This window comes from Nocardia sp. NPDC049707, assembly GCF_040674855.1.
In the GTDB taxonomy this organism is placed as follows: Bacteria; Actinomycetota; Actinomycetes; order Mycobacteriales; family Mycobacteriaceae; genus Nocardia.
On the sequence record NZ_JBFANN010000047.1, the window covers coordinates 1 to 54,900 of the forward strand.

At 66.5% G+C, this 54,900-nt stretch carries 59 protein-coding genes and 3 pseudogenes (1 of these 62 only partly in view); 23 read left to right on the forward strand and 39 right to left on the reverse strand.

The genetic code is table 11. The features are described 5' to 3' along the window. Positions 1-107 precede the first annotated feature (107 nt). From AB0J29_RS30425 to AB0J29_RS30435, 3 genes are all read right to left on the reverse strand, one after another. Complete coding sequence (locus AB0J29_RS30425; protein ID WP_364793690.1) at positions 108-314, reverse strand: hypothetical protein; 207 nt, start codon at positions 312-314, stop codon at positions 108-110. Between the two features lie 183 nt (positions 315-497). Continuing rightward, positions 498-908, reverse strand: coding sequence for a hypothetical protein (locus AB0J29_RS30430; protein ID WP_364793692.1), 411 nt, complete (start codon positions 906-908; stop codon positions 498-500). A gap of 266 nt (positions 909-1,174) precedes the next feature. After that, complete coding sequence (locus tag AB0J29_RS30435; RefSeq protein ID WP_364793694.1) at positions 1,175-2,020, reverse strand: ESX secretion-associated protein EspG; 846 nt, start codon at positions 2,018-2,020, stop codon at positions 1,175-1,177. A 170-nt stretch (positions 2,021-2,190) separates the two neighbouring features. Between AB0J29_RS30435 and AB0J29_RS30440 the strand changes: the two genes are divergently transcribed. Next, on the forward strand, positions 2,191-2,352 hold the full coding sequence (locus AB0J29_RS30440) for a hypothetical protein (RefSeq protein ID WP_364793696.1): 162 nt from the start codon (positions 2,191-2,193) through the stop codon (positions 2,350-2,352). 15 nt (positions 2,353-2,367) lie between these two features. Here AB0J29_RS30440 and AB0J29_RS30445 read toward each other — a convergent pair whose 3' ends face one another. The 5 genes from AB0J29_RS30445 to AB0J29_RS30465 form a co-directional block, all read right to left on the reverse strand. Continuing rightward, positions 2,368-3,657 carry a hypothetical protein gene (locus AB0J29_RS30445; protein WP_364793698.1) on the reverse strand — a complete coding sequence of 430 codons (1,290 nt, stop codon included), beginning with the start codon at positions 3,655-3,657 and terminating at the stop codon, positions 2,368-2,370. Beyond that, complete coding sequence (locus AB0J29_RS30450) at positions 3,654-4,031, reverse strand: hypothetical protein (RefSeq protein ID WP_364793700.1); 378 nt, start codon at positions 4,029-4,031, stop codon at positions 3,654-3,656. Before AB0J29_RS30450 ends, AB0J29_RS30445 begins: the two co-directional genes overlap by 4 nt. Before the next feature lie 10 nt (positions 4,032-4,041). After that, positions 4,042-4,635: a DUF3558 domain-containing protein gene (locus tag AB0J29_RS30455; protein WP_364793702.1), complete on the reverse strand. Its 594-nt coding sequence runs from the start codon at positions 4,633-4,635 to the stop codon at positions 4,042-4,044. Between the two features lie 161 nt (positions 4,636-4,796). Next, on the reverse strand, positions 4,797-5,015 hold the full coding sequence (locus AB0J29_RS30460) for a DUF397 domain-containing protein (RefSeq protein ID WP_364793704.1): 219 nt from the start codon (positions 5,013-5,015) through the stop codon (positions 4,797-4,799). Continuing rightward, complete coding sequence (locus AB0J29_RS30465; RefSeq protein ID WP_364793706.1) at positions 4,993-5,892, reverse strand: helix-turn-helix transcriptional regulator; 900 nt, start codon at positions 5,890-5,892, stop codon at positions 4,993-4,995. Before AB0J29_RS30465 ends, AB0J29_RS30460 begins: the two co-directional genes overlap by 23 nt. A gap of 591 nt (positions 5,893-6,483) precedes the next feature. On the opposite strand from AB0J29_RS30465, the gene AB0J29_RS30470 reads away from it, so the two are divergent. After that, positions 6,484-6,909 carry a DUF4254 domain-containing protein gene (locus AB0J29_RS30470; protein ID WP_364793708.1) on the forward strand — a complete coding sequence of 142 codons (426 nt, stop codon included), beginning with the start codon at positions 6,484-6,486 and terminating at the stop codon, positions 6,907-6,909. Between the two features lie 526 nt (positions 6,910-7,435). Here AB0J29_RS30470 and AB0J29_RS30475 read toward each other — a convergent pair. Further along, positions 7,436-7,951, reverse strand: coding sequence for a DUF6636 domain-containing protein (locus AB0J29_RS30475; protein ID WP_364793710.1), 516 nt, complete (start codon positions 7,949-7,951; stop codon positions 7,436-7,438). A 188-nt stretch (positions 7,952-8,139) separates the two neighbouring features. Then, positions 8,140-8,676: pseudogene (locus tag AB0J29_RS30480) on the reverse strand (SDR family oxidoreductase); the annotation flags it as partial. Positions 8,677-8,764: 88 nt separating this feature from the next. On the opposite strand from AB0J29_RS30480, the gene AB0J29_RS30485 reads away from it, so the two are divergent. Further along, positions 8,765-9,211, forward strand: a complete 447-nt coding sequence (locus AB0J29_RS30485; protein WP_364793712.1) for a hypothetical protein — start codon at positions 8,765-8,767, stop codon at positions 9,209-9,211. A 267-nt stretch (positions 9,212-9,478) separates the two neighbouring features. On the opposite strand, the gene AB0J29_RS30490 is transcribed toward AB0J29_RS30485, so the two are convergent. From AB0J29_RS30490 to AB0J29_RS30510, 5 genes are all read right to left on the reverse strand, one after another. Further along, positions 9,479-11,110 carry a serine/threonine-protein kinase gene (locus AB0J29_RS30490; protein ID WP_364793714.1) on the reverse strand — a complete coding sequence of 544 codons (1,632 nt, stop codon included), beginning with the start codon at positions 11,108-11,110 and terminating at the stop codon, positions 9,479-9,481. Positions 11,111-11,703: 593 nt separating this feature from the next. Continuing rightward, the gene (locus AB0J29_RS30495) at positions 11,704-12,180 is read right to left on the reverse strand and encodes a low molecular weight phosphatase family protein (protein WP_364793716.1); all 477 of its coding nucleotides are present in this window, start codon (positions 12,178-12,180) and stop codon (positions 11,704-11,706) included. Beyond that, the gene (arsB, locus tag AB0J29_RS30500; RefSeq protein WP_364793718.1) at positions 12,177-13,274 is read right to left on the reverse strand and encodes an ACR3 family arsenite efflux transporter; all 1,098 of its coding nucleotides are present in this window, start codon (positions 13,272-13,274) and stop codon (positions 12,177-12,179) included. Before arsB ends, AB0J29_RS30495 begins: the two co-directional genes overlap by 4 nt. Next, positions 13,271-13,543, reverse strand: a complete 273-nt coding sequence (locus tag AB0J29_RS30505; protein WP_364793809.1) for a metalloregulator ArsR/SmtB family transcription factor — start codon at positions 13,541-13,543, stop codon at positions 13,271-13,273. Before AB0J29_RS30505 ends, arsB begins: the two co-directional genes overlap by 4 nt. Before the next feature lie 196 nt (positions 13,544-13,739). Continuing rightward, a complete protein-coding gene (locus tag AB0J29_RS30510; protein ID WP_364793720.1) occupies positions 13,740-14,258 on the reverse strand; it encodes an ArsI/CadI family heavy metal resistance metalloenzyme in 519 nt (172 codons plus the stop codon). A 97-nt stretch (positions 14,259-14,355) separates the two neighbouring features. Here AB0J29_RS30510 and AB0J29_RS30515 point away from each other — a divergent pair, with 97 nt between their 5' ends. Together AB0J29_RS30515 and AB0J29_RS30520 are read left to right on the forward strand one after the other, a co-directional pair. Continuing rightward, complete coding sequence (locus tag AB0J29_RS30515) at positions 14,356-14,715, forward strand: Rv2640c family ArsR-like transcriptional regulator (RefSeq protein ID WP_364793722.1); 360 nt, start codon at positions 14,356-14,358, stop codon at positions 14,713-14,715. A 129-nt stretch (positions 14,716-14,844) separates the two neighbouring features. After that, positions 14,845-15,489: a site-specific integrase gene (locus AB0J29_RS30520; RefSeq protein ID WP_364793724.1), complete on the forward strand. Its 645-nt coding sequence runs from the start codon at positions 14,845-14,847 to the stop codon at positions 15,487-15,489. Positions 15,490-15,916: 427 nt separating this feature from the next. Here the strand turns inward: AB0J29_RS30520 and AB0J29_RS30525 are convergent, their stop codons facing one another. After that, positions 15,917-16,642, reverse strand: coding sequence for an SDR family oxidoreductase (locus AB0J29_RS30525; RefSeq protein ID WP_364793726.1), 726 nt, complete (start codon positions 16,640-16,642; stop codon positions 15,917-15,919). A gap of 105 nt (positions 16,643-16,747) precedes the next feature. Here AB0J29_RS30525 and AB0J29_RS30530 point away from each other — a divergent pair, with 105 nt between their 5' ends. Then, complete coding sequence (locus tag AB0J29_RS30530) at positions 16,748-17,587, forward strand: LysR family transcriptional regulator (protein WP_364793728.1); 840 nt, start codon at positions 16,748-16,750, stop codon at positions 17,585-17,587. A gap of 132 nt (positions 17,588-17,719) precedes the next feature. Here AB0J29_RS30530 and AB0J29_RS30535 read toward each other — a convergent pair whose 3' ends face one another. Next, entirely contained in the window at positions 17,720-18,655 is a 936-nt protein-coding gene (locus AB0J29_RS30535) for a helix-turn-helix domain-containing protein (RefSeq protein WP_364793730.1), read from the reverse strand. 71 nt (positions 18,656-18,726) lie between these two features. Between AB0J29_RS30535 and AB0J29_RS30540 the strand changes: the two genes are divergently transcribed. Further along, positions 18,727-19,062 (forward strand): cupin domain-containing protein, encoded by a 336-nt coding sequence (locus tag AB0J29_RS30540; protein ID WP_364793732.1) that lies wholly within the window; start codon positions 18,727-18,729, stop codon positions 19,060-19,062. On the opposite strand, the gene AB0J29_RS30545 is transcribed toward AB0J29_RS30540, so the two are convergent. Both AB0J29_RS30545 and AB0J29_RS30550 read right to left on the reverse strand, forming a co-directional pair. Next, a complete protein-coding gene (locus AB0J29_RS30545; RefSeq protein WP_364793734.1) occupies positions 19,059-19,775 on the reverse strand; it encodes an MBL fold metallo-hydrolase in 717 nt (238 codons plus the stop codon). The genes AB0J29_RS30540 and AB0J29_RS30545 overlap by 4 nt on opposite strands. Before the next feature lie 312 nt (positions 19,776-20,087). After that, positions 20,088-20,387: pseudogene (locus AB0J29_RS30550) on the reverse strand (DUF4872 domain-containing protein); the annotation flags it as partial. A 372-nt stretch (positions 20,388-20,759) separates the two neighbouring features. Here AB0J29_RS30550 and AB0J29_RS30555 point away from each other — a divergent pair. After that, positions 20,760-21,386 (forward strand): class I SAM-dependent methyltransferase, encoded by a 627-nt coding sequence (locus AB0J29_RS30555; RefSeq protein ID WP_364793736.1) that lies wholly within the window; start codon positions 20,760-20,762, stop codon positions 21,384-21,386. A gap of 146 nt (positions 21,387-21,532) precedes the next feature. Here AB0J29_RS30555 and AB0J29_RS30560 read toward each other — a convergent pair whose 3' ends face one another. Further along, on the reverse strand, positions 21,533-22,027 hold the full coding sequence (locus tag AB0J29_RS30560) for a hypothetical protein (protein WP_364793738.1): 495 nt from the start codon (positions 22,025-22,027) through the stop codon (positions 21,533-21,535). Positions 22,028-22,609: 582 nt separating this feature from the next. Here AB0J29_RS30560 and AB0J29_RS30565 point away from each other — a divergent pair. Together AB0J29_RS30565 and AB0J29_RS30570 are read left to right on the forward strand one after the other, a co-directional pair. After that, positions 22,610-23,992 (forward strand): serine hydrolase domain-containing protein, encoded by a 1,383-nt coding sequence (locus AB0J29_RS30565; protein WP_364793740.1) that lies wholly within the window; start codon positions 22,610-22,612, stop codon positions 23,990-23,992. A gap of 40 nt (positions 23,993-24,032) precedes the next feature. Continuing rightward, the gene (locus AB0J29_RS30570) at positions 24,033-24,764 is read left to right on the forward strand and encodes a MerR family transcriptional regulator (protein ID WP_364793743.1); all 732 of its coding nucleotides are present in this window, start codon (positions 24,033-24,035) and stop codon (positions 24,762-24,764) included. A gap of 40 nt (positions 24,765-24,804) precedes the next feature. Here AB0J29_RS30570 and AB0J29_RS30575 read toward each other — a convergent pair whose 3' ends face one another. The 3 genes from AB0J29_RS30575 to AB0J29_RS30585 are packed head-to-tail and all read right to left on the reverse strand — an operon-like array spanning position 24,805 to position 27,217. Continuing rightward, on the reverse strand, positions 24,805-25,596 hold the full coding sequence (locus AB0J29_RS30575) for a CPBP family intramembrane glutamic endopeptidase (protein ID WP_364793745.1): 792 nt from the start codon (positions 25,594-25,596) through the stop codon (positions 24,805-24,807). 12 nt (positions 25,597-25,608) lie between these two features. Further along, positions 25,609-26,394, reverse strand: coding sequence for a MerR family transcriptional regulator (locus tag AB0J29_RS30580; RefSeq protein ID WP_364793747.1), 786 nt, complete (start codon positions 26,392-26,394; stop codon positions 25,609-25,611). Positions 26,395-26,398: 4 nt separating this feature from the next. Then, on the reverse strand, positions 26,399-27,217 hold the full coding sequence (locus AB0J29_RS30585) for an alpha/beta fold hydrolase (RefSeq protein WP_364793749.1): 819 nt from the start codon (positions 27,215-27,217) through the stop codon (positions 26,399-26,401). A gap of 324 nt (positions 27,218-27,541) precedes the next feature. On the opposite strand from AB0J29_RS30585, the gene AB0J29_RS30590 reads away from it, so the two are divergent. Then, positions 27,542-27,784, forward strand: a complete 243-nt coding sequence (locus tag AB0J29_RS30590) for a hypothetical protein (protein ID WP_364793751.1) — start codon at positions 27,542-27,544, stop codon at positions 27,782-27,784. A 174-nt stretch (positions 27,785-27,958) separates the two neighbouring features. On the opposite strand, the gene AB0J29_RS30595 is transcribed toward AB0J29_RS30590, so the two are convergent. From AB0J29_RS30595 to AB0J29_RS30625, 7 genes are all read right to left on the reverse strand, one after another. Continuing rightward, complete coding sequence (locus AB0J29_RS30595; protein ID WP_364793753.1) at positions 27,959-28,177, reverse strand: hypothetical protein; 219 nt, start codon at positions 28,175-28,177, stop codon at positions 27,959-27,961. A 321-nt stretch (positions 28,178-28,498) separates the two neighbouring features. Then, complete coding sequence (locus AB0J29_RS30600) at positions 28,499-29,143, reverse strand: response regulator transcription factor (protein ID WP_364793755.1); 645 nt, start codon at positions 29,141-29,143, stop codon at positions 28,499-28,501. Further along, complete coding sequence (locus tag AB0J29_RS30605; protein ID WP_364793757.1) at positions 29,140-30,348, reverse strand: sensor histidine kinase; 1,209 nt, start codon at positions 30,346-30,348, stop codon at positions 29,140-29,142. The genes AB0J29_RS30600 and AB0J29_RS30605 overlap by 4 nt, the downstream gene beginning before the upstream one ends. A 5-nt stretch (positions 30,349-30,353) precedes the next feature. Next, on the reverse strand, positions 30,354-32,522 hold the full coding sequence (locus AB0J29_RS30610) for an MMPL family transporter (RefSeq protein WP_364793759.1): 2,169 nt from the start codon (positions 32,520-32,522) through the stop codon (positions 30,354-30,356). Positions 32,523-32,670: 148 nt separating this feature from the next. Further along, a complete protein-coding gene (locus AB0J29_RS30615; RefSeq protein WP_364793762.1) occupies positions 32,671-33,474 on the reverse strand; it encodes an alpha/beta hydrolase in 804 nt (267 codons plus the stop codon). Positions 33,475-33,500: 26 nt separating this feature from the next. Beyond that, on the reverse strand, positions 33,501-34,121 hold the full coding sequence (locus tag AB0J29_RS30620) for a dihydrofolate reductase family protein (RefSeq protein ID WP_364793764.1): 621 nt from the start codon (positions 34,119-34,121) through the stop codon (positions 33,501-33,503). A 305-nt stretch (positions 34,122-34,426) separates the two neighbouring features. Next, entirely contained in the window at positions 34,427-34,945 is a 519-nt protein-coding gene (locus AB0J29_RS30625; RefSeq protein WP_364793766.1) for a hypothetical protein, read from the reverse strand. A 141-nt stretch (positions 34,946-35,086) separates the two neighbouring features. Between AB0J29_RS30625 and AB0J29_RS30630 the strand changes: the two genes are divergently transcribed. The 4 genes from AB0J29_RS30630 to AB0J29_RS30645 all read left to right on the forward strand — a co-directional run bounded on the left by AB0J29_RS30630 (position 35,087) and on the right by AB0J29_RS30645 (position 37,921). Further along, a complete protein-coding gene (locus AB0J29_RS30630) occupies positions 35,087-35,785 on the forward strand; it encodes a TetR/AcrR family transcriptional regulator C-terminal domain-containing protein (protein ID WP_364793768.1) in 699 nt (232 codons plus the stop codon). Between the two features lie 453 nt (positions 35,786-36,238). Further along, positions 36,239-37,030, forward strand: coding sequence for an MFS transporter (locus AB0J29_RS30635; RefSeq protein WP_364793770.1), 792 nt, complete (start codon positions 36,239-36,241; stop codon positions 37,028-37,030). Between the two features lie 21 nt (positions 37,031-37,051). Then, positions 37,052-37,666 (forward strand): hypothetical protein, encoded by a 615-nt coding sequence (locus AB0J29_RS30640; RefSeq protein WP_364793772.1) that lies wholly within the window; start codon positions 37,052-37,054, stop codon positions 37,664-37,666. 99 nt (positions 37,667-37,765) lie between these two features. After that, positions 37,766-37,921, forward strand: a complete 156-nt coding sequence (locus AB0J29_RS30645; protein WP_364793774.1) for a hypothetical protein — start codon at positions 37,766-37,768, stop codon at positions 37,919-37,921. A 23-nt stretch (positions 37,922-37,944) separates the two neighbouring features. On the opposite strand, the gene AB0J29_RS30650 is transcribed toward AB0J29_RS30645, so the two are convergent. Then, positions 37,945-38,829, reverse strand: coding sequence for an NAD(P)-binding domain-containing protein (locus AB0J29_RS30650; RefSeq protein ID WP_364793776.1), 885 nt, complete (start codon positions 38,827-38,829; stop codon positions 37,945-37,947). A gap of 49 nt (positions 38,830-38,878) precedes the next feature. Here AB0J29_RS30650 and AB0J29_RS30655 point away from each other — a divergent pair, with 49 nt between their 5' ends. Continuing rightward, on the forward strand, positions 38,879-39,286 hold the full coding sequence (locus tag AB0J29_RS30655; RefSeq protein WP_364793778.1) for a MerR family transcriptional regulator: 408 nt from the start codon (positions 38,879-38,881) through the stop codon (positions 39,284-39,286). Positions 39,287-39,362: 76 nt separating this feature from the next. Here the strand turns inward: AB0J29_RS30655 and AB0J29_RS30660 are convergent, their stop codons facing one another. From AB0J29_RS30660 to AB0J29_RS30670, 3 genes are read right to left on the reverse strand one after another with little or no spacing between them, the layout of a single operon-like run. Beyond that, positions 39,363-40,607: a sigma-70 family RNA polymerase sigma factor gene (locus AB0J29_RS30660; RefSeq protein WP_364793780.1), complete on the reverse strand. Its 1,245-nt coding sequence runs from the start codon at positions 40,605-40,607 to the stop codon at positions 39,363-39,365. Further along, complete coding sequence (locus AB0J29_RS30665) at positions 40,604-40,942, reverse strand: YciI family protein (RefSeq protein WP_364793782.1); 339 nt, start codon at positions 40,940-40,942, stop codon at positions 40,604-40,606. The genes AB0J29_RS30660 and AB0J29_RS30665 overlap by 4 nt, the downstream gene beginning before the upstream one ends. A 7-nt stretch (positions 40,943-40,949) precedes the next feature. Further along, the gene (locus AB0J29_RS30670) at positions 40,950-41,318 is read right to left on the reverse strand and encodes a YciI family protein (protein ID WP_364793784.1); all 369 of its coding nucleotides are present in this window, start codon (positions 41,316-41,318) and stop codon (positions 40,950-40,952) included. 178 nt (positions 41,319-41,496) lie between these two features. Between AB0J29_RS30670 and AB0J29_RS30675 the strand changes: the two genes are divergently transcribed. Beyond that, the gene (locus AB0J29_RS30675) at positions 41,497-42,393 is read left to right on the forward strand and encodes a TIGR03619 family F420-dependent LLM class oxidoreductase (RefSeq protein WP_364793786.1); all 897 of its coding nucleotides are present in this window, start codon (positions 41,497-41,499) and stop codon (positions 42,391-42,393) included. Positions 42,394-42,691: 298 nt separating this feature from the next. Here the strand turns inward: AB0J29_RS30675 and AB0J29_RS30680 are convergent, their stop codons facing one another. Next, positions 42,692-42,958, reverse strand: a complete 267-nt coding sequence (locus AB0J29_RS30680) for a hypothetical protein (protein WP_364793788.1) — start codon at positions 42,956-42,958, stop codon at positions 42,692-42,694. On the opposite strand from AB0J29_RS30680, the gene AB0J29_RS30685 reads away from it, so the two are divergent. Further along, positions 42,941-43,150, forward strand: coding sequence for an Rv1535 domain-containing protein (locus AB0J29_RS30685; protein WP_364793790.1), 210 nt, complete (start codon positions 42,941-42,943; stop codon positions 43,148-43,150). The two genes, AB0J29_RS30680 and AB0J29_RS30685, sit on opposite strands and share 18 nt — an antisense overlap. 50 nt (positions 43,151-43,200) lie before the next feature. Here AB0J29_RS30685 and AB0J29_RS30690 read toward each other — a convergent pair. The 3 genes and pseudogenes from AB0J29_RS30690 to AB0J29_RS30700 all read right to left on the reverse strand — a co-directional run. Continuing rightward, a pseudogene (locus tag AB0J29_RS30690) lies at positions 43,201-47,325 on the reverse strand (cation-translocating P-type ATPase); the annotation flags it as partial. 135 nt (positions 47,326-47,460) lie between these two features. Further along, positions 47,461-47,883, reverse strand: coding sequence for a hypothetical protein (locus AB0J29_RS30695; RefSeq protein ID WP_364793792.1), 423 nt, complete (start codon positions 47,881-47,883; stop codon positions 47,461-47,463). Positions 47,884-48,647: 764 nt separating this feature from the next. Continuing rightward, the gene (locus AB0J29_RS30700; RefSeq protein WP_364793794.1) at positions 48,648-49,139 is read right to left on the reverse strand and encodes an inorganic diphosphatase; all 492 of its coding nucleotides are present in this window, start codon (positions 49,137-49,139) and stop codon (positions 48,648-48,650) included. Positions 49,140-49,342: 203 nt separating this feature from the next. Between AB0J29_RS30700 and dacB the strand changes: the two genes are divergently transcribed. From dacB to AB0J29_RS30725, 5 genes are all read left to right on the forward strand, one after another. Next, positions 49,343-50,782, forward strand: coding sequence for a D-alanyl-D-alanine carboxypeptidase/D-alanyl-D-alanine-endopeptidase (dacB, locus tag AB0J29_RS30705; protein ID WP_364793811.1), 1,440 nt, complete (start codon positions 49,343-49,345; stop codon positions 50,780-50,782). A gap of 13 nt (positions 50,783-50,795) precedes the next feature. Beyond that, the gene (locus AB0J29_RS30710; RefSeq protein WP_364793796.1) at positions 50,796-51,911 is read left to right on the forward strand and encodes a zinc-dependent metalloprotease; all 1,116 of its coding nucleotides are present in this window, start codon (positions 50,796-50,798) and stop codon (positions 51,909-51,911) included. A 161-nt stretch (positions 51,912-52,072) separates the two neighbouring features. Beyond that, positions 52,073-53,158, forward strand: a complete 1,086-nt coding sequence (gene tilS, locus AB0J29_RS30715; protein WP_364793813.1) for a tRNA lysidine(34) synthetase TilS — start codon at positions 52,073-52,075, stop codon at positions 53,156-53,158. 56 nt (positions 53,159-53,214) lie between these two features. Further along, the gene (gene hpt / locus AB0J29_RS30720; RefSeq protein ID WP_364793798.1) at positions 53,215-53,772 is read left to right on the forward strand and encodes a hypoxanthine phosphoribosyltransferase; all 558 of its coding nucleotides are present in this window, start codon (positions 53,215-53,217) and stop codon (positions 53,770-53,772) included. Between the two features lie 108 nt (positions 53,773-53,880). Further along, the gene (locus AB0J29_RS30725) at positions 53,881-54,195 is read left to right on the forward strand and encodes a hypothetical protein (RefSeq protein ID WP_364793801.1); all 315 of its coding nucleotides are present in this window, start codon (positions 53,881-53,883) and stop codon (positions 54,193-54,195) included. A 46-nt stretch (positions 54,196-54,241) separates the two neighbouring features. Here the strand turns inward: AB0J29_RS30725 and AB0J29_RS30730 are convergent, their stop codons facing one another. After that, on the reverse strand, positions 54,242-54,900 hold the 3' portion of the coding sequence (locus AB0J29_RS30730; protein WP_364793803.1) for a cyclase family protein. It continues 73 nt past the right edge of the window; only the last 659 of its 732 coding nucleotides appear in the window; its start codon lies off the right edge, out of view; it ends in the stop codon at positions 54,242-54,244.

The following is a 54,900-nucleotide window of genomic DNA, read 5'->3' on the forward strand; positions in this document are numbered from 1 at the left end:
TCGGCGCAGGCAAGGATCTCGACTCGTCGAGGGTGGAACCGAACCCGGTGGTGGCGCGGCACAGATTCAACGCCTCGATCGCACCTGCCACGTACCGGGGCCGGTACCTACGCGATGCGGGCCTTCGACGCCTCCGGTTCGTACAGCACCATGACGGCACACCCGAACGCCGATGGGTCCTGGCTCTTCGATGGCGAAGGAATGCGCAGCACTCTCCGGCCATCCGAAGACGGATTGTCGATGTCCGCGCTCTGGGAACGTGACCCCGGCACCGGCACATGGATCCCATGGATGCGCATGAACTTCGCTGCCATCGGATGATCCGCCTACGGGATCGCCGAAAATCGGGCGGCTATGCCGTTTTCCGCGCGAGTACTACCGGAACCCCCGGTTGCCCAGTCGGCGATTCCGACATTCGTGGTCAGGATGGTGCTCGACAATCGCCCTCCCGGGAGCGATCGTAGTCGGTTCGGGGGCTCGGTGACCGAACTGCGGTGTCAGATGTGATCGTGGCCAGAGAGGCGTTCGTGGTCGCGCTTCTGGTCGCGTTCGCGGTCGCGCTGATAGTCGGTTTTGGCGTTCACGTTCCACGAGATCGGGTGTGCGCCGGGGCCGCAGTCCTGGCTCAACTGGATTGTCGATTCGGGGCGAATCCGTACCTCCTGGATCAGCGGGCGGAGGTCGCTGCACATTACCAATGCTCCGACGGTTGCCGGGCCCACATCGGTATTCGTGCATTCGATATCGAGACGGCTGTCGACCGGAACCGCTGAGCAGAACGCGTCACCGGGCGGCAGCGCCCGAGCGGACCCCGCGCCGGCGGTCGTCGATACCGCCACGGCCGCGAGACCGGATATCACCGCGCCCACGATCGATAGCCGCCGGGCAGATCTCTTGGGGATGGACACCGAGTTTCTCTCTTTCGCTGCACTGCACAACAATTCCCGAAATCATATGCATCCCGGAGCCGGGTTCCCAGCGGAAGGAATTCCCGGAGCCCACTACGCCATATCCGCCCGGAATTCGGCCGATACTACAACTGCCGCCAATTGCAGCGGATGCGAACTCGCGACTGCGTCTCCGCCCAACCTGTGACGGGCGAATTCCGTATCGACCTCGACCAACTGAACCAGCTCTTCAGTCCCACTGCCACTCATCTCTCGATGAGATGGGGTCAGTGGCGGGTGCGGAGGTATTCGTCGTGTTCGCGGTCTTCGCGGTGGTAGCGCTGGGTGAGGGTGGTGAGGCGGTGGATTTCGGCGGCCATGGCATGGGATTCGATGGGTTTGGCGATGATGGGGTCGCCGGTTTTCACGTAGTAGCGGCCGTCGGGGTAGTCCATCCACCAGAAACCGCGGGTGGGGGTGGGGCGGGCGTCGAGGGCGGGGCCGGGGCAGATGGCTATCTCACCGAAGGCGGAGCGGGGGCGCTGGAAGATGCGGTCCAGTTGGTCGATGGGGCCGAAGTCATGGGCGCGGCGGATGTGGCGATCGCGGTCGGCGGTGATTTCCGCGCGGCGGATCTCCAGTGGTGGGTGGGTGCCGGGTCCGCACGCGGGTAACGCGGCCACGGCGAACCGCGCGACTTGCTCTGCGGTGCAATAGGTTACGACAACATCGCCGCCGGTGTCGGGACTCTGGCCGGGGAGTTGGTGCAGGGCGGCACCGGCCTGAGCGCGGACCGCGCCGTGGAACCGGTAGGTCTGCGATAGGTCGGCACCGCCGAAACCCTTCGACTCGACACGGACGTCCGGCTCGAGCAGTACCTCGATGGCACGTTCGAGCTCGGGCGAATACTTGGCGAGCAGGGAACTGACCGCGGCTTCCCGCTGGCGCTTCAGCTCGTCGAAGTCGGCGATTTCGGTGCGATGGTGCAGCGGATAGGGCAGCCGGTCGCGACCGTATGCGGCCCAAAGCATTTCGAACTCGAGTCCGCTGAACCTGTGCCTATCCACTCCATCGCCGCCGCCGATTGCGGTCCCGCTGTCCATACCCACTGCGCCGTCTTCACCGATTGCCATTTCTGCGCTTATCCACTCTGTCGGCCCTGCCGACCGTCCTCACTCGGGGTGCTAAGTGCACCGATTCGTTTGCTGCGTGTGTTGTTTCGCGCGGGGCTGCTGCTACGCACGGACTCGTGTACCGGTGCGTTGTTTTGCACGGGTTGCTGCCGTGCCCAGACTCGCGTGCCGTGCGCTTTGTTCCGTTCGGGTTGCTGCCACGCACGGACTCGCGTGCCGCGCATGTTGTCTGGGTCGGGATGCTGGTGCGCATTGATCTGCGCGGCGCGCACCTCGCGAATTCGTGCGTGGCCTGCGAATTGGGGTGCGAGGACGCGGTGTTGGTGGGGTAATCGGGTGGGCACGCGTTAGTAGCCGGTCGCACTGTCGGGGTCGGCGCCGATTACCGGGGGAACGGTCTTGGATTGGGAGTCCAGGCCGGTGAGTTCTTCGCCGTGTTCGGCGGTGATGAGGTAGTCGGGGATGCCCTTCTTGCGTTCGTCGTCGTCGGTCTTGTTCTGGCCGGGGGCACCCATGCCGGACATACCGGAGCGGGCAGCTGTTCCGGTGCTCTGGCGGGCGGTGTTCGTGGCGGCCGTGGTTGTTGCGGTCCCGGGTGCGCCGGAGATGGTGCGGCCGGGGCCGCCCTGGGTGGTGCCGGGGATGCCGGTTGGGCGGCCGGTGGTGGTCGGGCGGCCGGTGGTGGTTCCGATACCTGGCGTGCTGAGGCCCGGGGTGGACGTGCTCGGCGTCGCGGTGGTGGGAGAAGTGGATTGTGTTGTCGCAGTTGTGCTCTGGGGAGTCGTGCTGGCGGTGGTGGTGGTGGCATCCGGTGACGTCGCCGACGGGTTCGTGGATTGCTCGGTGGACGTCGACTGACCCGAACCCTGGTCGCCCGAGCCGCCCGAGCCGTCGCCACCGGGACTGGAGGAACCGCCGCCACCCGAACCCGAAAGTTCCTGTGAGCCACCGGAATCGCGTCCTGGTACGACCGGGCCGGGGCCATCGGTGATCGTCGGCGCGGTGGGCATGTAGGGCATGCCGACATCGGTTTGCCCCGCGACCTGGCCGTATACCGTGCGCAGGATTCTGCGCCCCTCCTGCTCGGCCTCGGTGCTGGTGTATTCGCCGGTCTTCATGACGCCGTCTTTGGGCAGCGTCTTGCCTGCGATATCGGGGCGTTCGGTCAGGCCCGGCATCAATGCCTGGGTTTGTTCCAGGCCGGTTTTCATCTCCGCGAGCTTGAGACTGGTCACCGTGGCCGCGTGCGCGAATGGAATGGACTTTTCGTAGTAGTTGTTCACCGCGGCCACGGCGGCGTCGGCTGCGACACCGGTCCAGCCGGGGCGGCGGTTCTGGCCGGTGATGGTTCGGTCGAATTCGCGCCGGAAGACATCGAAGCTGCCGCCCAGCTCCATGCCGATGTTTGCCCACACGGTGACCGCGTCATCGACGAGTTTCGGCTTCATCGCCGAGACGGCGGTCTGCATTTGCTCGAGGGTGAGATGGTCGTAGCTGTCGGGGGTGGAGATGTGCGGCGGTTGCGTCTCGCCGTCGAAATCGTTGTAGCCCGCCTCGGTTTTGTAGATCCAGTCGCGGTCGCGGTTCCATTGCTCCTGCGCCTGGATGACGCGGCTTTTGTAGTCCTCGTAGGTCATTCCGGAGTCACCTGCTTGAACTGGTGGGCGTGGTATTCGTCTTGGGCGACGAAGTTTGCGATTGCCTGCGCCACAACCTGTTTCACCGTTTCGACGGAGTCGATGTGCTGTTTGATCACTGTGTCCAGTGACCGATCGCTCCCGGCAGCGGTTTCAGAGAACTTCTTCTCCAGAATCTTGCCGGAGTTGAACGAGCCGAACCCCGAAATGTCGGCAATGACACCGATCTTGTCGAGCACCGTATTCAGCCGGTCGAGGTGGTCATCGCAGACCTTGTCCAAGCCTTTCCCAACTTCGGGGTCTAATGACAGCTCGCCTGCATTGGCCTTATCGAGAAGTTTCGTCCATTCGTTGGGATCTACGCCGTTGATCATTCCCCCTCCTTCAGCGTTGCGGCAGGTAGTCGGTCAAGGCATCGCTTAGGCGGCGAACCTCGCTGCACGGTTCTGGGGCACCGGAACCAGCAGATCCATACCTGTTCTGCACTTTGAAGGTGGCTATGCCATACGGCATCTCGACACTGATATAGCAAACAAGGTCGCGCACAGCTCCGGTATTGCGATACTGAACAGCCGGGCGGGAACCGGCTGTCGTGGACGTGAAATCCACATAGTCAGTGCGTTGCCTGACCTCATCCACGTTGTGCTCCGACGACATGATCGTAAAGCTGTACGTCTTCGGCCCCGACAGCCAGCTGCATACCTTCCAGCCTGTGAAGTCGACGCCAGCGACCGTGTTGTCTTTGCTGGCGGTGTTCAGTCCGAGCGCGGAGATCGCGGAGTCGGGTATGTCGCAGGGGTTCCAGATCGCTGCTTCGGGGTCTTGCGATGTCGTGGTGGTTGCCGTCGAACTTGCCGATGCTTTCGTGCTGCTCGGTGTCGGAGCGCTACCCCCTGAGTTGTCATTGCATCCAGCAAGCGCTAGCGATGCGCCGAGGATCAGGGCCGCCGCGCGCGGCATCTTCGCTGTACCGACCATCCGCGAAACCCCTTCGCTGCCACCCGTCCGAGGGTCGCATGCCTCCCCCGCTGCTCCGCAACCTTACCGTCTGGCGCGGGAGACCGGCAATGAGACAGGTAATGATCAGACACTGAAAGCCTCCCGCACTTGCATAGTGCGGGAGGCTTCGTATCGATCATTCAGGACTGGTTGAAGTTCCCATCGGAGATGGCGATGGTAAAGGCATCCCACTGATCGGGGGTGAACACCAGTGCCGGGCCGTTGGGGTTCTTCGAGTCCCGCATGCCAACAAAGGAGCTGGACAGGAAGGCCACCTCGACGCAATCCTTACCGCCCGAGCTGCGGGTGCTCTTGAACCAGCGGGCTTCAGATAGGTCAACGTCGTACTTGTTGCTCACCGCCATACTCCCTTGCTATTTGCCGAAGCAGGCTTCTGCTTGCGGTCTCGTCCAGCGCTCGCCGCCGGATGGCCTCATGGGCATCATGGTAGCGCTGGACATCCTGCGGTGACTCCAAATACAAATCCCCCGTGAAGTTTTCGAGGTAGACAACCGATGGCTCGATCGGCTCTCCCTTCTTGTCCACGTCGAAATCGACGATCGTGAACAGCCCGATGGGATCACCCAAGGGGATACCCGCCGAGTGCGGAAGGATTCGCAGCGAGACGTTCGGCAATGTCGAAACGTCGGCAAGATGCCTCAGTTGGGCGCTCATCGTCCTGGCACCGCCGACAACGCGGCGCAGAGCGCACTCCAAAAGGACCACATTCAGTTCGACTGGCCGCCGTTTGCGAGTGATCGCGCGCTGTCGCCGAAGCTTCAATTGCACACGGCGATTGATCTCGTCATCGGTGTCGTTCGGGTACACATCGCGAGCGAGTACACGCGCGTAGCTCGGAGTTTGTAGCAATCCCAACACGACATCCGGCGCATACGACGTCAGCCGCCGCGCTGCCGCCTCCAGACCCACGTACACGTTGAAATCCTGCGGGATCAGCTTCCCGTACTCATGCCACCAGCACTTCCCGGATGCCTGCTGAGCCAACCCCAACAGCCCTGCCGTGACCACCTCTTCCGCGTCATACACCGCGCACAGCTCTCGAATATCAAGCAGCCGTATCCGACTCGACTGCCCGGTCTCCAACCGCTGCAAGGTCGTTGTACCGCGTTCGATCAACTGCGCCGCCTCGGGCATGGTCAGCCCGGCCTGTAAGCGCAGGTCACGCAGATGGCGTCCCAGTTGTCGTCGTGGCACCGTACTTCCAGAATCCGTCATTGCCCCCTACCTCAGTTTTTCGGAAACGAGTGTGATGATTCCGCGGATGTACCGATCCGCGGACACGGAACTTGTCCTCGCCTTTCGGCGCGATTCGAATGCAGACCCCATGAAGACGCTGACTCCTCCGCCTGTCGCGTGCTGTGCTTTTGCCGCGCCCGGCCGGAGAGCCGTAGGAAACTAGAGAAACCTATTGGATCACAACGGATTGCCGCTTATCCGCAGATTCGGCCGGACGCACCGAATTCATCGACAGAATCGAGGCAATCCGATGGATCACCGGGGATGGCAGCGCATCCCGAGGTTCGGTCGGGCGTATACGAACGCACGGAGGCGAATCGGGAATCCCTTGGGCCACTTAGTGATCGCCTATGCGATCCGGCTGCACAGCCCGAGATTTGGTCGGGCGCATCTGAACGCACGGAGGCGAATCGGGAATCCCGCGGGTCACTTAGTGATCGCCTATGCGATCCGGCTACGCAGCCCGAGGTGCGACAAGCCGCATCCGAAGGCACCGAGGCGAATCGGGAATTCCGTGGACCACTTCGCGCTCGCCGACGCGATCCGTCCGCGTGCGCACCGGGGATCTCTTTGCTGATCGAACCGCTGCCGACGAAGGGGGAGGTGCTGCGTGCTTGCCGTGGCGTCGAGCACGCCGCGCATCCGCTCCTACACGCCGCCTATGAACTCACCGGACTGCATGAGAGTCGACTCGCCGACAGCTGTCGGACCGATGACATCGATTGCCGGAGAGCGAAATTGGTGCGCGAGATCAATCATTGGGTCCATGCGCACCTGCCGCCCGCGCACGGCAGCGCCTCGGTGCACACCGAATCACTGGGCGCGGTGATCGACCGGCTCGCCCAATACACCGCCATCGCCTACGCCGCCCTGGCGAGCGCCACGGACAACGACCTCGGCGACGCCTGGGAAGCGCTGGCCGAATTGGCCATCGGCTATGAGGATTTGGCGGACGAACTGGCCGCAGGCCGTCGCCGCCTCCCTGGCGGCCCATGAACCTGCCACTGCTGCTCGCTACGCCTCGGAGGGCTTCGGCTGCCGAGGACCAAACAACTACAGGTCACGGCCGAAGAACTGGACCGCCCCCGCCCGCCGGTCCGCGACGAGTGGAAGCCGACCCCGCGAGGAATTCGAGAAGTTCTTCACCCGCACGATGACCTTGATCGGCGATGTCGGGGTCTACGCCATGGGCAGCCCCGACAACCGTCACACCCACGGCCGCAGGGACTTCCAGATCAACGACATCGAGAAGGACGGCGCTACGTCACCTATGGTGCCGGACAAATCACCGTCGAACCCACCACCGCCGACCGGATCACCACCACCGTGCAACAGATGATCCCCGCACCGTCACCGGAACCTCACGACGGGGTTCACCTACCGTTCTGAGGCACTCCCTCGCCCGGATTGCGGGGGACCTGCGGTTCGCGCCACGGCCGCCGCGTCGGAGCGCCGACCCCGTTCATCGGTCGGGGCCGGTCGCTGGGAGTGCCTGATATCAATCAACGTGTCCAGTGAAACGTCAGAACAGGGACTGGGCGTCCGCGGCGATCATGAACCCGTGCTTGCCGTTGTCACAGCGGACGCCGGATTCCGTTGAGGTGCAAGCCATGGAACGGACCATAATGGTCTGGCCGTATTCGAGTACTTTGCCGCCGCCGGTGGTGCTGCCGTTCGGCGGTTGGCCGACGAAGACGCCCTGTTTCATGCAGACGTAGCGGGCCTCGCCGCTGTAGCCGACATCGGCCGCTACGGTGCGGTCCGGTTGCTCACTGCAGTTGGCCAGTTCGGCGGGCACCGCCGAGGCGTGTACGAGCTGGCAGCCGACACCGAAGCCATAGTCATTGATGAAGCCGCACATGATATTTCCGTTCGGCGACTGGAAGTAGAACTTGTCGCCCTGTTGGTAGTCGCGCGCGTCGACATTCACATCGTCGCGGTTCGGTTGCGCGCTTGCCACCGGCATGCCGATCTCGCCGTATCCGGCGAGTGCCCCTGTCACGGCGACCGCCGCGATCGCCACAGCCATTGCCTTCATGAACGTCCTCCCAATTCGATGTCACGCAGTGCATCTAGATCCGCCACCCGGTCGTTACTGCAACCAGGCGAGAACGTCCGATTACCAGGAACTTTGGTATCAGTGCGACCCAGCTGGATTCGTCGTGCGTCAGCACCGCGCCATAGCCGGGCCGACCGGATCAAGGGGCACAGGTCATGCCGGTCGGCCTACACCATCGCGGCGGGGATGACGTTGATCAGGCCGCCGTCGACGAGGAGGTCCTGGCCGTTGACGTAGGACGCCTCCGCGGAAGCGAGAAAAGCCACTGCGGCGGCGACCTCTTCGGCGGTACCGACGCGACCGGCGGCGACGAGTCCGGCCGCGGCGACCTGGGCTTCGGGGGATGCCTCGGAGCGGAAGGCGGGGGTGTCGATGTAGCCGGGGCTCACCGAGTTCACCCGGATACCCCTGGGGGCGAGTTCGGCTGCGAAGGTGCGGGCGAGGTTGTGCACGGCCGCCTTGGTGGCGGTGTAAAGCGCGGCGTCCGGGGCACCGCGATGCAGGGCGAACGAGGCGTTGATGATGATCGCAGCCATATCGGACAGCAGCGGGAGGGACTTCTGGACGGTGAAGAACACCGATTTGAAGTTGATGTCGACGACTCGATAGAACTCGTCCTCGGTGACCTCGTCGACGGCCTGAAACGCGCCGATTCCGGCATTGGCGAAGACCACGTCGATGCGGCCGTATTCCGATACCGATGGACGTACAGCCTGCGATCAGGCCTAAGGGGCCGCGTGCGGTTTCCCTACGCTGTGCTGTGACGTCCTACCGCGGCGCACAGGAGGCTGCATGCTGCCCGAGACCGAGCTGACGATCCTGGTCCGCACCTGCTATGACCGGCCCGAGGAGTGGGAGCGGTTCCTCGAGGCCCTTACCCGGCCGGACGCCTCCGGCGAGGAGGCGATCGATCAGGTGGACGTCCTGGACGATCCCGCCTACGCCGGTCTCGGCGTGGCGCAGCTGCTGGGGCTGGTGGAGCGGGACCGGGACGGCTGGCCGCAGCACACCGTCCTCCTGGTCGTGGACGAGGAGGCCCTTCGTGGTGAGCTGCTGGCGCTGGCGGTGTGCAACCAGCCGCACGAGGACGATCCGCTGCCGGCGACCGAGTCGGAGGAACAGTTCCGGATCACTCCCGGGCTGCTGGCCTCGTTCGCGACGGACATGAACCTCGCCAACGCCGACTTCTTCGAGATCAGGCGCAATGTCGCGGAAGACGGCGTGCTGCGCAAACGGTAGGGGGAGTGGGCCTGTATGCGGCGGCGTGCGGGCCCACAGGCGGAGTACCTCTTCCGGGTGTGGCCGCAAAGTGGTACTCGATGGATTGAGAGGGGTGGATGCCTGCGCACTGATCACGACCTGCGGAAGCTCGTTGTCGCTGAGGCTGTCTCACGAACGTACGTATCCGGATACACCTGCCAGCTGCTGAGCCGTCGTACTCTTTCGCTCGAAGGTGCCGCGTAACTCAGCAGCGAACTGCGCGAACGCCTTCGGAGCTGACGCGCGTCACTTACCGAGCGGCATGGACTTCCAGAGAGACAGCTTCTGATCGTCGTTGGAGTGGGCGGTGTACTTGATTTCCACCGTGAACCGGTTGCGGTCGGAATCCATGCTGAATCCGGCGTAGATCCCGCTGCGGTATTCGTTGGGGTCGGTGAAAACCAGCTTCATCGGTTCGGGGACGTCGGGGTGGATTTCGGTGCGCAGCTGTTCGTGCGGGTACGGCGCGTTGCCGCCGGGGAGTTGGATATCCTTGGCCGCGGCCTCAGCAGTGTCGAAATAGCGCAGAGTGAGGGAGAAATCCTCGTTCGCGCTGACACAGTCGATGATTGCCTTCTGACTTTTGTCGTAGTTCTTCTGGCAGGTGGTGTCGTGCCAGCCGGGCTGTTTCGGTTTGCCGGGCACCAGCTTCGGGAAGGCGGCGGCGATGCGTTGCTCGTCACTGCTCCAACCGGGAGTCATCGAATCGTACGCGACGTACCCCACAAACAGCGTAACCGTCACAATGGTTACCAGTTCGATGATCAGCGCGCGGCGACCGCGGGCCTTGCGCGGGGGTCGCGCTGGGGGCGGGGTGCCGGGGATCACGGTGGACGGAATTGCCCCTGCTGGAAGCGATCCGGGTGAAGTCTGCGTCGAAGCCATAGCCGCGGAAGGGGTTTGCGCAACCATCGGTGACCCGGCGTCGATTTCCGTGGGCGGTGCTGCGAAATTCCGCGCCGTCGTGGCTTGCTGCGATGCGGTCGGATGCCCCGGAACCACAATGGTTTCCGTCGTGCGCGTAGTTTCCGCCGACGGCCGCCCCTGCAACGCATCTTGCGCGGCCGCGGCGAATTCCACGCAGCTGTCGAACCGCTGCTCGCACTCCTTGGCCATGCCCCGGGCCAGCACCTGATCCAGCGCGGGCGGTAGGTCGGGGCGGAATCGGGTCAGCGGCGGTGCCGGCATGCTCAGGTGTCCGGCGATGACCTGTGCGGGATGTTCGGCATCGAAGGGCGTGCGGTGGGCCAACAGCGTGAAAAGCGTGCAGGCCAAGGAATATTGGTCGGTGCGATGGTCTACTTCGGAGCTGGCCAACTGTTCCGGCGCGGCGAAAGCGAGGGTGGCCGTGACAGTTCCGGTCGCGGTGACCTGGGAGGTGGCGCCCAGTACCCGCGCGATCCCGAAATCGGTGAGCACCGGGCGTTCCTCGAGCCCGGTCTCCGGGGCGGCGAGCAGAATGTTCGCCGGTTTGATGTCGCGGTGCAGCACTGCGCGGGAGTGCGCGTAGTCGAGCGCGGCGGCGCAGCCGGTGAGGATCCGCAGCACTCGCTCGATGGTCAGCTGATCCGGTGACAGTTGCGCGGCATCGGTCCCGTGGATGTACTGCATGGCGATCCACAACTGTTCATCGTGGATCCCGCGATCGTAGATCCCCACGATTCCCGGATGTTCCATGCGGGCAACGACACTGGCTTCCTGCTCGAAGCGGCGGCGCATCTCCGGGTCGGCACAGACCTCCCGGTTGAGCAGCTTGAGCGCGAGTTGCCGCGGCAGCCGCGGATGCCGGGCCAGATACACCGAGCCCATGCCGCCTCGGCCCAAAACCCCCTCGATCGCGAAGTCGGCGAAGGTCGATCCGATGTCGAGTTGAGCCATCAGCTCCCCCTTCCTACACGCAGCGCGTCGCGAGCATATCCGAACCCGGTCGTGCCCCGGTTGAGCCTGTCCGCGATCGGCTCGCCCAATACACCGCCTCCGCCTACGCCGCCCTGGCGAGCGCCAGGAACAACGACCTCGGCGACGCCTGGGAGGCGCTGGCCGAATTGACCATCGGCTACGAGGATTTGGGACGAACGCACCGCAGGCCGCCGCCTCCCCGGCGGCCCATGACCCCGTCACTCCGGTCGCCACGCCTTGACGGGAGCTCTCGCACAAGAGACAGGTTTCGAGAGGAGTTTTGCGAATGGTGGCCTGCGGGTTTCGTGGTCGATCTTGTCGATGTTCGGAGTCGGTTTCAGCGATAGCCGAAGTGCCCTTCAGCGGGGAGAGCGAAGCGGGCCAGGAACTGGTCGTGCGTGGGGTATCCGGGCCAGCACTACGACCACCACCGGAAACAGCTGACCGTCACCGGTGTCCGCGAACAGACCGGCTCGCCGAACACACTCTCTTGCCGCGACCCGCGCGTCCGTTCGGGCGGTTCGCAGGGACCGCGGCATCGTGGAGGATGGCTACCTCCTCTGATCTGGATGTCACCTTTGCCGGTGACGACCTCGTGCTCCGGCTGCCCGCGCTGGCTTACCTCGCTCGCTTCGGGGTTCCGGATTGGTGAGGTCGGTGAGCAGGACGGTGACGCGGTCGGCGATGTCGTCGCGGATCAGGCGCATGCGCGCGATGCCATCGATGCCGCGGTGGGAGGGTTCGTCGGTCTCCCACACCTGCACCCGGGCCGGCGGATCAGTCAGGTGTGCTTCGTGGCCGAGGACCACCACCGTGTCGACGTAGGCGAGCAGGTCGGGATCGATGGGTTTGGGGTGCTCGTCACCGACATCGATGCCGGTCTCGGCGAGCGCCTGCACCGACACCTGGTTCAACCCTTGGCCGGGATCGGTTCCGGCGGAGTGCACCTCGACCCGGCCCCGGGCGATATGGCGCATCAGTGCGGCGGCCATCTGCGACTTGCCGCTGTTACGCACACACACGAACAACACCGAGCGGCGTTCGGTCACCGCGAAACCCCCTCGGCCTCGGCCGCAACACTGGTGGGGAACAAGCGGGTGCGCAGGGCGAGGGAGACGTAGACCAGGCCGACCAGGACGGGCACTTCGATGAGCGGGCCGACGACTCCGGCGAGGGCTTGGCCGGAGGTGGCGCCGTAGGTGGCGATCGCGACGGCGATGGCGAGCTCGAAGTTGTTGCCCGCGGCGGTGAACGCCAGGGTGGTGGTGCGTTCGTAGCCGAGACCGGCCAGACGGCCGTAGAGGTAGCCCCCGCCCCACATGATCGCGAAATAGGCCAGCAGCGGCACCGCGATCCGCACCACATCCCACGGCCGGGAGGTGATCTGGTGGCCTTGCAGGGCGAACAGGATCACGATCGTGAATAGCAGCCCGTACAGCGCCCACGGCCCCATCCGCGGAATCAGCGTGGACTCGTACCAGTCCCGGCCGCGAGCGCGCTCACCCAATCGGCGGGTGAGGAATCCGGCGACCAGTGGGATGCCCAGGAAGATCAGCACCGACTTCGCGATCTGCCAGGGCGAGGTGTGGATGGTGGTCTGGGCTAGGCCGAGCCATCCGGGCAGCACTGAGAGGTAGAACCAGCCCAGCACTGCGAACATCACGACCTGGAAGATCGAGTTCAGCGCGACGAGGACGGCGGCGGCTTCGCGATCCCCGCAGGCCAGGTCGTTCCAGATGATCACCATCGCAATACATCTGGCCAGGCCGACGATGATCAGCCCGGTTCGGTACTCGGGCAGATCCGGCAGCAGCAGCCAGGCCAGCGCGAACATCAGCGCGGGCCCGAGGAGCCAATTCAAGATGAGAGAGCCGATCAGCAGGCGGCGGTCGCCGGTGACCGAGTCCAAGCGGTCGTAGCGGACCTTGGCCAGCACCGGATACATCATGATCAGCAAGCCGATCGCGATGGGCAACGAGATCCCGTCGAACTCCACCGCGCTCAAGGTGTCGCCCAGGCCCGGGATCGCGCGGCCGAGCAGCAGGCCCGCGGCCATGGCGACGCCGATCCAGACCGGCAGGAACCGGTCCAGGGTGGACAGTTTCCCCACCACCGCCGGGTGCGCGGTGTCGGTGGTGCTCACGCGCTCACCTCCACCGAACCGCTGGTCGCGTCCAACACCGCCGACAACCGGTGCAGGGCGTGGGGCACGACGCGGTAATACACCCAGGAGGCGCGGCGTTCGCTGGTGACCAGCCCTGCCTCCCGCAGGACTTTCAGGTGGTGAGAGATGGTGGGCTGGGTGACATCCAGGCCATCGGACACATCACACACGCAGGCCTCCCCGCCCGCGCGGGCCGCGATCGCGGACAGCACCCGCAGCCGGATCGGATCCGACAGCGCCTTGAACATCCCCGCCACCTCGGCCGCCTCGGGGCCCGACAGGGGGCGCCCGACCGTCGGGGTGGGCTCACATCCCACGCCGGTTGTCACGCTCGATAGCGGCAACGCCGCCCGCTCTGGATTCGACATACATCGATATTGAGGATTGTCGATACCGGAGGGCAAGCGAACATCCGGTGAATACGCTCACCCTCGTGGCGAGCAGTCAGTTGCAGCAGGTGGCGCCGGAGGCGATGGCTTCGGCCTTCGCGTCGGCCGCGCAGCACGATCCCTCGGATCGGGCCTGTTCGGTCGTGCCGCAGCACGCCTGCACGGCCTCGGCGTCACCGGTGGCGAATTCCGGTGCGACACCGAAGTTCTCGGTATCGGCGAGCACGGTGTAGACCTCCCACTTCTCGGCGTTGGGGCCGGTGACCCACACCTTGTCCTGGGTGGCGAAACAACACGTGGTCGCGATCTGCTCCTCGGTGAACAACCCCGCGGCCGACAGTCGGGCGATCTCACCGTGAACCTGCTCGGAAGACTCGACCTCGACGCCGAGGTGGTTGATCGTGCCGCCCTGGCCGGTGTTCTCGAGAAGGATCAGCTTCAGCGGGGGCTGTTCGATCGCGAAGTTGGCGTAGCCGGGCTTGCGCTTGGCCGGTTCGGTGTTGAACAGGGTCGAGTAGAACGCGATCGCCTGGTCGAGATCATCGACATTGAGGGCGAGTTGCACGCGGGACATGCCAACCTCCATTGTGAGACATATATCGAAAAAGTGGACGTCGCCGAGTCTGCCCACCTTTTCGACATATGTCAATACTGTCGGTAGTGTGGGTGCCATGCCCAAAGCGTTGCCCGTCATCGACATGTCCGCGCCCGTGTGCTGCGCGCCGGTCGCGGCCGGACCGGTCGACGACACGGCCGCCCTCGAGGTCGCCCTGCGACTCAAAGCGCTCGCCGATCCGGTGCGGGTGAAGCTGATGTCACTACTGCTGGCCAGCCCGGACACCGGCGAGAACGGCGGCGACCTCGCCGCCGCGGTCGGACTGTCGGAATCCACAGTCAGCCACCACCTGACCCAGCTCCGCAAAGCCGGGCTCGTCGATTCCGAACGCGCCGGCATGAACGTGGTCCACCACGCCAAACGCGACGCTCTCACCGCGTTGTGCCTGGTGCTCGACCCCAACTGCTGCACCTGAACCAACCTGCACCAGCCCGGATAATGGTCTGTTATCCGGGGTAGCGTCGCTATCGGCCTGCGGCGATCCCGCCGTGACGACGACACGAAGCGGCCCCGTTATCCGGGGCAAGCCCGGAGGGCGGTAACGATGGCGGGCACGGTGCCCCGGATCCGGACGACCCCGTCCAGGACCGTGCGGTCGGCGGCCGAGGCGTTCCTGGACACCCTCGGCTCCCCGAACACCCGCCGCGCCTACACCATCGCCATCGTCAAGACCGTCGACCAGCTCGACGGCCACGCCCCTGACGGCCTTCCCGGCCCCAGCCGCCCGTTGGCCACTGTCGGCGACGACGAAATCGGCGACGCGCTGGAAACCCTGTGGGGCACCGCGGCGGTCAACACCTGGAACGCCCGCCGTGCCGCCGTCGGCAAGTGGCTGGCCTGGTGCTGCGAACAGGGCTGGGACGCACCAGAAGTCCCCGCATCGGCCGGGCGGTCCACCCCGCCGGACTCCGACACTCCGGTCCGGTCCCGCACCGCGATCGACCGGCTCATCGCCCGCCGCGACGTCCATCTCCGCGAGAAGACGCTGTGGCGGATGCTGTACGAAACCTGCGCTCGCGCAGACGAACTGCTCCAAATCAACATCGAAGACCTCGACCAGCCCATTGCGCTCCGGTCAAGTCCAAGGGGGCCAAACCCCGCACCCGTCGCCGCGGCGCCACCCACCACGAACACGTCCTGGAAACCGTTTACTGGGACGCCGGCACCGCGCGACCGCTGCCCCGGCTGATCACCGGCCGCACCCGCCGGCCGGTGTTCGTCACGCACCGCAAGCCCGGCCCCGGCAAATACCTCACCGACTCGCGCGGGAGAACCAGGTGGATCGTCAAGGTGGGTGCGCCCTGCAGCGGTCGCCACGTGAGACCGGCCGGTTGTGTCGTGACCGCGGCTTCACCGGCCGGGGCGAGGGTGAGGCCGTCGCGTAGGTCGCGCTGCGACATGTCGAAAGAGACTGGGGGCGTGTGGAATCGCGGGTGTGGTCGGGTGTCGCGGAACAGTGCGGAACTCGCTAGCTCGAACGCACTACATTGCCGCGCCCCGCGCGTTCGGAGTCGATGCCTGAGGGTGTCGGCAAACGATCGTCTGCCGACAAACTCGACACTCACTCCGAAACCTGCCGAAATCGTGTAGGGGAATGGTGGCCACCGGTGCGCCCGTCACCAGGGCACCGTTCCGGCGTCGTCGAAGAATCCGCCGGTCGGGCCGTCGTCGGGCAGGGTCGCGAGGCGAATCGCGATGGCCGCACCCTGTTGCGGTGTACGGACGCCGCGAAAACCGTTGAGGTCGGTGGCGGTGAAACCGGGACAGCCGGAGTTGATCAAAATGTTGGTATCACCCAGTTCCTTGACGTACTGGATAGTGAGGGCGTTGAGGAAGGTCTTCGAGGCCAAGTAGGCGGCGGGAACCGGGCCCATGTCGATGCCGGGTGTGGTTTGCAGGGCGAGCGAGCCGACGCTGCTGGACATGTTGACGATTCGCGGTGAGGCCGAGGCGCGCAGCATCGGCAGCATCGCGTTAGTCATCCGGATGACGCCGATCACGTTGGTTTCCACGACGATTCGCACGGTCGCGGGATCGACCGTGGTCGGTGTCTGCGGCATACCGCCGGTGATCGCGGCATTGTTGACCAGAACATCGAGCCCTCCGGCATGGTCGGCGATCAATTCGGCCGCCGCGGCCACACTCGCGTCGTCGGTCACGTCGAGCGGCACACCGAACGCATCGGTCCCGGCCGCGCGCAGCTTCTCCACCGCGGTGTCGCGGCGGTGCCGATCACGCGCGCCCACACCGATTCGCCAGCCGAGCGCGCCCAGGCCAGCGGCGATCTCGTACCCGATTCCCTTGTTCGCGCCGGTCACCAGCGCGATCGTCTGTTCACTCACACCGCCGATCCTGCTGCGATTCCGGACGCAGCGTCCAAGACCGATCGGGTGGGCGGCGATACCGCACGGGTATCGGTCGTGGTGAGAGCCAGATACCATGACCTGGTGGAGACGCGGGAGATGCGATACTTCGTCGCCGTCGCCGAGGAGTTGCACTTCGGGCGGGCGGCACAACGGCTCGCGATCGCGCAACCACCGCTGTCGCGGGCGATCCAGCAGCTCGAACGGCGGCTCGGAGTCGTTCTGCTGCACCGCACTTCGCGCGCAATCACTTTGACCGAGGCCGGGTCGGTGCTGCTGCGCGAGGCCCGGCTCGCCCTCGAAGCGGTCGAAGCCGCCGAGCGCCGCACCCGCCGCGCCGCTGCCGACCGGCCCGGTGCGGTGCTGGCCACCAAGGCAGGAGCGTCCAGAGAGCTGTTGTCGAAGCTGCTGGACGCCTACGCCGCCGAACCGGGCGCCGTGGCCGTCGAGGTGATGCTGTGCGGGCCCGGCGAACCGGAAGGCCTGCTACGTAACGGGCGTGCCGACGTTGCTCTGCTCCACCGGCCCTACGACACGACAGCCGGATTCGACACCGAGGATCTGCACACCGAACAGCAGGTCCTGGTCCTGCCCGCGGGGCATCCCCTCGCCAACCGACCCCACATGTCGATGGCCGAGGTCAACGCCCTGACGGACCTGCCCCTGCCACGCTGGCCTCGACGGGATGGGAGTTATCCCGACGGCCCCGGCCCGCAGGTTCGCGACCATACCCAGTTGACCCAGCTGATCACGCTCGGACGAGCCTGCGCGCTCATGCCCGAGTCGCTCCGAGCCCAGCTACGCGACGATCACGCCATCGTGCCCGTGCCGGACGCACCGGCCGTCACGACGGTCATCGCCTGGCCACCACACAGCAGATCCAAAGCCGTCGCCGACCTTGTCCGTACGGCGATACGCCTCTAGCCGATAACATCCGCAAATGCCGCACAGCGCGGTTCGAAACGGCCACAGCTGAATGCCGAACAGGGCTCCACCGGCCCGGTCGACAGCGCTGGGGTGGTTGTAGAGGTATCTGGAACGCATGGATCTCCTCGGTTACGAGACCCTGAACGCTCGCCGGTAGGCGCCCGGGGTCGTGCCCACCTGTGCGCGGAAGCGGCGGCGCAGGTTAACCGCCGAGGTGAGCCCGACACGGGCCGCGATCGCTTCTACCGGCAGGTCGGTCTCCTCCAGCAGGATGCGTGCCGCAGCGATCCGGCGGGACAGCAGCCACGCTCCCGGGCTCGTGTTGAGTTGGTCGGTGAAGCGCCGTGCCAGTGTGCGGGGCGAGACGGTGAGGTGCGCGGCCATGTCGCCCACCGACAGCGGTGTCGCAAGGTGTGTGCCGGCCCATTCGAGGAGGCCGTCCAGCGCGTCCGCAGGCGGTGGGGGTGGCGCGTACTGTGCCTGGCCGCCGTCGCGGTGCGGCGGCATCACCATGTGGCGCGCAACGAGTGCAGCGTGCGCGGCCCCGTGGTCGTTTCGGACGAGGTGCAGGCACAGGTCGATACCCGCGCCCGCCCCGGCGCTCGTGGCGACGTCGCCGTGATCCACGTAGAGCACGTCCGGCTCCACGCGTATCCGGGGGAACTCCTGCCGCAGCTGCTCGGCGCGCGCCCAGTGTGTCGTGGCCGAGCGGCCGTCCAGCAATCCCGTGCGGGCCAGGGCGAACACCCCGGAGCAGATCGTGACAAGTCGCGCCCCGCGGTCGTGTGCCCGCAGCAGCGCGCGGCGCAGGCGAGCCGACAGCGGCGCCTCCACTGGCGCCCAGCCCGGGATGAGCACAGTATCCGCGGACGCAAGCGCCGAAAGGCCCCGCGTCACGGCCATCGAGTACCCGGCCGATGTCGGCACCGGGCCGGGCGTCTCCGTGCACACCTCGAACTCGTAGTACTGCGGTATCCCGGCACGCGCCGTACCGAAGATCTCAGCGGCGCAGCCGAGTTCGAACGTCGACTGCACCGGCCGCACCAAGGCCACCACGCGATGCATGGCAGAAAAGTACCCTATGACGTCTTTCTCGACACTGTCTCGACGCGATCGCACACGGCACCGTGGAAGACATGCATCCCGAGATCATCGCCCAAGAGGGCTACACCTCCGTCTCCGTCACCGAATCCCCCGTTCGTGAGATCTTCCCCGGGATCCGGGTACGTCACCTCTGGAAGGGACCGAGCGGCGCGCACGCCAACGTACTGGAGATGGACCCGGGCACGTCGTGGCCGTACCGCGACGTCCACGAGCCCGGCCCGGAGGAGGTCTACGTGGTCGACGGGATATTCAATGACGGCGCGCGCGACTACCCGGCTGGGACGTTCCTGCACGCTCCGGCCGGATCGTGGCACGTGCCCGCATCCGCGACGGGCTGCACACTGTTCGTCTTCTACCCGGAGGGCTAGCCAGACCCAACGGGGTCGTCCCTCGCGTCCGGGGCGATCGAATCGATGCGACGGCGGACGTCCGTCGCGTGCACATTCGGCCCACCGTGACCGACGTACAGTTCGGCTGGGTCGTGTTCTAGCACCAGATCGACTCCCCGACGGACACCGGCGACGTCCTCGGCGAAATAATGCCGCACTGGGCGGTGTGGTCGAATCCGGGCGAAGGCGAATCCTCCACGGAGCAGGTCACCGACGACGGCGTCGCCGTCGTCGAGCAGCACGGCACAGGAGCCGGCGGTGTGACCGGGAACCGGCACCATCGCGGCACCGACTCCGTACGGGTCTAGTCGCAACGACTCTCGAACCAAGACCTGCGGGGATGCCCCGGCGAATGTCATGCGGGTAATGACGGGCCGCAAGATCCGTCCGGGAAAACCGGTAACCGGTAGCTGTGCGTTGACGCCACGTTCAAGCAAACCCGCGTCGTCCGCGCCGATGGCGATCGGCACCCCGGCGCGCGAGATGGCATCGATACTGCCCGCGTGATCGGTATGTCCATGTGTCAGTACCGCCAAGGACAGATCAGACGGCGCAATACCGTGTTGGTGTAGCAAGTCGAGCAGCTTTTCCTCTTCGCCCGGCTTGCCGGCATCAACCAGGACAGGCTGGTCACCGAGCAGCAGGTAGGCGTTGCTGATCGACAGCGGCAGCGGCACGATACGGACCGTCACGGATTCCCCACTCTGACCATGTAGCTCAGTGTCGGCTGGCGAGCGCAATATGGGAATGGCCAACCCGCAGAAATTGGCGAGACCCCGGTGATTTGCCTGACCACCGAGGTGTCAGCCGGGAATGACGCAGCTGGTGCGGCGTGTAGGACAGGGAGGCTGAATTGCCCATCGGCTACGAGGATTGGCGGACGAACTCGTCGCAGGCCGTCGCCACTTCCCTGGCGGCCATGACCCCGCCACTCCGGTCAGCTGTCGAGGAACATGCTCCACCCCCCTGAACACCGCACCCTGATGAGGTTCGGCTGTCGAGGGTCACTCACCGAGGCTGAGGCAGCTCAGCGTCTGCATTGCCTCGCGCTCGATGCGTGAAAGATCACCGAGGATGCTACCGGCCTGTACGAGGCACTGCGTATCGCCTGATTCCCCGGCTTTTGCGATCAGTGCTGCTACGTCGGTCCATAGGGTGGCTGCTTCGGTGTACAGCCCGTGGCCGGTGCGCAGGTGGTGGCTGTCGAGCAGTTGGGTGCATTCGGCGAGGAAGTCGCGGTAGAAGTTGCGGAACAGGGCGCCGCCGGTGCCGGCCCTTTCCATCAAGAGGGCGGCCTGCGGTAGGTCCCGCTGCGGGCGGGGTCAGTCCGTGGATGGTGACCAACGAGCGTTGCGATCATGGTGGACTCTCCCGTGGTGGGAGAGTCCAGCGCCGTATTCATTCGCCTCGGGGCCAGCCTCGCCACGGTACAAATCGGACATCACACGAAAAACGTTGCGCGGCAACGCGAAACAGAACATTCGGCGATCTCCCGAACAAGGGGAAGGGCCCCGCGCACGGCAGTTCCGCGCCGGGCGCGGTTTATCATTGACGCTGATCGACGCCCTGGCCCATCGGTGCCAGCCATATCCGCCGCACGGTCGCGGCCGATGACAGTGTCACGAAGTTACGTGAGTCACGATGGGCAACCCGAAACGGCGGTGAGGAGGTCTGGGATGAACGTTTTCGCGTACCGGATGATGCACAGGCTGGGATATCGTCCCTGGGAGGTAGCCGCCGGGCAGGGCGATACACCCCACGCACTCGCCGCCGAATTCGACCGGGAGCAGGTAGGAACGCAGCCGCCGTTCGGGACTGCCCTGGACCTCGGCTGCGGCACCGGCGGGCATGCGATCGAACTGGCCCGGCGCGGGTGGCAGGTCACCGGGATCGACATCGTGCCGAAGGCGATCCGGCTCGCCACCCAGCGCGCCCACGCGGCCGGCGTCGACGTCCGCTTCCTGGAAGGCGACGTCACCGCCCTCCCGGCCGAGGTCGGGACCGGATATCGGCTGCTTCTGGACTTCTACACCTTCCACGGCCTCACCGACCCGAAACGACACGCCTTCGGGCGGCAGGTGGACACCGCCGCCGCCGCGGAGGCAACCCTGCTCATGGTCGCGTTCAAACCGCGCCGGCGCGGTTTGAGACCCCGCGGCGTCGGGCCGGTGGACATCACCGCCGCCTACCCCGGCTGGAGAATCCTCGACGACAGGCTTCTCCAGAAGCATCCGGTCGGCGCGAAGCATCCGGTCGGCACGATCCACCTCTACCGGCTGCGCCGCACCGACAACACGCCGTGACTACCGCACCCGGCCCGTTCCGGCAGGGCTTGATACGTGTGACACACTGCCTGGTTGTCGGCACCGCGCTCCAGCAGTTCGAAGACGCCCTGCCACTGTGCGGCCCGCCCAGCTTCCTTTGTTGATCCGTCTGGGGTGGCGGTCACTCAGCCGAGATCGACCGTCACCTTGCCCGGGATATGCTCCAGATCATTGCGTTGGGGATAACTCTCGTCGGTCGGGACGAGCGAAACCTCGACCCGGCCACGTCCCGGCCCCATACCCATGCCGGTGATCACACCATCCGGCTGTTCGAGGACGCCGTTCTCATCGACACGGTCCGACTGTCCGCCGGTGCTCCCGGAATCCAGGTTCCGCCACCTCACGGCGATACGAAAAGCCCCGCAGGACTCGCCGGTGCGGGTGATCGACACCTTGACGGCGAACTCACCGGACCTCGGCTGCGGCGTGGTCGAGGCATTGATGATCGCGGCGCAGTTCGTGCCGGGAATCCGCGCCAGGGTCGGGGTGAACTGGACGGAAGGGTCCCCGGTACCGGCGCCGGCGGGCCCGGTCAACCCGATGACCGCGCCGACCGTCGCCGCCGCGATCACCCAGGTCCGAACCGAAAACCGATTAACAAGAACTCTCTGCAGGCTCATGCCCGGATAGTCGGCTTCATCGCGAAACTCGTTAGCGGTCACATCGGTAGAGATTCGGTAACGACAACTCGAGAGTTGTTCCAGCACAGCACAGTTCGATAGGCAAGCCCCGAAATATCCCTGCGGCCAGGATCGTTCCAGGTCCGTGGGTCCGCACGGGCCTTGCCGGACCACATAGTTCGATTCTGGTTGTAACCACCCTGTTCATCGCATCCCGTCGAGCCGTCCTGATCAGGGCCGGGGTCCTGGCGATCGCCGCGAGCACATTGTCGACCGTCACGGCACGTGGCGCAGATATGAGCCGTTGTCTGGGGACACTTCTTACCGAGACTTTCGCAAAAGTGGGCAGGGCGATCATCGCGTGATGGCGAAAGATGTTGTGCGGCAAGGGATAAACGTACATCGCGACCGGTGAGGCGGCGGCCCACGCGGATCAGCTCAGCGAGCCTCTCGGCAGTCATCGGGGTCACGTGCAGCTGATGAGCGCGGACCGGCTTGCCGACAGCCCAATCGGTCTGCGGTCGGTGCGTTTTCGACTGAGGGCTTGACCTTGCCCCAGGGGCAGGGTTCGAGCATGGTGGCATGAACGAGATAACGCAGGAACTGTCGGAATTCGTTGCGGCCTCGGCAGAGAAGTTGGGCGTACCGGGTGTCGCTGTCGGGGTGTGGGCCGCTGGCCGAGAAGACTTCGCGTGCAGCGGGGTGACGAGTGTGGAGAATCCGCTTCCGGTGGACCGGGACACGATGTTCGTGGTCGGGTCGGTGAGTAAGACGTTCACCGCGACCGCGTTGATGCGGCTGGTCGCCGAGGGCCGGGTGGAGTTGGATGCTCCGGTGCGGCGGTATGTTCCGGAATTCGCCCCCGCCGATCCGGCGGCCGCGGACGAGATCACGGTATTGCGGCTGCTCAACCATACGGCCGGGTTGGAATGGAAGCTCGGCGTCGACACCGGCGAAGGCGACGACGCCTTGGCGCGGCACGCGGTGAAACTTGCCGAATCGCCGCTGATCGCGGAACCGGGAACGCGGGCGTCCTACAGCCAGGCGGGGTTCAACCTCGCTGGCCGGATCGTCGAGAACGTTAGTGGCCTGCCCTTCGAGCGGGCCGCCGCGTCGCTGTTGTTCGAACCGCTCGGGCTGGCGCACAGTTGCTATTCGGCCAACGATGTCATGACCCGGCGGTTCGCGGTGGGGCACAACGTCGATGCGAACGGTCTGCTCGCGGTTGCCCGGCAGTGGAAGGACAACCGCGCCAACAACCCCGGCGGCGGCATGGCCACGTCGGTGGGGGACCTGCTGCGGTGGGCGCGGTTTCATATCGGCGACGGTCGGACCGAGGGCGGTGAGCGCATTCTGCCCACCGAACTGCTGCACCGTATGCGGGAACAGACCGTGGAACTGCGCGCGAGCACATTGGGTGACGCATTCGGCATCTGTTGGTTCCTGCGCAAGGTGGACGGTGTCGCGACCATCGGGCACGGAGGGTCGGGCAATGGCCAGTTCGCTGACCTGCTTGTGGTGCCGGAGCGGAATTTCGCGGTCGCCGTGATGTCGAACGCGGGCCCGGATGCGGGGCTGGCGTTCAACCGAGCCGTGGTGAATTGGGTGCTCGAACACTACCTCGGGGTGGTCGAACGCGACCCGGAACCGCTGCCCTACGACGAGGCGCGGGCAGCGGAGATCGTCGGGCATTACGAGAACGAGATGATGCGGCTCACCCTCGATACCGACGGGGCAGGGTTGACGATCGGATGCGCTATCAAACCGGAGGTCCGGGCCGCCGCGGAAACCGAAATGCCGCCGGACCTGCCGCCGGCTACCCTGGGCCTGCTGCCCGGCGACACGGACGAGTACATCGTCACCGAGGGCGGTCTGCAAGGACAACGCGGGTTCTTCGCCCGTGACGAATCCGGCGCCGTGACCGGAATCGATCTCGCCGGTCGATTGTTCGCCCGGGTGCGATGACGGCGACGGGTGGGAGGCGCACGGTCGAAGGGAGACGCGCGTGATCACGATCGGGCAGCTCGCGCGGTATGCGGGCGTGACGATCAAGGCCGTGCGCGTCTACCACGAGCGCGGCCTGCTTCCCGAGCCGGCGCGCGATTCCTCTGGCTATCGCCGCTACCGTGCCGAAGACGCCATCGCTGTTGTCAAGATCAAGACACTGGCGCGGGCCGGCGTGCCTCTGGCGCGTGTCGAGGAATTGCTCACCGCGAACCCCGACGAGTTCGCGGCGGCGATCACCGAGATCGACCGCATGCTCGCCGAACGCGCTGAGGAGATCCGCCGAACCCGCGAGCAGATCGCCGAATTGGGTTCCGGCGACCGACTGTTCGTGTCCACCGATGTTGCCGAGTTCCTCGACCGGCTGCAACAACTCGGGGTCACCGACCGGGCGGTGCGGATGGAGCGCGATATCTGGATTCTGTTGCAGTCGGTCGCCCCGGAGCAGGCATCGGGTTGGGTCGCCGACAAGCTCGACGCCATCGACGATCCGCAGTTCCGGGCCATCTACCTCGACTACGACGCCGCGTTCGAATGGTCCACCGACGACCCGCGCCTGGTAGACCTGGCCGACCGCACTCGGCGGTGGCTGACCGGCAGGCGCACCGGCGCAGGCCGGACAACCCCGGCGCTGGATCCGAAACTGATCCGCCTGGCGGATGAATCGATCGGAATCACCTCGCCCGCCTGGGAACGGCTGGCCCAGATCGCACGAAAGGCCGCTGCCGAGTAGCACTCTCGTCGTCGACGCCATCCAACGGCGCGAAATCGTACTACATGAGGTTCAGCGCGAGGGCGATGGTGCCGAGCGTAGCCAGGGTCGAGGTCACGCCGACGTGCATCCCGATCGACAGCCGGATGTCTTTCTTCCGCCAGGCGAACCAGAACCCCGGAAACGTGAAGATCACCCGCGACACGAACACCCACGGCGACCAGAAGTGGTACAGCGCGAACAAGACCGTGTTCACTACCGGCGCCCATCCGCCCAGGTGGGCGATGCGGGGCAGCAGGAAACCGCGGAAGTACAGCTCTTCGATGAGCGGGAGGGAGATTCCGGTCAGCGGCAGGCATATCACCAGCGTGGTAAGCGTGATCGAGCGCGAGTATCCGTCGAGGTATGCGTTGTTGCCGCTGCCGCCCGTGTTCGCGTACGGAACCCAGGTGAAGAAGTTTTCGAAGAAGAAGGTGTTCAGCGGTGCCGTCGCGGTCCCCAGCACCATCATCCACGCGATGAGCGGGATGACCATCGCCACCAGCTTCCCGTGTGCGAGCGGCTTGTCGGTGTAGTGCAGCACGCCGCGCAGCGAGAAGTGGCCGTTGCGTTTGCGGCCCAGCCACAGCAGCCCCACCTGAACCGGTATCAGAACCGCGCACAGGGCGATTGCCCAGCCGAGGAAACCCGGATAACCGATAGCGTTGACGAATGGTTCGCCGATGAACAGGTAGACCGCGACGATCAGGGCGCCGGGGACAAGATGCAAAGCGACGGATAGCGGCAGGCAGTGGCGGTCGGCCAGCAGCAGATTGCTTAATCCGTTCGGTCGAGTGTCTGCAATGACGCGCATGGATCTTTCCGGTCAGTTCGAGTTCGGTTCGGGGATATCGACGCCAGCGGCGCGGAGCTTGGTCGCGAAGAGCATGGACAGCCGGGTCGCGGCCGGTGTCTGAGCTGCGCCGTACTGGCGGATCAGGGTGTATCGAGTCGCCGCCTCGGTGCCGGCTCGGAAGCCGGTCACGATCTTCAGCAGTGCCGGATTGGCGAGGAAGTGGTCGGCCGCGGCGGTGGCGAGTTCCTCGACGCGGGGGTCCTCCGGCTCCCAGGTCATGGCCTCGCCGAGGCGCATACTCAACGCGATGAATCGGGTGTCTTCGTGGGCGTACTCGACATCGGTGAGGTAGTCGTCGAAGCCTTCCGGGACCAGGGCCTTGGCCAGCACCCAGCCCTCCCTGGTGGCCGCCACCACCTCCGCGGGAAAGCCGAGGCCGGGCATCCGCTCCAGTAGCTCCACAGCGCGGTCGCCCAGCAGAGCCCGGTCACCGTCGGCGAGCCGGTGCAGCATGTCGCGGCGGGCGTTCAACTCCTCGATCCGTTCGGTGAGCTGCCGCTCGACGTCGGCGAGCGCGGCGGTGAACCGCGCGGCGTCGACGTCGAGCAGGGGCCCGATCTCGGCCAGCGGCACCCCGGCGGCGGCCAGCGTCCGGACCTGCACCAGCCGCAACAGGCCGGCCGATCCGTACCGCCGGTAACCGGAGATGTCGCGTTCCGGCTCCTCGACCAGGCCGAGTTTGTGGTAGTGCCGCACCGTTTTCACCGTGACGCCGACGAAGGCTGCCGCTTGCCCGATCGTGACACCGTTCATCATCTGCTCAGACAACCTCGTGACCGACAGCGGCGGCAAGCTCGCGAACCGCGTCGGCGACGGCGGGGGAATCCTTCGCCAGGATCTTTTCGTGGTTGCTGGCGACCCTCGCGCTCACCGTCAGGTTCGGGTTGCGAACCAGCAGCGGCTCGATGCTCGCGCGCGCCTGATCCATCTCACCACCCGCGTCGCCCGTGTGGTCGCCCGAGGCGACCACGTACCGGACCGGAACAGCCAGACGCTCGAGGATCGGGCCGAGGGCGGCGTGCAGTCGGTGGCCCTCGATGTTTATCTCGGCGTGCTGGGCTGCGGACATCCGCGCGGCCAGGCCCAGCGGGGCCACCAGCGGCAGTACGAACCGCAACCGGTGGAACAGCTTGCGGACCCGCTCCAGATCGGCTTCGTCGGTCCAGCCCATCGGGAACGGCCCGTCGACCCCGACCACGCCCGCAACCCGATCCGGATTCCGGTCGGCCCAGTGCACCCCCAGCAGCGCACCGTAGGACCAGCCCACCAGAAGCGGTCGATCCACCTCTCTGGCCTTCAGGACGGCGTCGAGATCCCGGACGACGGCCTCGAAGGAGTAGTCCGCCGACCGCTCCGATTTGCCGCGGGCCCGCTCGTCGTAGCTGATGTGCCGGTAGCCGGGGCCGAGGTCGGCGATGACACGTTGCCAGTGCTTCTGGCTTGCGTAGGAACCGTTCAGGTAGACCAAAGGAGTGCCGGTCCCGCCGGTGTCGGTGACGGCCAGCGCGGTGTCTTCCACCGGAAGCATGCCGGTCCAGGCCGAGTTGTTCGAGTTGCGCGAGTGCGAAGAAGTAGTCATGCGGTGAGCGTGCACCTTGACCTCGGGTCAAGGTCAAGCGTGCGAACTCTCGCGGAATGAACTGTCCGATCGGGGTCGGGGATTGGTGGGTGGCCGGGCAGCGAACCGTAGTGACCTCACCCGCAAGCGCGTCGCACTGCCTGGGCGTGTCTGCTGAATGCCCCGTAGTGGTCGGGATCCGATCTCGACACTGTGGCCTGGAACCGGCTGACGAGGGTGCACTGGTGTCCTGTAACGAATCGAAGTTGTTTTTCGACAGTGACTTCGGTCGTCCGATCGGGCTGCCAGATGCCCAACCATCTTGATCCAGTGAGGAACCCACACATGGGATATCGCCTGTCGCGCAACTCGATTCGCATCGCCCTCGGCACTGTTGCGGTCGGCGCCGCCCTGGTCGCCAGCGGCGCTACCGCCTCGGCGGATCCCTTGTCCCTCGACCCAGCACCGACGCCCGCCGCGGCGTCTCCGGTCGGGGCCGGTGGCACCGGCTCGGCCGGGAGCGGGTCCGCCGGCAGCGGATCGATCCTCTGCTGGCTGGTGAACCCCAGCCCAACCTGCCAGCTCTGAGTGGTCTGTGTAGAAACTGATCGTTTGAGCTGGTGAGTGGCGGAATCGCTTTCTCGTGCGAGGGAGGGACGCGATTCCGTCACCACCAGGATTGTTTCCGCCATAGAGGCGTGGGGCCTCTTCTCAACCCCGTCTGGCCAGCGCCGTCCCTCGCCCGTACCCGTGGTGGTCGTCTCACACGACCCGGTGTTCGGAGAGTACGCGGCCCGCACCGAGACCTGCCGCGATCCGCACGGCGGTGGACTTCGGCTTTGTCCAGCTCGACAGCCCGCGAGCGATGTTCACCCAAAACTGTTGCTGCTGTTCACGTCTGGCTGCTCTGGTGACCGCATAGGTGGCCGCAGCGCACAGTCCGAAGGCCGCCTCGGCCGCACGCCCATCGCAACTCCGCATTGTCGAGATGTCGCGACGATCGGTTGAATCCGCATCGTGACCCGGCATCCGAATGATGAATCGACCAGGTCATCGACTCGCTGGAGAAGTTGGCGTGGATGATCAAGTCGTGCTGCCTGCCAAAGCATTTCCCTCGAGCTGACGAACGGTGGCCGGTTGGCGAATCGCGGAGTTCACGAACGCGGTCGCCTTGCTGGTCCAGCATTCCCAGCCCAGGATCCGCCCGGCGTACTGGGCAGTGGCGTACAGCAGCGGTTCGCCTGCCGGTGTACATCAGGGCTTGAAGTGGTTTTGCCTGTGGAGCCCGATCGACGGGCACGGTCAGCCGGTGCCGTCGCGGATGAGTAGGCCGCGTTCGAGGGCGACGACGACGGCGTGGGTGCGGTCACTGACGTCTAGTTTGGCGAAAATGCGGAGCAGATGGGTCTTTACGGTGGCTTCGGCGATAACGAGTCGTTTGCCTATTTCGAGGTTGGACAGGCCGTCGGCCACCGCGTTGAGGACATCTGTTTCCCGTGCGGTGAGTGCGGGCTGTGTGGGTTGGCGCAGGCGGGCCATCAGGCGTTGGGCGACCCGCGGTGAGAGTACGGTTTCGCCGCGGGCGGCAGCGTGGATGGCGGCGACCAACTGTTCGCGGGAGGTGTCCTTGAGCAGGTAGCCGATGGCGCCCGCCTCGACCGCCCGTTCGATTTCCGCGTCGGTATCGAAGGTGGTGAGAATCAGTACCCTGGTGCGGCCACGCCCAGCGATTTCGGCGGTGGCGGCCACACCATCAAGCACCGGCATGCGCAGATCCAGCAGTGCCACATCGGGTTCGAGCCGATCGACGAGTTCGACCGCGCCGCGGCCGTCATCCGCCTCACCGATAATGCTGATGCTCGGTTCCGCGGCGAGCAGGGCGATAACGCCGGCGCGCATCACCGTGTGATCGTCGGCAATGATTATCCGCGTTGGCTTTTCGGTCAATTCGAGAGCTCCTCGGATGCGGGTACAGAGGCCAGGATCCGGGTGCCCGCGCCGGGTGCACTGGTGACGGTGAGTTGCCCGCCGAGTTCGGCCAGGCGTCGGCGCATACCGTGCAGGCCGAACCCGTGCGCCTCGGCCGGGCTGAAACCGCTTCCGTCATCGGTGATTTCGAGTTCGATGCCGTGCGGCGAACGGGCCAGTACCACACCCACCGTGCTTGCCGCGGCATGCTTGCGCACATTGGCCAGCGTTTCCTGGGTGCAGCGCAGCAGGGCGATCCGGGTCGGCTGGTCGCAGTCCACGTCGTCGAGTTCGGCGTGGACGGTGAGCCCGGTGTCCTCCCGGAAGCGGTCGACCGTGCGGCGCAGCAACTCCGCGAGGGCAGCGGCGGCAACCCCGGCGTGTGGCTCGGCGCTCACCAGAATGCGTGCCTCGGTGAGGTTTTCGCGGGCGGTGCGTTCGATGGAGCGCAGTTGCTCGGCCGCCCGGTCCGGTGCGGTGTCGAGCCCCTCGCGTGCCGCCTGCGCCAGCACGACGATGGAGGCCAAGCCCTGGGCGAGGGTATCGTGGATTTCCCTGGCGATTCGGGCGCGTTCCTCGGTGGCACCCTGGCGTTGATGTGCCTCGGCCAGCCGGGCCCGTGTCTGCGCGAGTTCTGCGCTCAACCGGCGGGCCCGCTCGTCACTGTGCCGGACAACCCGGTACATCCACAGCCCGATCAGCACGCCGCCCGCGCAGCCGAGGAACGTGAAGGCGACATTGCCGGTGAAGAATTCCTGCCTGATCACGGCACCGGCCAAGCTGGCAACGCCACCGGCGACGGTGTAGGCCGCCGCCGGTCGCGGGCCCGATGTATGGATCCAGAACATCGGCAGCGACACGATGTAGAACGCCGCGCCGCCCTCCAGCAGACAGGACAGCACGCCGAGCGCCACGATGAGCAAACCCAGGAAGGTGCCCTGGCGCACCAGCGGATTGCGGGGCAATAACGTCAGCATCGAGTACGCGGCGGCCAGCGCACTCACCAGCGCGATCGTGCCGACCTCCGTTGCGACGCCGCGGTCCAGGACCGCGACCACCGGCGGGCACAGACCGAATACCACCCAGATCGCCTGATACCATCGGAGCAGCGCGCGCGTCCGCTGGGGGATGGCAGGAGGCGGAGCCGCCGGAGTAGGTGAATGCAGCGGTGGCAGTTGGTCCATTTCCTTCAGCCTACGTTTGCGCGTGCGCGATCGGCTGGGGTGTCGGCGGCGGTTACCGGACGGTTCGGCCACCAGCAGCGATCACCGAGCACCAGCAGCAATGCGGGCAGGATCAGCATCCTGATCACGAACGCATCGAGTAGCACCGCCACCGCCAGCGCGAACCCCATCTGCTTCATCTCGATGATGTGCAGTGGGATGAAGGCCGCGAAGACCGTCACCATCACCATGGCGGCGCTGCTGACCACACTCGCCGAACCACCGATACCGTCGAGCACCGCCCGGCGGGTGGGCACTCCCGCGCGCACCGCCTCGGTGATCCGGCTGATCACGAACACCTGGTAGTCCATCGACAGCCCGAACAGGATTACGAACAGCAGTAGCGGCACGCGCGAGCCGATGGTGCCGGTCGAGGTGAAGTCGAGCAGGCCCTCGGCCCAAGTGTGCTGGAAGGTCAGGGTCAGCAGGCCGAGTGCGGCGGCGGCGGAGAGCAGGTTGAGCAGCACGCCGATCAGGCCGAGCGCCACCGACCGGAAAGCCCATATCGTCAGTAGGAAGGTCACCAGCAGGAGAGCACCGATGATCAGTGGCAGTTGCTGTTTCTGATGCTCGGGGTAATCGGCGGCGCGGGCGATATCGCCGGTCACCGCCGACTCGGTATCGGGCAGTGCGCCAACGGTTTCGGGGACGTATGTACCGCGCAGTCGTTCCAGCGACTTCTGTGCCGCGTCCTCGCTGACATAGTGCGGCACCGCCAATTCGAGCAGGCTGACCCGCTGGTCCGGTGAGGTGCGCAGGTCGGCTGTGCCCGCGAGTGCCGGGTCCGCCTGTGCGCGGCGGGCCAGTTCGCGCAGCGCGCCGGTCACCTCGTCCGCCCGATCGGGCTCGGCGACCACCACCACCTGGTGCATCGACTTCAGTTGCGGGAAGGCCTGATTCAGCCGGTCGTAGGTTTGCATGGCCGGGATGACGCGCGGATGGGTCTCCCGGCCCATATCGGTCAGCTCGAGGCCGAGCAGTGGCGCCGCCGCGGCGAGCATGGCGAGCACCGCGACCACCAGGGTGGCGACCGGATGCCGGGTGGCTGGGCGCAGCATGGCCGCGCTGATCCGGCCCGGTCGGGGATTCGGTGTCCTGCGATGCGTACGGGCGGCCCGGCGGTCGGCCCTGGTGCCGAGCACGGTCAGCAGAGCAGGCAGCACAGTCAGCGAGCTGAGCACCGCGACCAGAGTGACCAGGATGGCGGCGGTGCCGATGGACGCGAAGATCACATCATCGGCGAGGTACATGGTGGCGCTGGAGGCCGCGACCGCCAGTCCCGACACCACCACCGCACGGCCCGAGGTGGCCGCCGCGAGCGACACCAGCGCCGGCGCATCGAGTCGCCCGTTCCGCCCTCGCTCCTCACGTTCGCGCTTCAGGAAGAACAGCGTGTAATCGACGCCGACCGCCATACCGATCAGCAGAATGATGTTTGTCCCGATGCCATTGTCGGGCACCAGGTGTGATGCCGGTAGCGACAGACCGATAGCCGCGACAATCGCCGAAATCGCCAGCGCCAGCGGCACCAGAGCCAGCGCCACCGATCGGAACACCAGCAGCAGCGTGAGCAACGTGATCGGTATCGCGATCAGCTCGGTTCGCGACAGATCCTTTCCGCGCAGCTCATCTACTCCGTGACTGATCGAGGGGCCGCCGGTCTCCTCCACCCGAAGAGCCGGGAATCCGTTCTGCACCGCATCGGTCTGCGCCCGCAATGGCTCGACATGCTTACTGCCGTCGAGCTCGCCGCCGCGCATCGTGATGTCCACGCGCAGCGCCTGGCCGTCTTCCGAATACACCGGCGCAGCAACGGATTCCACCTCGGGCAGGGCCCGCATCCGATCGGTGATCGCGCGCGCCGCATACTGCGCGGCAGCCGGATCGAGCTGGTCGGTGCCCGGCCCGGCGGTGATCAGAACCCGTTCCAGCGGACGCTGCTGCAGGCCCCCTTCGGTGGCCATCGCCTCACCCCGGCCCGCCTCACCGATCCAGAAATCCTTGGTGGTCGCGGAATTCCCGCCGACTGCCACCCCGATGCCGACGCACAGCAACACAAACAACAACCACCCACCCACTGCCTGCCATGGGTGCCGAATACTCCAGCGGGCCAAACCGGTCGGACGTCTCTGCATACTCGAATACTCGTCGCCGCCACCCCGCGGGCAGCAGGCTCGACCGATGGAACTCGGTGTCCACCGATCGGTGGATGTCGCGGTGGCAGACTCCAGGGAGGTTGGTGGATTTAGTCGGTTGACCAGGGGGTGGCGGCCGCGAGCCTGCTCAGCCGAAGAAGTCGAGCAGCAACGGCTCGAGCAGTTCGGGCTGGCCGAGGACTTCGTGATCGGCACCGGGCAGGACTACCCGGCGTGCGTTCGGGATGGCGGCGGCCAAGGCCTGGTTCGCGGTCTGGACCCAGGGCCAGGTCTGATCGCCGTTGACGACCAGCGCCGGAATGGTGATCGTGGCGTAGCGGTCGGATTGCAGACGCATCTGGGGACCGGATACGGCGAGGTCGTAGGGCAGGCTGTTGGCCTGCGCGCGTAGGAATTCCCACACCGGTGCGTTACGCATATCGGCAACTATCGGCGCGGGCACCCCGACCTGCTCGGTGAGGAACAGTTCGGCCGCGCCGTCGTAGTCGCCGGCAGCAATGCGGGCGACGAGCCGATCGAAGACGTCGGCCGGCGGCGCCGCGCGGTTGCCGTCGACCACCGCGGGCATCTCGTACACGGCGACTTTTTCGATCGGCAGCCCGCGTAGCACGCCTTCCAAAGCCAGAGCGGCACCGGTCGAATGGCCGAACACGTGCGCGATGCCGCCTACATGCTCGATCACTGCTGCTAGATCGTCGATTTCGGATTGGACGGCAAAGTCGCCGCGGACATCGGTGCTATCGCCCCGGCCGCGGCGGTCGTAGCTGACCGCGGTGACGTGCGGGGCCAGGGTCGAGGCGAGCGCGGCAACGGTCGAGCGGTCGTTGAACGCGCCGCCGATGAGAATCACCGGTGTGCCGGAGCCGATCGTTTCGACGGCGATCGTGCTGCCGTCGGGGGAATGGACGGTGGTCAGGGCGGGACTGGTCATGGACTCGTTCCTTTCGATGGTTGCGGTCAGGCGGCGGGGAACCGGAAGCCGAAGTGGGTGACGGCGGGGGAATCGAGGACGTGGAATCGGTCCAGCTCGATCACGGTGTCGGGCAGTTGATCGAACAGCCGGGTGCCCTGCCCGAGCAAAACCGGTGCAATGTGCACGTGCATCTCGTTGAGCAGCCCCTCGGCGATCGCCTGCTGCACGATCGTCGCGCCGCCGCTGATATGCACATTCCGTTCACCACAGGCGGCCTTCGCGCGCTCGATCGCGCCCGCTACGCCGTCGGTGACGAAATGGAAAGTCGTGCCGCCCTTGCGGATCAGCGGTTCGCGCTCACGATTAGTGACGACGAACACGGGTGCCTGGAACGGTGGCGACTCGCCCCACGGCTCCTCCCCGGAGTCGAACATCCTGCGCCCCATCACATACGCGCCGGCCTGCTCGAACATCTCCTTCAGCAGTGCGTCGTCGGCACCTTGCAATCCGCCGTCGAACCCCGCGCGTTCACGCCACGTCTGATGTGCGACAGCCCATTCGGTGATCCGAAAGAACCCCTTGTCCAGGTAGGGCGGCTGCTGCGCGGCGAGCCCACAGATGTAGCCATCCAATGAGACCGTCATATCGGTGCGAACGTTGGGCATGTCATCTCCTCGATGTCTTCTGGATGCCGCTCGAGTACTCCTCGAACGGGCTGCGGAGGTTTCGACATCGGGACCGACCCGGGCAGCGAATTGTGACTCAGCTCATATCGGTTCGGTTCGCTGTTCGGGGCATCGGCAGCTCGAGTGCGACATCGTTCGTGTTCGATCAGCTGTGCAGGCCCACTGGTGGATGCCGGTACTGCAACGTCATTCGCGTGAATCGGTGGTGCTACACGGCGAGTCACGGCCTTGCTGCGAGCTCGGCTCCAGGGCGGTGAGCGATACCGACATCGGTCCGGCCATGGTCAGGCGACGGCCAAGAGGATCAGACCGAGGGCAGCGCCGGCGAAAACCACGGTGTTGCGGACCTTCTGGAGGGTCCAGGTCCAGGATGGGAAGCCGGATTCGGCGACCTTGATCAGGGCGGGGACGTCGATGCGGGCCAGTTCCGGATCGTTCTTGCGACGGAAGGCCGCCTGGACGGACTGCACGGCGGTCAGGTTGCTGTAGACGATGACGCTGTTGCCGAGGAACAGCAGCGACAGCACCGCCCAGTTCACCGGGCGCATCCAATCGAAACCGGCCAGGTTGAGTCCGGCCATGAGCACCAGCAGGGTAGCGACGCCGCCCGGGGCCCACCATTCGTGGCCGCTGGCGTCGAAGCGCATGCCGTTTTCGCGCAGCGCGGTGGTGCGCACGCCCTGGCGGGCCAGTTCGGCTTCCGCGCCGGCCATGGCCGCGGTGCCGTAGCGGTTGCGCACGATCGGCATGCTCACGAAGGCGGCAGCGGCGGTCAGTTCGATAGCGGCGATTACGGCGTTCACGGCGGGTTCTCCTTGATCTCAGCCGCCCTGTCGGCGACCTCTTGAACTAAGTGCAAGCAGAAAGTAGCCCGGTACTTGAACTTAGTGCAAGAGATTTCTTGAACTTTGTGAAAGTCGCAGGTGCGGCCCTAAGGTGAGGGCATGCCGCGCGACACGCTCAGCCAGGAACAGATCGTCCGCACCGCCATCGAACTGCTCGACGAGGAGGGTCTGGACGGACTCAATATGCGCAGTCTCGGCAAGCGCCTCGACGCCGCGCCCACCGCCATGTACTGGCACGTCGAGAACAAGGACAATCTGGTGCGGCTGGCCACCGACGAGATCTGGGGCGAGGTCGGGCTGCCCGACTCCGGGACCATGGACTGGCGCAACGCCGCCGACGCCGCGGCCGGCGGCATGTACGCCATGATCACCCGGCATCCATGGATCGTGCAGGCGCAGGCGGGATATCTGCTCTACGGCCCCAACAAGTTCCGGCACGACGACCGGATGCTGGCCATCTTCGAGCAGGCCGGATTCGATGAGGACGAGGCCGACCAGGCCGCTGCCGCGGTGTTCACATATGTCCTCGGCAATGCCGTCGGACAGGCGGCAAACGTCTCGCTCAACCGCCGCCTCGCACGCAATGGCGACAGCGCGAAAGCTCGAGTCGCGCAAGCCATGTCCGAGGCCACCGAGATCGCCATGAGTTACCCGAGGCTACGCCGCCGCATCGAAAAGGCGTCTGCCGCAACCGAATACAACGCCGCGCCGGACAGCACCTTCGAATTCGGATTGGCCGCCCTACTGGACGGGCTCGCCGAACGGCTCACTGCACGAAATGCGACCTCGGCTGGGTGACCTCCAGCCCGCCCTGGGCGTGCGCGTAGGCCGTCGCCGATTACGCGGCCATGGTGGGTGATCGCGCATGTCACTCCCGTGAATCGGTCACCCACATCCTCGATGCTCAGCTGGACCTGCAACGCCACGGCGGGGCACCATCGCCGGGGTCACCGTCCGGGGCCTGCGATGCGTCCTCGCGCTCACCTCGGAACTGGCTAACGCTGTGGTGAGTCGCGGGTGCGGAGGGGGCGGCGCCGACCGACTGTTCCGCGTTTGCGTGGTTCTCGTCAGTGCGTTGTCTCAGCTCGCCCGGGGGCATGAGCGGGAGTCGGCCCGCGCCTCGCGGTGTGGTCACCTATCCGCGAACGGCCGAGGAATGTGACGTATTTCACGTCCGTTTTGTCCGATTACCGGTGTCTCGGGAACCGGCATGATGCCAGCGCAATGTGTCGACGACCAAGGAGGCAGTGCGTGGATAACGGGCGTGAATTGGGATCGTGGCGAGATCTCGGCAGTCATTGGAGAACGGCGGTCGTGTCGGCCGGCGGTGTGCTCGTAGGCGCGGTCAACATTTATCTGGCGGCAAGTTTGCTGCCGACGGCGGTGGCGGAGATCGGCGGACAGCGTGTGTATGCGTGGGCCACGACCGTATTCCTGATGGCTCAGGTGATCGCGACACTGTTAGTGGGCCGGTTGCTGTCGGTTCGGGGCAGTGTCGGCGCGTACGTGATCGGGTTCGGGGTGTTCGCGGTGGGATCGGTGCTGTGCGCGGTGAGTCCGGCGATGACAGTGCTGCTTGTGGGTCGGGGCATTCAGGGGCTCGGTGCCGGTTTGTTGACGGGATTGGGGTTTGCGCTGATCCGCTCGGCGTTGCCGCAAGGGCTGTGGGTGCGTGGGAGCGCGGTGGTCTCGGCGATGTTCGGTGTCGGCAATTTCGTGGGTCCGGCTCTGGGCGGGTTGTTTGCGCAGTTCGGTTCGTGGCGGGCGGCGTTCGCGGTGCTGGCCGCCATGGCGGTGGTGATCGGCGTGTTCGTGCCGCGGGCCCTTCCCGCAGGTGAGCGTCAACCAGCGCACCCGGTTCCGGTTGCCTCGCTGATATTGCTGGTCGCTGCTGCCGCGGGCGTGAGCGTAGCCGGAATCCTGACGAGTCCGACGATGATGACGCTCATGCTCACTGCGTCGGTCGCGGCCGTCGTCGCGTTCGTCGCGATCGAACGACGGTCGCGGCTGCGGATCTTGCCGCGCGCGACCTATCAGGGCTAGTCTCCGCTGCGATGGGTTTACTTGACCATCGTGCTGTTGGCATCCGGTGTCGCGGTGGAGACGTTCTTGCCGTTGTTCGGCCAGCGTCTGGGTGGGCTGGCTCCGGTCGCGGCCGGATTCTTCGGTGCCGCATTGTCGTTCGGGTGGTCGGCCAGTCAGATCCTTGTCTCGTCGGTGCGGTCGGAGCGGGTGATTCGTCGGCTCCGGGTGGCCGGGCCGGTTCTGCTGGCCGGGGGGTTCGCAGGTCTGGGCTTGCTACAGCGGCAGGACGCGTCGCTGCCGGTTGTTCTGGCCTGGCTGCCGATACTGGTCCTCGCGGGCGCGGGGATCGGGATCGCCATGCCGCACTTGTCGGTTGCGGCAATGACCAGCGTGATCGACCCGGACGAGGGGCAGAAGGCGGCAGCTTCGGTCGCCACGGTGCTGACGATGTCCACGGCGTTCGGTGCGGCGATTGCCGGCTTGCTGGTCAACCTCGGCAGTGCGTCGATCTCGACGTCGGCCCACTACCTGTTGTTCGGGTTCGCCCGTGTCTCCGCCTTGGGATTGCTCCCCGCGCTGCGCGTCAACTCGCTCACCTCGACATCGAGGCAGGTGGTGACGGTGGCTGAACCAGCCCCCGATACGACCCGTTGAGAAGGCGATCGCGGATGAACCGCATATGACAATCCGAAGGTCCAGGCTCGGACTCCGACTGTGAACCGAGCCTGGGCCGTCCATTGCGCATCAGCGCCCTTGGCCAGCATTGTGTCGGAGTCGACGCTGCGATTCCGTGAGCGGGCGGAAGTAGAGGCGGACCTGAATATTCACGGGTACCAGGTCCGGGATGTCCGGGATGCGCCCGACCGTGCCGGGCGGGAGTTCGTGTTCATCGCCGAGAAGACATCCTGAACCAGCTCTGGGAACGGCATGGGTCAGTCATTGCCGGGTTTGCCGAACTCTTCGATCAGCACGGGATACTGCTCCCCACCGTGTCCGGCGGCGATCGAGCGGTCGGCCATCGCCTTGATCAACTTCGGAAGCTCGGCGTTCACGCCTACCGCCTCGCTCTCCTCGATCAGATGTGCCATCGCCCGCGCGTCGGTCTCGAGGGCCGACACCTCGGCCGGGAAGGAGCCGCGGTCGATCTGTTCGGCATATCCGGGCAGCCATTCGGACACACCGGTCGCGATCTGCTGCGCGAACTGCGCATACGTTGCCGCGTCGACACCGGCCGTCCTGAGCAGGGCAGTGCCCTGGAGCCAGGCGTTCAGGACGCTCCACATCATGGCCAGGCCGGCTACGTCGTACAAGGACGCCAGCCCATGATCAGCACCGAGGTAGGTGACGGTGCCGAGCGCATCGAGTGTTGATTTGTGTGCCTCGAAGTCCGACTCCGGCCCACTGTGCAGAATCACCGCCTCAGCGGTCCCGATCGCCGACGGAATGGCCATGATGGCACCGTCCAGATAGCGGGCGCCGCGCTGCTCGGCCCACAAGGCAGCCTCCCTGGCCTGGGCCGAGGAGCCCGAGGTCAGGTTGATCAACATCCTGCCTTCTAACGCGATATCGCCGACACCGAGCAATTCGTGCACGGCCGGGTAGTCGGTGACGCAGATGATCGTCAAAGACCCTGCCTCGAGCGCCGCGCTCACCGTCGGCGCTAGCCGCGCACCTTCGGCCACCAACTGGTCGGCCTTGGCGGTCGTACGGTTCCACACGGTGGTGGGATGCCCGGCTTTCAGGAATGCGTGGGCGAGTGCCTGGCCCATCAGTCCGAGTCCGATGACTGTCACAGGTATATCGGTTCTGGTGTTCATGGCAGCATCATCAACGTTGATACCGGTGTGAAGGTCAAGTGAGGTTTCGATGCGGATCGGGGAACTGAGTCGTCGGACGGGTGTCAATGCCCATCAGTTGCGCTACTACGAGGCCCAAGGTCTGCTGGAGGCAGACCGCGGCGCAAACGGTTACCGTGATTACGACGAAAACGCCGTGCTGCGGGTGAAACAGATCCGGCACCTCCTCGGTGCCGGTCTATCCTCCGAGGACATCGCGTACCTGCTGCCCTGTGCGGTCGGCGAGGCCCCGGAGTTGCTCGGGTGCCCTGAATTGCTGGCCGCGATGCGGTCGCGGCTGCGGCGAATCGATGATCAGATGGCCACTCTCGCTCGATCCCGCCACGCCCTCGCCGACTACATCGACGCCGCCGAACGAACGAGCAGCGAAAGCTATCCACCCTTCGACGATGTCAACGCGGAGCCGGTCCCCGCCTGACCAGTCGGAGTGCCGGCAACCTCGATACGTCGTGCCGATCAGTGATGGCGCGCTGACTGGGATATCGACTCGGACGCTATCGGTCCAACTTGCCCGCCCTGTCCCGAAGGTAGCGCTGTTCGGGGATGCTCGTGGTACGCCGGGCCGCTAGCCGGTAGTTCGCTAGAGCGGCAGCCCGGTCGCCGGTCAGCTCCTGCAAATGAGCGCGAACGGCGTAGAGGCGATGGTGGCCGGCGATCCGGGAATCGCTGTCCAGTGTTTCCAGCAGTTCGAGTCCGGCCCGGGGGCCGCGGGTCATCGCGACCGCGACGGCGTAATTCAGCGTGACCATGGGGTTCGGCGCGATCCGGCGGAGAATTCCGTACAGGATGCAGATCTGTTCCCAGTCGGTGTCCTCGGCCCGCGCCGCCTGGACGTGCAGTGCCGCGATCGCCGCCTGAATCTGGTAAGGGCCGAGCGGCGAGGCGGACATGGCGGCGGTGACCAGCGCGGTGCCCTCTTCGAGCATGGCGGCATCCCACCGGTTTCGGTCCTGCTCGGCCAGCGGTATGAGGGCGCCGTCTCGGCCGGTGCGGGCCGCACTGCGGGCGTCGGTCAGCAGCATCAGCGCCAGCAGCCCGACGACTTCACCGTCATCCGGCAAGAACCGGTGCAGCATGCGGGTGAGCCGGATCGCTTCTGTGGTGAGCTCGGCGCGGTGCAGGTCGGGCCCAGAACTGGCGGTGTAGCCCTCGTTGAAGATCAGGTAGAGCACGTGCAGGACGGCGTCCAGCCGTTCGGCCCATTCCTGGGCGCTCGGCATCGCAAACGGCGCTCCGGCGGCCCTTATCCGCTGCTTGGCACGGCTTATCCGCGGCGCCATGGTGGCCTCGGGCACCAGGAAGGCCCGCGCCACCTCGGCGGTGCTGAGCCCGCCCACGGCACGTAGCGTGAGTGCGACCTGAGAGGCGGGCGTCAGTACCGGAAGGCAGCACAGGAAGAACAACGCCAGCGTGTCGTCCTGGTCGCCGGCACTTTCGTCGCCGGGCGGCGGGGCGAGGTCGGTGTCCGGTGTCTGCCGCACCGCTGCGGTGACCTCCCGGCGGCGGCGGGACTGCTCGCTGCGTACCTGATCGACCAGGCGGCGGGCGGCGACGGTGACCAGCCAGGACCGCGGGTTCTCCGGGATGCCGTCGGCAGGCCACTGCGTCGCGGCGGCGAGCAATGCCTCCTGGACCGCGTCCTCGCATTCCTCGAACCCGCCGTAGCGGCGCAGGAGCACGCCGAGAACCTGCGGCGCCAATTCGCGCAGCAGGTCCTCGAGGCGTACGGACGTGCTCACATCTCCATCCCGGCCGAGTCCATCAACGGTCGCACCTCCACACCGCCGGATCGACCGCCTGGTATCAGGGCGGCCAGTTCCAGGGCGCGCTCCCGGCTCTCGCAGTCGACCAAGTACTGGCCGGCGACATGATCCGGGCTCTGCAGATACGGACCGTCGGTCACAATCGTCACGCCGTGTCGAAGCCGTACGACGGCGCTGATGGACGGATCGGCGAACACGTGACCGCTGATCAGCTCTCCTGCCTGTCCGGCCGCGGCGAGGAACTGCTCGTGATCGAATCCGTCTTCCGGTAGGGCCGCGGCGCTCTGATAGAGATTCAGCAGGAACTTCATCGCGGGCTCAGTCGGCGGGCGTTCCCACGAAGACCACTGGTCGCACCTCGATGCCGAGGCCTTCGACGCCGGCGTCCGGGATGAGCGCGGCAAGCTCCAGCGCACGGTCCCGACCATCGCATTCCACCAGGTAGTAACCGCCGAGGTACTCCTTGGCCTCGAGATAGGGCCCGTCCGTTACCGCCGGGACGCCGCCTCGGACCCTGACCACGGCGCTCTGCGACGGGTCGGCCAGCGCGGTGGTGCTGATCAGCTCCCCGGACTTCGTGACTGTCTCCATGAACGCGCCGTGGCCGCTCATCACCTCGTTGCGCTCTTCCTCGGTCAGCGCGTCCCAGATCTGTGGGTTGCTGTGCATGATCAACAAGAACTTCATGGCGTCTCCCTTCGATGGTCGGACAGCGCCCCCTCAGGCGCCGTTCACCACACAGTCGGAGCCGGTGGCGCATTCTTGCGCTGCCGGACCGCAAGAATCTCCCGCCAGCTCCGACCCTCTCCCGAGGAACGCCTCACCTGGGCGTTCCGTACCCAACGGCGATCACCGGAGTATAGGAATGAACCTGCCACGCATCGGCGTCAACCTCCCGTATCTCGACCCGTACGCCGGCCCCGACGCCGTCGTCGCCGTGGCCCAGGCGACGGAGCGGCTCGGATTCCACGCGGTATCCGCCAGCGATCGGCTGCTTATCCCCACCGGACCGCACTGGAACAACGATGCGGGCCTGCCCGAGTCCCACGCCTGGGACTCGCTGGAGATGCTGACCTGGGCGGCCGCGCACACCAGGCGGATCCGCGTGACCACAGGCATCCTGAACTCGATCTTCCAGCCGCCGGTCATCCTGGCCCGCAGACTGGCCACACTCGACCGGCTCTCCGGTGGGCGGCTGGATGTCGGCATCGGTCAGGGCGGCGGCACGCGGCTGCCACCGTTCTACATTCCCGAGGAGTTCATCGCGGCGGGCGTGCCGGCCAGCCGCAGAGGAGCCGGATTTGTCGAGCACATCGCCGCGATGCGGGTCTGCTGGGCCGCCGACCCCGTGGAGTTCTCTGGCGAGCACTACCGGATTCCGCTGTCCATGGTCGGCCCGAAGCCGTGCGCAGGCACCATCCCCCTGTTCATCGGCGCAATAACCCGCCACACCATCGAACGGGCAGCCCGCATCGGAGACGGCTACATCACCACCGCGGTCGACTGGGACGACACCCGTGTGCACCTGCGCTGGTACCGAGCGGCCGGCGGCACCGGCACCGTCGTGGTGAACGTGATCCCGGCGCGTCATCCACTCTCGCCCAGCGCCTTCACCGACGCTGTGCTGAGGGAACTCGACCGCGCCGCGGCGGTCGGTGCCGACGAGGTGCACATCGCGCTCCAGCTTCTGTCCTCCCATCCCGAGCAGCAGATCGAGCTGCTGGAAGCGCTTGCGACCGAACTCGACCTGCCAACGCCGTAGAACCGGTCCAGCGCCCAATCGCGCGACGGTTCGGCGGCTCGTCCGGTTCGGATCTGCACACCTCCAGGAATGGTCCGGTCAGCCCACCGAGCGGAAGTACTCAGCGGCCTGCGACGAATGCCGTCGCAGGTATCCGGGGGTCGAGGCGCGCTGTGATCGCACCACCACCGATAGCGCTGGCACAACACCCAGACCGGTGCACGGTCCATCGGTCACCGACCGCTGACAACCACCGAGCCGGGTCTGGCGAACCGCCGGGCCTGGCGTCGCGGGACCTGCGCAGCGGCCCGCCGTTCGGTTACGCCTCTTCGAGGGCTTCGCCGACCTGGTGGGCGAAGCGATTGTGTTGATTCTGCGCCAGACAATGGCCGGCCGCGAGGACCAGCACAACGGGCCATTCGATGATTTCTACCGCGGCCAGCGCGACGAGTGCACCGTAGTACGCCAATTGCTCAGGCGGGGGGATGCGCACCCGACCGACAACCGGCAGATCCACCGCGAAACTCTGCGCAGCCATCACCCGATCGACGGCGTTTCGGTGGCTCGTATGCGATTTTTCGGTCATCTGTTGCCTCCCGGTCATAATGTGTTCGAGAGTTCGACGCCTGGCTTGCGCATCGTGTCGGGCGTGAAGACAAGTGGTGTAGCAGTCGGCTCGGATGCATTGACGGGTGCGCTGACGCAGGTAGTGACCGTGCCGCTGCGCGAGCTGTACGCGGTGCTGTGGCGCCTCGGGGTCATCGAGATCGTCGACTGATCGTCGCGCTGTTGGTCCTGCGCGGTGAACAGACGCGGGGCGATGGCGGCGATGGCGGTCGCGACGGCGGCCGTCGACAATGCCTGCCACCAGCCGACCGGACCCAGCGGTGTGCTGCCGAGCAGTTGGCTCACTCCCGGCGTACTGATCAGCGCGCCGAGCACCAGCAGTGAGCCGGCCGCGGTGCCGACCACCAGCGGGCTGTGCGAGTCGATGAGCGTCTGCCCCAACTGCGTCGCGACCAACGCCACCAGCGCGACCGTCGAGGCCCGCCGCCGCCGGCCGGTCAACCTCGCCAACACCCACGCGACTGTCGCGGCGGAGGCGGTCGTCGCACCGCGTACCGCCACCGTCCGCCACAATGCGGCTCGGTCGGGTCCGCGGCCGGTATAACGCAGCTCGGCACTGGGCGGGCTGATGGCAAGGGCCGCGGCCGGCAGCGCATCGGTGAGGATGTTGACCAGCAGCAATTGGCGGGTATTCAGCGGCGTCAGGCCGGTGAGCGCGGTGCCGACGACCGCGAAAGCCACCTCACCCGCATTACCGCCGAGCAGCACGGCCACCGCCGACTGCACCCGCCGCCACAGTTGCCGGCCTTCGTCGAGAGCGTCCAGCAGCGAGCGGATCCGCCCGTCGAGCAGCATGACGTCCGCCGCGATGCGGGCCGGGTCGCTGCCGTGCCCAGCCACGCCGATGCCGACCGTTGCGGTGCGGATGGCCGCCGCGTCGTTGGCGCCGTCGCCGACCATGGCACACACGTGACCCAGTCGCTGGATTGTCTCGACGATCTGCACCTTGTTTTCGGGTGACATCCGTGCGAACACCCGCCGGTTCTGCACCGCCAGTTCCTGATTGCGCCTGGACAGCGCCTCCCATTCGGGACCGCTGATCACCTGATCGTCGTCGACGGGCATGCCTACCGCGGCGGCGATCGCGGTGGCCGTCACCGGGTGGTCACCGGTGATCAGACGCACCCCGATACCCCGGTCGGCCAACTCGGCCAGCACTTCGGCCGCATCTGCGCGCGGTGTGTCCGACAGGCCGAGCAATCCGGCGAATCGCAGTCCGTCACCGCACAATTCGGCGAAGACGTCGGCGTCGTCACGTACCGATCGCGCCTGTGACGCCGAAAGCTGCCGGGTGGCGACGGCAATCACCCGCAGCCCCTCGGCGGCCATCTTGCGCACCTGCCGCTGCACCTCCTCGTCGGCGTCCGCGCACGCCGCGAGCACCACCTCCGGCGCACCCTTGATCGACAACATCGCACCGCCCACGGATGCCGAGAACGGGCGACCCGACCGGAACGGCAGATGCACCGTCGACCCGCCGCGGTCCAGGTGTCGCCCGGCCTCGGCGACCGCGCGATCGGTGGCATGTTCGTGACGCTCGCCGTTCGCGCGCGGCGTGGCCCGGACGGCGTGGACGAGCACATCGTCGTCGGACAATCCGTTCCGGGCGTATACCGTGCTCACCCGCAGCCGGTTCTCGCTGAGCGTCCCGGTCTTGTCGAAGCACACCACGTCGACACGGCCGAGCGCCTCGACCGATCGCGGACTGCGCACCAGCGCGCCCGCGCGGGTCAATCGCCGCGCCGACGCCTGCTGAGCCAGCGTCGCGACCAGCGGCAGCCCCTCCGGAACGGCGGCCACGCTGACGGCAACACCGCTGCTGATGGCCTGCCGCAGCCCGGTGTGCCGCAGCAGTCCGAGCATGGTGACCAGTCCGCCGCCGGCAAGGCTGAGCGGCCACGCCTTGTTCGTCAGATCCTTGAGCTGGGTCTGTAGGCCGGTTGCCGGGCCGTCCGCGGGCGGAGTCGCGGCGGTTCGGCGCCCCTGCGTCTGCTCACCGACGCCGGTCACGATCGCGACCGCGGTGCCCGCGACCACGGTCGTGGTGGCGAAAAGCATGCAAGCCCGCTCGGCGACAGGCGCGGCTGGTGTGGCCTCGACTTGCTTGGCCACCGGCAGCGACTCCCCGGTCAATGACGACTCGTCGACTTCCACATCGAGCGCATGGGTGAGCCGCGCGTCGGCGGGCACCACTTCGCCGGGCCGCACCTCGATGACGTCTCCAGGGCGCAGGTCGGCGGCATGGACCGTCGCGTAGCGATCGGCGCCCACCAGCTTGCGGGCCGGTGGGTCCTGCGCCGTCAGCAGTCGCCGCAGCAGCCGTTCGGCCCGGATCCGCTGGGTCGCCGCCAGCGCCGCGTTACCGGCGAGTACCGACCCGACCAGGATCGCGTCGACGGGGGAGCCGAGCACCGCGCTGGCGGCCGATCCCACCGCGAGCACCGGGATCAACGGGTCGGACAGCTCGTCGCGCATCGCGCCGGCAAAATCCCATACGGCCCGGCGTACCGGATCGATGATCGAGTGCGCGGGGCGGGCGGCCTCCGCCAGCCGCGAGCGCTTATGCGCCTGGGCGGGGTGCGGCGGCAGCGCACGCTGCACCTGTTCGACGGACATGGCGTGCCACTCGTGCACGCTCGCGGCCGGCGGCGGTGGCGCCGTGAGCGCTCCGCGGGCGAGCCGGTATCCCGTCCAGGTGCCGGCGGCGGCCCCGGCGGTGACCGGACCCGAGCCGCGGCCCCGCACCCCGGGAATCATCAGCAACGCACCCAAAACCGAAGCACCGGTAGCGATTTCGACGCCATGTTCACTGGCTCGACGGGCCGCGGGCAGCGCGTGCACGATCCGCCACACGCTGTCCAGGTCGTCGACGAGCATGTCGGCGTGCCACGGCAGCGGCCCGTGCGCGGCGATACCGATCGAGACGTCGGCGTCGGCCAGCGCCTGTGCCGCAGCACGCGACACCATTGCCACTGTCCGACCCTCCCGCTGCAACCGGTGCACGGTGTGGGCGAGCGCTGCGTCGAGGGACCCGTTCATCGGATCGAGGTCGTCGAAGGACGAGCGCAGGTCGCCGAGCGTGTCGACGTCGACCGACACCAGCGCGGCGCCGCTGCGGCGTACTTCGCCGAGCACCGCCGACGCCAGTGGATGGTGGGCATAGCGCACCAGCACCGTACTGCGCCTGCCATTGTCGGATACCGACCGTGCCACCGGATGCCACCCGGGTTGCAGTGCGCCGCGGTCCAATTGGTCCTGTGCCCACTGCCATACCAGCACCTGTTCGTGCTCGGGCACGTCGCGGATGCGCGCAACCCGCAGTTCGTCACAGCACAATGCCCGAGGGTCGAGCACAACGGCGTCGATCCGGTCGAGGCGCCGGAACACCTGCGGTCGCAAGGGCAGCACGCCGTGCCGGTCGGCCAGGCCGCGGGCCAGTGTCGCGGCGAACGACTCGCGGCTGGTGCGGACTGCTTTGGGCGCGGCGACCATGACGGCGCTGGCGGCGGTGGCAGGGTCGGCGCTGAGAATGCCGAGCGCCGGAGCGGCCGCCTGCGCCAGTCCGCTGCGTTCCCCGTGGCGCTCAACGGGTCCCGGTGGCAGCGGCTCTGGTCGGTCACCGTGCCGGACGCCGTCGACACACGTCGCGTGCGCCGCGAGCCAGGGTTCGCGGCGTTGCCAGATGGTGGCCGCGGCGCGGGTCTCGGCGGCTTTCGCGAGGTGGACGACCATGTCGACGCCCAGTGACGCCGGTTCCTGGGTGACGGTGTTCGCGGCGGCCGTGGCGAGCGCGATCGCGGTATCCGCGGCGTTGGTGCCGAGGCGCTGTTCGACGGCGCGACGCAGCCGAGGCTGGTAATCGACGAGCGCGACAACGGCATTCAGCCCTGCCGGCAGCCGCCGCAATCCGACCACCCGGCCGGCCAGCGCGACACTCAGCCCGACGGCATTCACCGCCGCCGAGACCAAGTTGCCAGCCAGCACGATGCCGTCGGCGGGCAGGTCGATCGGTGTGTGCGCGAATTCGGGGTGCCGATTTTCGGCAGCCGCCACTACGTCGCACAGCTCGTCCACGGTCGCCGTGTCGTCCACCTCGGCGATGACGCGCGACAGCGGGTAGTTGAGGGTCGCCGAGCTCACACCGGGATGGGCGCGCAGGGCAGCGAGTACCGCGGGACCCGCATCGTGGTCCGGCTCGTGCTCGGAGAGGCCGCGCACTTCGATCCAGCAGCGGTCCGCGCCGCGCCAACGGCGCCGAGCCGGCTTACCGCCGAGCACTTCCGTCGCGACAGCGGTAATCGCCTCGACAACCCAGCCGGCGGGCATCGCGCGCACCGGCAAGGTCGCGAGATCCACGCCCGCCGCGGTGATGACCGCAGCGGACCGCACACCCGTCTCGAGGGCGCGCACGGACAGTGACCCGGAGGTCCGTAGCAGTCGGCTCAGGTCCACCGGGGACGGCTAACGCGCACTCGGCGAGCGTCGCGGCCGGGTCGCCGCCTTATGCGCGGTCCCATCTTCGTCGCCTCGGCGGGGCCGGTCGCCTTCCGAGACCGGCTCGAGGCGTGCGGGACGACCGCCGCCGTCGGGCGACGGGCGGCTGCTCGACCGCTGACTGATCTGGTGGACCACCAGTGCCGCGCCGCCGACGCTCAGCAGCACCGGCCATTCCACCAAACCCGCGGCGCCGATCGCCGCCACGGTCAGCGCGGCCGCAGGTGCCGAGTGGCTACCGCTGCTCAGCCCGCTCTTCACACCATCCGCGACACCCTGTATGCCGCCGATCACGCCATTGACGGCGGCGCCGCCCACGGCCCCGGCCACGGCCGTTGTCGCGTCGGCTGTCCAGGTAATCATGTCCACCACGCCATCGGAAATGTTCATCGTCACTCCATCGCGTTGACCATTCGGACATCACCGAGCAAACCGGAGTTTACCCGGAATGGAGTCAAAACGATCGGATTGCCGAACAAGTGCCCGCTAGCTGCCGACCTTCCTCTCCGACATCGCTACGCAGGGCTTTGTTGCACAAAATTCAGATATGGTGCGATCTGATCACGACCCCGAACCAGCGCTGGATGAAGTAGTTCGCGATCCGCTGCTCGACGATGCGCAGCCGTTCGGACAATTTCTGGCAACCATCGAGGCGTGAGCGCGGGATCGTCGCGCGGACCTAGTCGACGACGACCCGGAATCCCCTGTGCGCCCGAGTGATCGAGTCCGTGCCCACGACGCCGCCGATGTCCGACGCGGTGCATGGCGCTCCCGGATCGATGGCATCGACGCGTGGCGAAACGGTCAGAGAACGGCGTATCCAGCCTCGGTAAGAACTTTCACGCAGAACTTCTCGACGGAGCGCTGGGAGCGAATGACGAACAAACCTGTCCCCCTTCAGAATTGATCGGCTTCACGACAGGTCTCCGCAGCGACAGGGGAGTACTGGAACTGCTGGGATCGCTACACCTACTACTAGCCGATCCGCCGATAGCGTGACCGACACAGGAATCGCTGCCTTGAACATGCGCGGCATGACCGTCGAACCGAAATCGGCGGCACCGCACCGCAACAAAAAGCGGGAAGTCCGAACACACCGGACTTCCCGCTTTTCGATGGGAAATGGGTCGAATCACCCACCGCCCCAATGCGACTCAGTGGCCGCCCTTCTCCTGTAGCCGCTCGAGTGAGGCCACCACCTCGGCCTCGGCCTCGGTACGGCCGACCCACTCCGAGCCCTTGACGTACTTGCCCGGCTCCAGGTCCTTGTAGCGCTCGAAGAAGTGCTTGATCGCGGCCAGTTCGAATTCCGGCACGTCGGCCAGGTCCTGGATGTGGTCCCAGCGCTTATCGCCCGCGGGCACGCACAGCACCTTGTCGTCGCCGCCGGCCTCGTCGACCATCTTGTACATCGCGACCGGACGCACCGCGATCAGGCAGCCCGGAAATACCGGCTCGGGCAGCAGGACCAGTGCGTCCAGTGGGTCGCCGTCCTCGCCGAGGGTGTTCTCGATGTAGCCGTAGTCGGCGGGGTAGACCATGGACGTGTAGAGGAAGCGGTCGAGTCGGACCCGACCGGTCTCGTGATCGACCTCGTACTTGTTCCGAGAACCCTTGGGGATCTCGATGGTGACGTCGAACTCCACGCCATCTCCTTACTGGTGCTTCTGTCGGACTGTCGTGTTGTGGTCGTCGGAACGCCGACTCGACAGGTGTTCGGGGGGAACGGTGCCGGAACGAGGATAGTGTGGTCCGCGGGCACTTGGGTGCGGTAGGTGGGTGGACCCGACGGTCGGGCGATACTAGACGGAGAGACGGCGGGCACGTGGTGGGTGGCAGCAAGAGGAAAATCGGTGGCTTGGCCGCCAAGCGACGCCGCAATATCTGGATCGGCGTCGCGTTCGTGCTGGCCCTGCTGCTCGGTGCCGTGGCAGGCGTGGTGCTCGCGCTGAAGCCGTGGACCGAGGAATTCCGGCACGGCGGGCTCGCCATTGCCGCACCGCCCGCGCCGGTCAAACCGTCTCCGCGGGTCGAGCCCGCGCCCTCGAATGCGTCGGCCCCGACTCCGGCCGGTGTGGCCGCCGCGCTCGCGCAGGTGGTCGCCAATCCCGACCTCGGCGCGTTCGCCGGTGAGGTCACCGATGCGGATTCCGCGACCGTGCTGTGGAGCGCCGAATCCGATAAGCCGATGATTCCGTCGTCCACCGCCAAGATCCTCACCACCGCCGCCGCCCTGTTCACCCTGCCCGAGGACCATCGGGTGACCACCCGCGTCGTCACCGGTTCCGCACCCAATGAACTGGTGCTGGTCGGCGGCGGCGATCCGACGTTGACCGCGCAGCCCGATGGCAAGGGGTACTACCCGAACGGGCCGCGGCTGTCGGATCTGGTGTCGCAGATCAAGGCATCCGGGCATGTCCTCGACACCATCGTGGTCGACACCTCGTTGTATTCCGGCTCGCCGATGGCCCCCGGCTGGGATCCGGTCGATATCGGCGAGGGTTCGATCGCGCCGATGGAACCGGTGATGCTCGACGGTGGCCGGCTCGATCCGCTGGTGGAGTATTCGCCGCGCACCGCGACTCCGGCGCTGGCGACCGGACAGCGTCTGGCCACCGAACTCGGACTCGATCCCGCCAAGGTGCGGATCGGCAATGCCGCCGCCGATGCGACGGAGGTGGCCAGCGTGCAATCCGCACCGCTGCGGGATCGGCTGCGCGACACCATGGTCCACTCCGACAATGTGCTCGCCGAGGCCATCGGCCGCGAGATCGCGATCGCGACCGGTAACGAAGCATCGTTCACCGGGGCCGTCGCCGCCCTCGAAACCGCGCTCGGCAAGGGCGGATTCGACCTCACCGGACTTTCGCTGCGCGATAACAGCGGCCTGTCGACCGAGGACCGGGTGCCCCCACGGCTGCTCGACAAGATCATCGCGACCGCGGCGAAACCGAGCGGCGCGAATGCTGTGCAGCCGAGCAATACCAAGGCCAAACCGGAAACCGATCGCATCGCGACCACCCTGGCGCCGTTGCTCGACGATCTGCCGGTCGGAGGTGCGACAGGGTCGCTGAGCAGCCGTTATGTCATGCAGAACCGGGGCGGCGCGGGATGGGTGCGGGCCAAGACAGGAACTCTGTCGGTGGCGAGCACGTTGGTCGGTTATGTGCTGGATAGCGACGGGCGAGTATTGACCTTCGCTTTGATGTCGAACGATCGGCCACCAGAGCTCAGTCGGCCCGCATTGGACGCCATCGCCGGTACGCTGCGCAACTGCGGATGCTCGTGACGGGTGGTTGACCATGTTCGAAGGCACTGATAAATCGGGCGCTGTGCCCGCCGTGAATTCGGGTGCGGACGCTGCGGCCGAGCGGCGACGCTCCGGATTTTCCGGTGCCGTCGATTGGCGGCTGGCCGCGCGCACCGGCGCGGCGCTGGTGCCGTCCGGGCCGCGTACCTCACGGTATTCGGCCGAACAGGTGGTCGGTGAGCTGGCCGAAGCCTCCGTGCGGGCGGAGGGGCCGGTTCGTGAGGTGAGCGGTCTGCTCGACGATCAGCCAGTGCCTTCGGCCCGGATCGTCGACCGGCCCGGCTGGATCAATGCGGCCGCCGATTCCATGGCCCAGCTGACCGGCACCGGGCAGGCATTGGACAAGGGCATGCTCGCCGGGAAACCCGCGGGCGTGCAGGCGGGTGCGATGCTGGCCTTCCTGTCCACCGCGATTCTCGGTCAGTACGACCCGTTCACCGGACCGGATGGAACGTTGCTGCTGGTCGCGCCGAACATCATGGCCGTCGAGCGCGCACTCGGCGTCTCGCCGACCGACTTCCGCCTCTGGGTGTGCCTGCACGAGGTGACTCACCGGGTGCAGTTCTCCTCGGCGCCGTGGCTGGCCGAATATATGCGCGCCAATGTCGATGTCCTCGGCGAGGTCGGCGACGAACCGCTCGCCGATATGCTCTCCCGTCTCGTCGACGAGGTGCGCGACCGTCGCCGCGGCATCGTCGCCGATGACCCGAATGCCCGCGGCGTCGTCGGTCTATTTCGCGCCACTCAAGCTCCACCGCAACGCGAGGCCCTGGACCGCCTGCTGATGCTCGGCACCCTGCTGGAAGGTCACGCCGACCACGTCATGGACGCCGTCGGCCCCGCCGTAGTCCCCACCGTCGAACAAATCCGCGCCGCCTTCGACAAACGCCGCAAACAGCCGACAAACCCCCTGCAACGCCTCCTGCGCGCCCTCCTCGGCGTGGACGCCAAGGTCGCCCAATACGTCCGCGGCAAGAAATTCGTGGACGCGGTAGTGGCCCAGGTCGGTATGACCCACTTCAACACCATCTGGACCAACCCCGAAACCTTGCCTCTCCCACCGGAAATCGAAGATCCGCAACGCTGGATCACCCGCGTCCTCGGGTAGCGCAGCGACCCGTCCGACCAGCGATCAAGATCAGGTGGAACTAGTGGCGGGGCTTCTCGCGTTTCGCCGCCGTGGTTTCCACGTGAACATTCGTCCAGATCGCGGCGACTCGGTGGTGAGGGCGGGGTGTGGGACTCGGTAGTGTCCGGGTTATGAGCCGTATGACGGGAGCGAGGCCCGGGAATTCGCGGCGGCTGCCCGAGACCGCGGCGGTGCTCGAGGTGCGGCGCGCGGTTCGGGGGTGGCTGGCCGATTATGCGACGGGCGCGACGAGTGATGTGGCGGTCGCATTGTCCGGGGGTGCGGATTCGCTGGCATTGACGGCCGCTGCTGTGGTGGAGGCAGGTCAGGTCGACGCGCTGGTTGTCGATCATCAGTTGCAGCGGGGATCGGACAAGGTGGCGGCTGAGGCGGCGGCCGCGGCCTTGGCGCTCGGGTGTCGGTCGGCGCATGTTCTGGCGGTTGAGGTCGGTGCGGATGGCGGGATGGAGGCGGCGGCGCGGGCGGCTCGGTACGCGGCGCTGTATGGGGCGCGGGGTGGGGTGCCGGTGCTACTCGGGCACACGCTCGATGATCAGGCCGAGACTGTGCTGTTGGGGTTGGGGCGGGGGTCGGGTGGGCGGTCGATCCAGGGCATGGCGGCGTTCGCGGATCCGTGGGGGCGTCCGCTTTTGGGTGTGCGGCGGGCGGTGACCAGGCAGTTGTGTGCCGATATCGGGTTGACGCCGTTCGAGGATCCGCATAATTCGGCGACGAAGTTCACCAGGGTGCGGTTGCGTAATGAGGTGCTGCCGCTGTTGGAGGAGGTGCTCGGTGGCGGGGTCGCGGAGGCGCTGGCGCGCACGGCCGAGCAGTTGCGCGATGACGGCGCGGTATTGGATGCGCTGGCCGATGAGTTGTTGCGCGCCGCGTGCGGCCCAGCGAGTAATGGCCCAACCCTCGCGATCGAGACCCTCGCCACTGCCCCCGCCGCCTTGCGCCGCCGCGCGATCCGTGCATGGTTGCTGGCCGGTGGCGCTAAAGCCCTGACCAACAAGCATTTACAGGCGGTTGATGAATTGATTACCGCCTGGCGCGGGCAGGGTGGCGTCGCGGTGGGTGGCGGAGCGCCCGGACGCAGGTTGGTCGTCGCGCATGAACGTGGCAGGCTGACTTTGCGTCTTCAAGGGAGCCAGGGAAACATAATGGACGGCCGGGGAGAAACCCGCGGCGCGAGCCACGGGCCCGAAGGCGGTAGCGAAGCGTGACCCCGAAGGGGCCCGGGAGCGCCGCAGATACAACACCAGAAGGGAAACCAACTGACGTGTACGAGGGCGATATCGCGTCGGTGCTGATCACCGAGGAACAGATCGCGGCCAAAACCCAGGAGCTGGCCGAGCTGATCGCCAAGCGTTATCCGGCCGACGGCCCGGAGGGGGATCTGCTGCTGGTCGGCGTGCTCAAGGGCGCGATTTTCTTCATGACCGACCTCGCCAAGGCGCTGCCGATTCCCACCCAGTTGGAATTCATGGCCGTCTCCTCCTACGGCTCGTCCACCTCGTCCTCTGGTGTCGTGCGCATCATGAAGGATCTGGACAAGGACATCGCGGGCCGCAATGTGCTGATCGTCGAGGACATCATCGATTCCGGTCTCACGCTGTCCTGGCTCAAGCGCAATCTGTCCACCCGCAATCCGGCCTCGCTCGAGGTCGTCACCTTGCTACGCAAGCCGGACGCGCTACGCACCCATGTGGAAGTCGCACACGTCGGCTTCGATATCCCGAATGAATTCGTCGTCGGCTACGGCCTCGACTATGCCGAGCGCTACCGCGATCTGCCCTATATCGGCACCCTGGACCCGAAGGTCTACGGCGGCGCGTAATCAGGGCATCACCCTGACCGGAACCGAAGCCCACCTTGGTGGGATCGAACCACTTCGAGGGTGGATTGCCGTGCACCCTGGGTGTCCTTTCGGCGCGGTGCGTTGTCGATGAGGCTGGACAGCGTCACCGTCCTGCCACACGACCACGAAGGAGTACCCGACATGACCACCAACCAGCGCTCGACCCGTCGGTTCGCCCGCGCCCTGGCGATCGCCGCGGCACCCGCCCTGCTGGGTGCGGGGCTGGTGACGGCCGGCGTGGCCCAGGCCGGTCAGGACCCCAACCTGCCGACCTGCTCCTGGCCCAACCTGGTGTGCGGCCCGCAGACCAATCTGACCCCTGGCGGCCAGAGCAATCTGACTCCCGGCGGCCAGAGCACCCTGACCCCCGGCGGCCAGAGCACCCTGACCCCCGGCCGCTGATCACGGTGCGGGCGTGCGGCACTGGCGGGGCCGCATCGAAGTCCGCTCACCGCGCCGGCGCAACGATGGGCATAACCGCGTATATCGTTGCGGGCGAACCGGACCCGCCGCTGTAGAGTGCACCTCCGACCAATACCCAGGCGCCGGTGGCGGGCAGTTCGGCGAGATTCGCCAGACATTCCAAGCTGATTCGATGCTCGCGATACAGCAGCTTCGACACCGCATAGGTGTCGTCGGTCCCCAGATCGGGTCCGAACGTATCGATGCCGAGCGCTCCACGCCGCCCCAGCCGCCCGGTCCGCAACAGCCATTCGACCGTCTCGACCGCGAATCCTGGTTGATGCTCGGCACTTTCGCCGGTTCCGATGAATTCCGGCGTCCCCCATTTCGCGTCCCATCCGGTCCAGGCCACCACCGCCGACCCGTCGGGTATCCGCCCGTGCCGACTCTCCCACTCCCGCAGATCATCGATATCGATCGCGTAATCCCGATCGCGCGCACACTGCTCGCGCACGTCGATCTTCACCGCGGGCAGCAGGAGATCGTCGAGGTCCAATTCATCCGCGGCCAGCCCGTCGGCATGGAAGTGGATCGGCGCGCCCCAATGGGTTCCGGTGTGCTCGCCCTGCTGGATAGAACGCAGGTAGTAACCGTCGTTCGAGACGGTGGCGACAGTATCGGTCCGGAATTCGGGGTCACCGGGGA

Excerpts from the sequence above, each read along its gene's own strand:
- AB0J29_RS30620 (WP_364793764.1), bottom strand. The coding sequence starts at position 34,121 with ATGCCCAACGTTCGCACCGATATGACGGTCTCATTGGATGGCTACATC.
- AB0J29_RS30560 (WP_364793738.1), bottom strand. The coding sequence starts at position 22,027 with ATGAGCCTGCAGAGAGTTCTTGTTAATCGGTTTTCGGTTCGGACCTGG.
- AB0J29_RS30680 (WP_364793788.1), bottom strand. The coding sequence starts at position 42,958 with ATGACCGAAAAATCGCATACGAGCCACCGAAACGCCGTCGATCGGGTG.
- AB0J29_RS30630 (WP_364793768.1), top strand. The coding sequence starts at position 35,087 with ATGCCGCGCGACACGCTCAGCCAGGAACAGATCGTCCGCACCGCCATC.
- AB0J29_RS30425 (WP_364793690.1), bottom strand. The coding sequence starts at position 314 with ATGGCAGCGAAGTTCATGCGCATCCATGGGATCCATGTGCCGGTGCCG.
- AB0J29_RS30490 (WP_364793714.1), bottom strand. The coding sequence starts at position 11,110 with ATGGCTCAACTCGACATCGGATCGACCTTCGCCGACTTCGCGATCGAG.
- AB0J29_RS30515 (WP_364793722.1), top strand. The coding sequence starts at position 14,356 with ATGCCCAAAGCGTTGCCCGTCATCGACATGTCCGCGCCCGTGTGCTGC.
- AB0J29_RS30655 (WP_364793778.1), top strand. The coding sequence starts at position 38,879 with ATGCGGATCGGGGAACTGAGTCGTCGGACGGGTGTCAATGCCCATCAG.
- AB0J29_RS30605 (WP_364793757.1), bottom strand. The coding sequence starts at position 30,348 with ATGGACCAACTGCCACCGCTGCATTCACCTACTCCGGCGGCTCCGCCT.
- AB0J29_RS30475 (WP_364793710.1), bottom strand. The coding sequence starts at position 7,951 with ATGAAGGCAATGGCTGTGGCGATCGCGGCGGTCGCCGTGACAGGGGCA.
- AB0J29_RS30580 (WP_364793747.1), bottom strand. The coding sequence starts at position 26,394 with ATGATGAACGGTGTCACGATCGGGCAAGCGGCAGCCTTCGTCGGCGTC.
- AB0J29_RS30665 (WP_364793782.1), bottom strand. The coding sequence starts at position 40,942 with ATGAAGTTCCTGCTGAATCTCTATCAGAGCGCCGCGGCCCTACCGGAA.
- AB0J29_RS30535 (WP_364793730.1), bottom strand. The coding sequence starts at position 18,655 with ATGCATCGCGTGGTGGCCTTGGTGCGGCCGGTGCAGTCGACGTTCGAA.
- AB0J29_RS30540 (WP_364793732.1), top strand. The coding sequence starts at position 18,727 with ATGCATCCCGAGATCATCGCCCAAGAGGGCTACACCTCCGTCTCCGTC.
- tilS (WP_364793813.1), top strand. The coding sequence starts at position 52,073 with ATGACGGGAGCGAGGCCCGGGAATTCGCGGCGGCTGCCCGAGACCGCG.
- AB0J29_RS30520 (WP_364793724.1), top strand. The coding sequence starts at position 14,845 with ATGGCGGGCACGGTGCCCCGGATCCGGACGACCCCGTCCAGGACCGTG.
- AB0J29_RS30615 (WP_364793762.1), bottom strand. The coding sequence starts at position 33,474 with ATGACCAGTCCCGCCCTGACCACCGTCCATTCCCCCGACGGCAGCACG.
- AB0J29_RS30575 (WP_364793745.1), bottom strand. The coding sequence starts at position 25,596 with ATGCGCGTCATTGCAGACACTCGACCGAACGGATTAAGCAATCTGCTG.
- AB0J29_RS30675 (WP_364793786.1), top strand. The coding sequence starts at position 41,497 with ATGAACCTGCCACGCATCGGCGTCAACCTCCCGTATCTCGACCCGTAC.
- AB0J29_RS30725 (WP_364793801.1), top strand. The coding sequence starts at position 53,881 with ATGAGGCTGGACAGCGTCACCGTCCTGCCACACGACCACGAAGGAGTA.
- AB0J29_RS30505 (WP_364793809.1), bottom strand. The coding sequence starts at position 13,543 with ATGTTCAAGGCGCTGTCGGATCCGATCCGGCTGCGGGTGCTGTCCGCG.
- AB0J29_RS30510 (WP_364793720.1), bottom strand. The coding sequence starts at position 14,258 with ATGTCCCGCGTGCAACTCGCCCTCAATGTCGATGATCTCGACCAGGCG.
- AB0J29_RS30650 (WP_364793776.1), bottom strand. The coding sequence starts at position 38,829 with ATGAACACCAGAACCGATATACCTGTGACAGTCATCGGACTCGGACTG.
- AB0J29_RS30465 (WP_364793706.1), bottom strand. The coding sequence starts at position 5,892 with ATGACGGATTCTGGAAGTACGGTGCCACGACGACAACTGGGACGCCAT.
- AB0J29_RS30695 (WP_364793792.1), bottom strand. The coding sequence starts at position 47,883 with ATGAACATTTCCGATGGCGTGGTGGACATGATTACCTGGACAGCCGAC.
- AB0J29_RS30585 (WP_364793749.1), bottom strand. The coding sequence starts at position 27,217 with ATGACTACTTCTTCGCACTCGCGCAACTCGAACAACTCGGCCTGGACC.
- AB0J29_RS30565 (WP_364793740.1), top strand. The coding sequence starts at position 22,610 with ATGAACGAGATAACGCAGGAACTGTCGGAATTCGTTGCGGCCTCGGCA.
- AB0J29_RS30455 (WP_364793702.1), bottom strand. The coding sequence starts at position 4,635 with ATGGTCGGTACAGCGAAGATGCCGCGCGCGGCGGCCCTGATCCTCGGC.
- AB0J29_RS30710 (WP_364793796.1), top strand. The coding sequence starts at position 50,796 with ATGTTCGAAGGCACTGATAAATCGGGCGCTGTGCCCGCCGTGAATTCG.
- AB0J29_RS30670 (WP_364793784.1), bottom strand. The coding sequence starts at position 41,318 with ATGAAGTTCTTGTTGATCATGCACAGCAACCCACAGATCTGGGACGCG.
- AB0J29_RS30485 (WP_364793712.1), top strand. The coding sequence starts at position 8,765 with ATGCTGCCCGAGACCGAGCTGACGATCCTGGTCCGCACCTGCTATGAC.
- AB0J29_RS30595 (WP_364793753.1), bottom strand. The coding sequence starts at position 28,177 with ATGCGGAGTTGCGATGGGCGTGCGGCCGAGGCGGCCTTCGGACTGTGC.
- AB0J29_RS30435 (WP_364793694.1), bottom strand. The coding sequence starts at position 2,020 with ATGGCAATCGGTGAAGACGGCGCAGTGGGTATGGACAGCGGGACCGCA.
- AB0J29_RS30685 (WP_364793790.1), top strand. The coding sequence starts at position 42,941 with ATGCGATTTTTCGGTCATCTGTTGCCTCCCGGTCATAATGTGTTCGAG.
- AB0J29_RS30445 (WP_364793698.1), bottom strand. The coding sequence starts at position 3,657 with ATGACCTACGAGGACTACAAAAGCCGCGTCATCCAGGCGCAGGAGCAA.
- AB0J29_RS30450 (WP_364793700.1), bottom strand. The coding sequence starts at position 4,031 with ATGATCAACGGCGTAGATCCCAACGAATGGACGAAACTTCTCGATAAG.
- AB0J29_RS30610 (WP_364793759.1), bottom strand. The coding sequence starts at position 32,522 with ATGCAGAGACGTCCGACCGGTTTGGCCCGCTGGAGTATTCGGCACCCA.
- AB0J29_RS30590 (WP_364793751.1), top strand. The coding sequence starts at position 27,542 with ATGGGATATCGCCTGTCGCGCAACTCGATTCGCATCGCCCTCGGCACT.
- AB0J29_RS30555 (WP_364793736.1), top strand. The coding sequence starts at position 20,760 with ATGAACGTTTTCGCGTACCGGATGATGCACAGGCTGGGATATCGTCCC.